Source organism: Bradyrhizobium sp. HKCCYLRH1030, from assembly GCF_051168395.1.
Lineage (GTDB): Bacteria > Pseudomonadota > Alphaproteobacteria > Rhizobiales > Xanthobacteraceae > Bradyrhizobium.
Genome location: NZ_JBNPUY010000019.1, coordinates 1 through 56,181, shown reverse-complemented (window position 1 = coordinate 56,181; position 56,181 = coordinate 1). Strand labels below are relative to the sequence as shown.

The following is a 56,181-nucleotide window of genomic DNA, read 5'->3' as shown; positions in this document are numbered from 1 at the left end:
ACATGCTGATGCCGAGGCCCGCGTAGGAGAGGAAGAACAGCGCGAGTGCGAGAAAGAACGGCCAGCTATCGTGCCTCTGGGCGAGGTTCTTCATCATCAGCACGGTGACGCCGACGACGGCGAGCGGCACCGGCGCTGTGAGAATGATCGCCGGCCACCTGAACCAGCGGTCCGAATATTGGATCGTGAGCAGCGGCGTCCACAGGCTGACGGCGGCAATGGCGAGCAGCATCGCGAACAGCAGGACCCAGCTGATGCGATAGGCCTTGTCGCGCAGGTCCCCCTCTGTCTTCAGGATCAGCCAGGTTGCGCCGAGCAGCGCGTAGCCGACCACGAGCGAGACGCCGGTGAGGAGGCTGAACGGCGTCAGCCAGTCCCACCAGCCGCCGGCATAGTGCCGGCCCTCGACATGCACGCCCTGCAGGATGGCGCCGAGCGCGATGCCCTGCGCGAGCGCCGCGACCCATGACCCGCCGGCAAAGGCGATGTCCCACAGATTGCGTGTGGCGCGGGTGCGCCAGCGGAATTCGAAGGCGACGCCGCGGAAGATCAGGCCGACCAGCATCGCGATCAGCGGCGCATACAGCGCCGGCATCAGGATCGCATAAGCCAGCGGGAACGCGGCCATCAGGCCACCGCCGCCGAGCACCAGCCAGGTCTCGTTGCCGTCCCACACCGGCGCCACGGTGTTGGTGATGACGTCGCGGTCCTGCTTGCCTGGAAACAGCGGGAAGAGGATGCCGAGGCCGAGATCGAAGCCGTCCATCACGACGTAGATGAACACGGCGAGCGCGACGATGAAGGCCCAGAGGGTGGCGAGATCGATGGCGACGCTCATGATCCGACCACTCCCTGCACGACGCCGGCGGCCGGCGTGATGCCGGCGGTGCGGACCGGCTGCTCGCTGCTCGGGCCCGGCTCGCCGGGATGCGGCGGCTCGGCCATCAGGCGCAGGATGTACAGCACGCCGGCAGCGAAGATGATGAAATACACGATGATGAAGGCGAGCAGCGAGGCACCCACGGCCGGGGCCGCGAGCGGCGAAACGGAATCGGTGGTGCGCAGCAGCCCGTATACGGTGAACGGCTGCCGGCCGGTCTCGGTGGTGATCCAGCCGGCCATGACGGCCATGAATCCCGCAGGTCCCATCGCAATCGCGAAGCGGTGCAGGCCGCGATTGATGTACAGCCGCCCGCGCCAGCGCTCCCACAGGCTGAACAGGCCGAGCGCCAGCATCAGCAGGCCCAGGCCGACCATGATGCGGAACGACCAGAAGGTGATCGGCACTGGCGGCCAGTCCTGCCGCGGGACGGTGTCGAGGCCGGCCATCGGTGCGTCGATCTGGTGTTTCAGGATCAGCGAGCCAAACTTAGGAATGCCGAGCGCCCATTTCAGTTCGCCCTTGGCCTGGTCCGGCCAGCCGAACAGGTACAGCGGCGCGCCGTCCTTGTGGCTCTCGAAATGGCCTTCCATGGCCATGATCTTCACCGGCTGGTGTTCGAGCGTGTTGAGGCCGTGCTGATCGCCGACCAGGATCTGCAGCGGCGCCACCAGCGCCGCCATCCACATCGCCATCGAGAACATCACGCGCGGGCCCGGCAGATGCGGATTGCGCAGCAGATGCCAGGCGCCGACCGCGCCGACCACGAGCGAGGTGGTGAGATAGGCCGCCAGCACCATGTGCACGAGGCGGTAGGGGAACGACGGATTGAAGATGACTGCGAGCCAGTCGACCGAGACGAACTGGCCGTCGGCGTTGACCGCATAGCCCGCCGGCGTCTGCATCCAGGAATTGGCCGAGAGAATCCAGAATGCCGAGATCAGGGTGCCGATCGCGACCATCAAGGTGGCCAGGAAATGCAGCTTCGGGCCGACGCGCTTCAGGCCGAACAGCATGACGCCGAGAAAGCCGGCCTCGAGGAAGAACGCCGTCAGCACTTCATAGGCCATCAGCGGGCCGATCACCGGTCCGACCTTGTCGGAATAGACCGACCAGTTGGTGCCGAATTGGTAGGACATCACGATGCCGGAGACGACGCCCATGGCGAAGGTAATGGCGAAGATCTTGAGCCAGTAATTGAAGACGTTGAGATAGACGTCGCGGCCGGTCCACAGCCACAGCGCCTCGAGCACGGCGAGGTAGGACGCGAGCCCGATCGAGAAGGCGGGGAAGATGATGTGGAAGGTGACCGTGAAGGCGAACTGCGCGCGCGCCAGCTCAACCGCATCCAAACCGAACATCAGCACCGTCCGTCATTGCCGTGGGGCTTGTAGCACCGCCCCATGACGGAAGATTGCACCGGCAACGCGCGATATCAAATGGTCAAATCGCCCTATTGGCGGGGTGAGCGGTCCCAAACGACGAAGACCCGGCGGGGGCATCCGCCGGGTCTTCGGAGCAACCTTGGAAGGTGGAGGTATCCTTGAATTTGCTCGCTCCAAACCGAGATCAGCTGGGGGACTGAGGCTCGGCTGATGGATAACGTTCTAGCGGCCGAAATTTTCCAGGTGATTTCGCCGATTGTTTCAATTGTTTCGTTCGGCGATTTTGATGCGTCGTCGTCTTTGGAACCCGCCGGGACCGCAGCCCCGGCGAGAATGAAGCTTGGTCAGGCGGCGAGGCTGTGGACGCCGGCACAGCGCAGGAGCTCGGCCAGGTGCTTGCGGGCATAGAACATGCGCGTCTTCACCGTGCTCTGCGGAATGCCGATGATCTGCCCGACCTCCTCCACCGACTTCTCATGGTAGTAGATCAGGGTGATGATCTCGCGATGCGCCGGCGACAGCTTGGCGACGCAGGCGCGCAGGATGGCGCTGGTGGTGGAGCGCTCGAGCGAGGTCTCCGGGGTGTCGGAGTCGTCGGCGATCTCGCGCACCTCGTCCTGGTCGATGTCCTCGAAGCGGCGCTGGCGCAGTGCGGTCAGCGCCTTGAAGCGGGCGATCGACAGCAGCCAGGTCGAGACCTGCGAGCGGCCCTCGAACTGCTTGGCGGTGCGCCAGACGTCCAGGAACACCTGGCTGACGAGGTCCTCGGCGATCGTGGTGTCGCGGACGATGCGCAGGATGAAGCGATAGACCCGCACATTGTGACGCGCATAAAGCGTGTGCATCGCGGTGCGATCGCCATCGGCAATGCTCTCCAGGAGCATGTCGTCCGTGGTCGCCTGGGCGGCGATGATGCCCTGGCTGGCTGCGGAATTGATGGCAACGACGTTCTGCATGGCACTCTCCCGTTCCGCCGCCCCCTTGCGGCGTTTCGACGGGATGGATTGTTAAGGAGTGCCCGTTTCGGGACGTCTGCACGAAAACAGGAAAATGGTTTCGTGCGCCTGCGGAAATGTTTCGTCGCGCCGCACATCGCGAAACAGTCGTGGCGGAATTGTGCCCAATTCCAAAAAGCGGAACGGAATGCGGGTACAGAGGCTGCTTTCGCCGCCGCCGGCCGGCTGTCCTCAGGCCTTCTCGCCGGCCGGGGAGAACAGGTAGCCGCCGCCGCGAATGGTCCGGATCACGGCCGGTTTGGTCGGATCGGGCTCGATTTTGCGACGGATGCGCATGATTCTAAGATCCACGGCGCGATCGAACGCCTCCGCATCGCGGGCATTGGCGAGCTCCAGCAGCCGCTCGCGCGACAGCACCCGCTTCGGGTTGGCGGCGAACACTTTGAGCAGGCCGAACTCGGACGCCGTCAGCGGGTGCTCGTTGCCTTCGTCATCGCGCAGCGCCTGGGCATCGAGATCCAGCCATTTGGTGCCGAACCGCACCAATTGCGGGTCCTTGGCCTGGGCCGGAGCGGTCTCCGTGACGGCCGCCGCAGCCTTGGCCGGTCCGCTGCGGCGCAGCACGGAGCGGATCCGGGCCATCAATTCGCGCAATTCGCACGGCTTGGCGACGTAATCGTCGGCGCCAAGCTCAAGCCCGACCACGCGGTCGATCGGGCTGGCGGTGGCCGTCAGCATGATCACCGGGATGTTGGTGCGGCCCTTGAGATCGCGAATGATCGACAGGCCGTCTTCTTCGGGCATGTTGAGGTCGAGCACGACGAGATCTGCGGGGCCGGTCTCGATGGCGCTGCGCAGGCTCTTGCCGCCGTCGCACAGCGTCACGCTGAAGCCGTGCATCTTGAGGTAATCACCCACCATTTCGCGGGCAGGGGCCTCGTCGTCGACGATGATGATGTGCTGGCTCTGACTCATGACAATTCGGCCGCCGGCAGTGTGATGGTGAAGGTCGATCCGGATCCCGGCCCTTCGCTCCTGGCCGTCACCTCGCCACCATGCATGTCGACGATGCGTTTGACAATCGACAGGCCGAGCCCGGTCGAGCTCTCGCCCGCGGTCGGTTTGGCCGACAGCCGCTGGAACCGCCCGAACAGGCGGCCGAGATCCTCCGGCGAGAGGCCAGCGCCCTGGTCGGTGACGGCGATGATGGTGTTGTCGCCGTCATCGGCGGCGTTCACGGTGATCCTGCCGCCGATCGGGCTGTACTTGATCGCGTTGCTCAAGAGATTGTCGATCGCCTCGCGGATCCGGTCGATGTCGCACATGGTCGACAGCAGCGTCGGCGCCGAGACCTCGATGACCTGCTGCTTGTTGAGGGCGAGCGGCTGGTTGGCCTCGACCACCTCGTGGATCAGGGCCGTGATGTCGACCGGCTCGCGGCGGATGGTGATGTCGAAGGCGTCGGCCATCGCATCCGAGATCAGATGGTCGACCATTGAGGTCAGCCGCTTGGCGGCATCGCGGATATGTCCGACCTGGCTGGTGATGCCCTCTGCGGAGGCGCCGGTCGCGATCAATTCGGTCAGCATTTCCGTGCGGCCGAGGATGACGCCCAGCGGATTCTTCAGGTCATGGGCAACGGTGCCGAGAATCTCGTTCTTGAAGCCGTTGGCGCGCTGCAGCCGCAGCCATTGCGCCGACAGCCGCCGGTTGGCCTGCATCAGCGCGCGGGTGCGCTGGGCGACGCGGTCCTCGAGCTGGGTGTTGGCCTCATGCAGCTGCTGATACAGGATCACGTTGTCGAAGGCGATCGACAGCCGGCTGGAGAAGATCTCGACCAGCGAACGGTCGGTCTCGGACAGCGGCCGCTCCGCCTGCAGCAGCACCACGACTTCGCGCCCCGAGCCGGTGCGGACATAGAGCACGGTGCGGTGGTCTGCGAATTCGTTGCTGCGCTGCCTGAAGGCGGCCTCGACCATGTCGCGCAGATCCGGATCGAGCGAGCGCGAGGTGACGGCGCCGGAGAAGCGGCTGTAGCAGCCGGAGCCGGCCAGCACCGAAAAATCGTCGGTCTGGCTGCCGTCGTCGCGCAGCACCAGGATCCCCGCGCAATCCACGTTCAGCAGCGACGCGATCTGGGTCAGCACGCCCTCGGCCAGCCGCTGCATCGACTTGAAATCATACAGCGTCGAGGCGGCGTCGATGATGATCTCGAGGCCGCGCCGGGTCTGCACCATGCGCTCGAGCTGCTGGTAGCTGCGCAGCGCCGCCGTCAGCGAGGTGAACAGCTTGTCGGCGGTGAGCTCGGTCTTGGCCTTGTAGTCGTTGATGTCGTACTGGACGATGACGCGCCGCTCCGGCGCCTGGCCCGGCTGCCCGGTCCGCAGGATGATGCGGACGGTCTCGTTCTTGATCTCGTTGCGGATGTATTCGACGAGCTCGAGCCCGGCGACGTCGGTCTCCATGATGACGTCGAGCAGCACGGCCGCGATGTCGGTGTGCTCCCGCATCAGCGCGCGGCCTTCGGCCGCCGAATAGGCGGACAGGATTTCGAGCCCCTGGCCGTTCAGGCTGTAATCCGACAGCGCAAAGCGGGTGCCCTCGTGCACGGCATGGTCGTCGTCGATGACGGCGATCTTCCATTTCCGGGCCGAACCGTCGTCCTCGTCGAAACCGGTATCCTCGATCAGTTGGAGGACATCGTCCTGTTCGGCCATTGCGTCGTTCCGTCACCCATTGCTGTCTCGGCGCCGCCCTTGGCGACCCGCGGCATGATAATCCGAAAGGTGGTGCCTTGTCCCTCGCGGGATTCCAGCATCATGCGGCCACCGAGCTGCTGCGTCACCAGATTGTAGACGATATGCAGCCCGAGCCCCGTTCCCCCTTCGTTGCGGCGTGTCGTGAAGAACGGATCGAAGGCCTGGCGCTGCACGTCGGGGGGCATGCCGGCCCCGTTATCGGCGAAAATGATCTCGATGTCATCCGTGCCGCGCGGCCGCGCCGTGATCGAGATGGTGCCCGCGCGGCCGTCGGCAAAGGCGTGGTTGACGGCGTTGAGGAACAGGTTGGTGAGAATCTGACCGTAGAACCCGGGATAGCCGTCGATGAAAAGCCCCTCGGGGACATCGACCGCCAGCGTGATCGGCGCGCGCTTGAGCACCGGCTTGAGGCTGGTGATGATCTGATCGGTCGCCTCGCTCAGGACGAAGGTCCGTCGCTCCGCATGCGAGCGGTCGACCGCGACCTGCTTGAACGACTGGATCAACTCGCCGGCGCGCTGCAGGTTGGCGACCAGTTGCTCGGACGCATCGCGCGACGAACGCACGAACTCCTCCAGTTGCGACCGGCGCAGGCCGCCTTCGGGCGACCGCAGCGCGGCCTCGAACATCTCGACGCGGCGTGCGAAGCTGGAGGCCACCGTCAGGCTGATGCCGATCGGATTGTTCACCTCGTGGGCGACGCCGGCGACCAGCCCGCCCAGCGCCGCCAGCCGCTCGGCGTCGATCAGGTTGCGCTGCGCGGCGTTGAGCTCGAGCAGCGCGCTCTCGGCCTTTTCCTTCGCGGTGCGCAACTCGTCCTCGGTCTTGCGCTTGGCGATCGCGTTCTCGCGGAAGGTCTCGACGGCGCGGGCCATCGCGCCGACCTCGTCGCGCGCCTCGGTGCCCTGGACCTCGCGGTCGTAGTCGCCCAGCATGATTGCGCGCATCGAGGCCATGATCTGCTGCAGCGGCAGCCGGATCGACAAGGCGATCAGCACGCCCGCGGACAGGATGACTCCCAGGAAGATCACCGCGATCGAAAGGACGCGGCGGGAGATGTCCTTCAATGTCCGATCGAACGTCGCCTGCGCCTTCTGCTCGTGCTGGCGCATCTTCACCGACAGGCCGTCGATGGCGCCGATGGTTTCGGCCTGGCTGGCATCGATGGTGTTGCGCAGCAGTTCGGTGCGGTTGGTGAGCTGATCGGTGAGCTTGGAGAATCCCGCGCGCAGCGCCGCGGTCCGGGCCGACAGCCGCTGCAGCGCCAGCCGCTGCAGATCATTGTCCGCAAGGCTCGACATCACCGGAATGGTCTTCTCGATCGTCTCCGTGTTGCGGCGCGCGTCCTCGGCGGAGGCGGGCGCGAGCGACAGGTAGTAGGAATTGGCCGCGACCAGCATGGCGGTGAAGGCCTCGCGCGACTTGCCGAGCGAGGGCCAGATCTGCGCGTCGCGATGGCCGGTCGCGCCTTCGATCACCGAATAGAGCCCGGCGATGTCGCGGGCGGGGCCGAGAACCTCTTCCTCATAGGTCTTGGAGATCGTCGCCTGCAGACTTCGCAGCTCGCCGAAGCCGTCCAGGAAACGCACGGTGACGCGCTCCAGCTCCTCGACCGACCCCGACAGCATCGGGTCGGTCGAGGCGCGCGTCGTCAGCGTCCCGAGCACGGCCTCGCGCAGCAGCAGGATCTCGGCGAACAGCTCCGGGCTCGGCTGATTGATGTAGCGATGAATGAGGTTCTGCAGCCGGCTCGTCTCGCTTTCGAGCAGGGCCAGCACCTTGTCGGATTCCCGGACCTGGCGAACGTCGTCCCAGGCCGTGCCCAGCACCGTCGCGCCGTTCCAGATCAGCGCCGCCAGCACGATCACGACAGCCGAGTTGAGCGCGGCGATCGAGAGGATGCGCCAGCGGATCGGAACCGCCCGCAGCGCGCGAACGATCCGTGCCCGCCCCAGGACCGCCAGACCGAGCGGCCGCGCGACGGATTTCCGCTGCTCGGATCGCGCCACGATCGCTACCTCGGGCCGGGCGTGCGGAGCCTGCCTGCGTCCGCTCTGCCGCGCGCAGCCGGGCCTGTATGCTGCGGCGCAGCCAGTCGCGCCGCCGAGCATGATGGGCGTGAAAGGGACGAGCGGTACCGCGCGCCCGCCTCAGCGCGCATCAGCACCGGCGTGACGTCCACTCTCGAGATCGACGAAAGATGGGCGCGGTACACAGGCAACACTTTTCCCCCTGATGATGAGGTCGGCCCGGACATGAAAAGGTTCAATGCACTCCCGAACAGGTGCTATAAGGCCATTCTGACGTCAAAGCGATACACGTCAATGGTTTGCTGATAGTTTGTTGCAGCCTTGGGTTGCTGGACCTGATTTTTCGGTCCGATTGCGATCTCAGCCCGAGCCTATTCATTCATCGAATTGGAGTTGCCTCCTGGTGACGGTCCTTCTGCGTTCTGTTTCGTTTGCAATCCTGCTCTGGACGGTTGTTGGCGCAAGCACGGCCAAGGCCGCGACCGAGATCGTGTGGTGGCATGCGATGTCGGGCGAGCTTGGTAGGCAGGTCGACAGGCTGGCGGCCGACTTCAACGCGTCGCAGTCCGACTACCGCATCGTGCCGAGCTACAAGGGCAGCTATACGGAGACCGTGACGGCGGCCATCTTCGCGTTCCGCTCGCGCAGCCAGCCGGCGATCGTGCAGGTCAATGAGATCGCGACCGCGACGATGACGGCGGCCAAGGGCGCGATCTATCCCGTTTACGAATTGATGCGCGACGAGCAGGAGAGCTTTTCGCCGTCGGCCTATCTGCCCGCGATCGCCGGCACCTATGCCGACGCCGACGGCAACATGCTGTCGTTTCCGTTCAACGCCTCCACGCCCATCCTCTACTACAACAAGGATCAGTTTCGCGCGGCCGGGCTCGATCCGGGCGTGGCGCCGAAGACCTGGTCCGAGCTCGGCAAGGCTGCCCGGCGGCTGCGCGACAACGGTGTCGCCTGCGGCTTCACGACGTCGTGGCCGGCCTGGATCAACGTGGAGAATTTCTCGGCCTTCCACAATCTGCCGATCGCCACGCGGGCCAACGGCTTTGCCGGACTGGACGCCGTGCTGACGTTCAACAATCCGCAGGTCACGCGGCACATCGCCCAGCTCGCGGAATGGCAGAAGAGCAAGGTGTTCGACTATGGCGGCCGCGGTCAGGCTGCCGAGCCGCGTTTCCAGAAGGGCGAGTGCGGCATCTTCATCGGCTCCTCGGCAACGCGCGCCGACATCAAGGCGAATTCGAAGTTCGAGGTCGGCTACGGCATGATGCCGTACTGGCCTGACGTTGCGGCCGCGCCGCAGAATTCGATCATCGGCGGCGCGACGTTGTGGGTGCTCCGCGACCGTCCTGCGGCCGAGTACAAGGGCGTGGCCAAGTTCTTCGCCTATCTGTCGCGGCCCGATGTTCAGGCCGCTTGGCACCAGAATACGGGCTATTTGCCGATCACGCAGGCGGCCTTCGATCTGACGCGCGCGCAGGGCTTCTACGACCGCAATCCAGGAGCCGCGATCTCGATCGAGCAGGTGACGCTCAACCCACCCACGGAGAATTCGCGCGGACTGCGGCTCGGCTCGTTCGTGCTGATCCGTGATGCCATCGAGGACGAGATGGAGCAGGCCTTCAGCGGCCGCAAACCGGCGCAGGCGGCGCTCGATGCCGCCGTCGACCGCGGCAACCGTCTGCTGCGCCAGTTCGAGCGCGCGAGCCCGGATCGCTGAAAATGACGTTGCCACCGGTCGCCGATGGCGCGCAGCTCCGGCGCCTCCGTGCCGACGTGACGCGCTGGCTGCCGGCTGCACGCGATATTGCGCGCGGCCATGGCTACGACGACGCGCGGCTGGTGCCGTTCGCGGCGGGCACCAATCTGGTCCTCGCGCTGAACGACGGACTGATCCTGAAGGTCTTCCCGCCGTTTCATCGCCGCAAGTTTCAGTCCGAGCGGGCGGCCTTGCGCGTGCTCGCCGGTGGCGTCGGCGACGTCCGTACCCCCGACCTGCGACACGAGGGGGAGCGCGACGGCTGGTGCTATCTGATCATGACCAGGCTCGGCGGCATGCCTGCTTCGGATGTGTGGCGGCAACTCCCGGAGTGGGACAAGCAGCTCTTGCTCAGGCAGGTCGGTCGTCTGATCGCCGCCGTGCAGCGGGTCCCGCCTGGCGAGCTGCTGGCGCTCGGTCCGCGCTGGTCGGATTTCTTGCGGATGCAGATGGTCGGATGTCATGCACGCCATCAGCGGCTCGGCTTGCCGCCGACGCTTCTCGCCGGGCTGGACGATCTCCTGCGCGAGGCCTCAGCACTGCTGCCGCAGGATCCGCCGCCGGTCATCCTGACCGGTGAATACATTCCGGAGAACTTACTCGTCACGCGCAGCGGTGATGGCTGGCAGCTGAGCGGGCTGTTCGACTTCGGCGACGTCATGACCGGTTTTGGCGAGTATGATCTGCTCGGGCCGAGCGCCTTCATGGCAGCGGGTCATCCCGGGCGCGTGCGTGCCTTGTTCGACGGCTACGGATTTGCGCTGGAGGACATCGACCGGCAGCTGAAGCGACGGCTGCTGGTCCTGCTGTTGCTGCACCAGTACAGCGATCCGCTCCGCCACATCTGCATTCCGGATTGGCCGGCCAAGGTCCGCGACTTCGACGAGCTGCAGGCGCTGATCTGGCCGGAGTGATCCTAACCGGGGCGGCGGTCCAACAGGCGTTGCGTAAATCTGTCGCAGACTAACTGAGGTGATTATAAACTCAGCAAATATGCAGCTTTGTATGCAATTGGGGGCGCTGAGCTGTGCCGCTCGGTCAAGGCTCCTCGATATTTCAATAGCTTAGCTTTCAGCCGGGCTTGGCACGAAGCTTGCGACCACTGTTCCCGACAGTCGTTATCCTCGGGGGCATTTGATGAAGCGTCGCGATTTTCTGAAATCCGTGTCCGGTCTGGCTGCAGGGGCGGCGCTGCCAATGGCGCCGGCCATCATGTCTTCCGCCATGGCCGACGCGCGGTCCGAGACGCTGCTGATCGTGTCCGAAGGCGGTCCCAACAACCTCGACATCCACGGCGTCGGCACCAACGTGCCGGGCTACGAGGTGTCCTGGAACTGCTATGACCGCCTGATCAGCCACGAGATGAAGAGCGGCCCGGGCGGGGTGCCGTACTACGACCGCGACAAGTTCAAGCCCGAACTCGCCGAGGACATGACCATCGGCGACATGTCCGCCACCTTCAAGCTGCGCAAGAACGCCAAATTCCACGACGGCACGCCGGTCACGGCCAAGGACGTGAAGTGGTCGCTCGATCGCGCCGTCAGCGTCGGTGGCTTCCCGACCTTCCAGATGAGCGCCGGCTCGCTGACCAAGACCGAGCAGTTCGTCATCGTCGATGACCACACCGTGCGCGTCGACTTTCTGAAGAAGGACCGCCTGACGATCCCCGATCTCGCCGTCATTGTCCCCTGCGTGGTCAACTCGGAGCTCGTGAAGAAGAACGCGACCGACAAAGACCCATGGGGGCTCGAATATACCAAGCAGCAGACCGCGGGTTCCGGCGCCTACAAGGTGACGAAGTGGACCGCCGGTACCGAAGTGATCATGGAGCGCAACGACGACTGGGCGTGCGGTCCGCTGCCGAAGATCAAGCGTGTGATCTGGCGCATGGTGCCGCAGGCCGGCAACCGGCGCGCGCTGCTCGAGCGCGGGGATGCCGACATCTCCTATGAGCTGCCGAACAAGGACTTCCAGGAGATGAAGTCGAACGGCAAGCATACCGTGATCTCGCTGCCGATCTCGAACGGCATCCAGTATATCGGCATGAACGTGACCAAGCCGCCGTTCGACAATCCCAAGGTCCGGCAGGCGCTCGCCTATGCAATGCCCTATCAGAAGATCATCGATGCCGTGATGTTCGGCCTTGCCAATCCGATGTTCGGCGCGCCGGCGGATAAGGCGACCGAGGTGGCGTGGCCGCAGCCGACCAAGTACTTCACCGACATGGAGAAGGCAAAAGCGCTGCTGGCGGAAGCCGGCTACCCCAACGGCTTCGAAACCACGATCTCCTTCGACCTCAATTTCGCACAGGTCAACGAGCCCTTGTGCGTGTTGGTGCAGGAGAGCCTCGCCCAGCTCGGCATCAAGACCACCATCAACAAGGTGCCTGGCGCCAACTGGCGCACCGAGCTGAACAAGAAGGAGATGCCGCTCTTCACCAACATCTTCTCGGGCTGGCTCGATTACCCCGAATACTTCTTCTACTGGTGCTATCACGGCAACAATTCCGTGTTCAACACGATGAGCTACAAGTCGCCCGAGATGGACAAGCTCATCAACGGCGCGCGTGACGCCGCCGCGGCCGGGGACAAGGCGACGTACGATGCCGACGTGAAGGGCTTCGTCGATCTCGCCTTCGCCGAGGTGCCACGCATTCCGCTGTATCAGCCGTTCGTCAACGTCGCGATGCAGAAGAACATCTCCGGCTATCAGTACTGGTTCCACCGTAGGCTCGACTATCGGGCTCTGGTGAAGGGGTGAGACAGTGATGGGGGGATGTCATATGGGCCGAGCTCTCTCATTCCCTCCCCCCTTGTGGGGGAGGGGCAGGGAGGGGGGTAGCCACACCCACTGCCGTCTGGGTCCACCCCCCTCCCCAGCCCTCCCCCACAAGGGGGGAGGGAGCCGAGTGCGCCGCGCGGACAGGTCTGGGCCAATTCGGGCAGGGGGCTGCTCATGCTGAGCCTCATCGCCAAGCGCCTCGCGTTCGCGATCCCGTCGCTGATCGGCGTCGTGATCGTCACCTTCCTGCTCACGCGCGCCTTGCCCGGCGATCCCGCGGCGTATTTTGCCGGCCCCGCCGCCACCAAGGAGGCGGTGGAGCAGATCCGCAAGAAGCTCGGCTTCGACAAGCCGCTGGTCGAGCAGTTCTTCCGCTACACCGTCGATCTCGCTCATGGCGATCTCGGCAGTTCGCTGACCACAGGCCAGCCGGTCGCCAGCGAGATTCGCAACCGCCTGCCGGCCTCGGCCGAGCTGACCTTGCTCGGTCTGTTGGTATCCGTCGCGATCGCGCTGCCGCTCGGTGTGCTCGCGGCGACGCGGCCGGGGTCGTGGCTCGACCATACCTGCCGTATCGTCACGACCGCGGGCGTCTCGCTGCCGGTGTTCTTCACCGGGCTGGTGCTGGTGTATGTGTTCTACTTCCGGCTCGGCTGGTCACCGGCGCCGCTCGGCCGGCTCGACGTGTTTTATAGCGCGCCGAACCCCGTGACCGGCTTCTACCTCATCGATACGCTGATCGCGCGTGACGGCGAGGCGTTCCGCTCGGCGCTGAGCCAGTTGATCCTGCCCGCCGCGACGCTGGCGATCTTCTCGCTGGCTCCGATCGCGCGCATGACGCGGGCTTCGATGCTGTCGGTGCTGTCGTCGGAATTCGTCCGCACGGCGCGCGCCTCGGGCCTGTCGCCCGCGACTGTCACCGTGACCTATGCGTTCCGCAACGCCATGCTGCCGGTCATCACCACGCTGTCGATGGTGTTCTCCTTCCTGCTCGGCGCCAACGTGCTGGTGGAGAAGGTGTTCGCCTGGCCCGGCATCGGCTCCTATGCGGTCGAGGCGCTGATCGCCTCCGACTTCGCGCCGGTGCAGGGCTTCGTGCTGACGATGGCCGTGATGTACGTCGTCCTCAACCTCGTCATCGACATTCTCTATGGCGTCATCGATCCCCGCGTGAGGCTGGAAGGATGAGCACTGTCGCGCCGACCGTCGAGCCTGCCGCCGTTCCCTCGCGGACGACGGGACTGACAGCCCTGATCGGCCACACGCGCTATGTCCTGGCCGAGAACAAGGTGACGGGCTTCGCCTTCGGCCTCCTGGTCGTGATCCTGTTTGCGGCCATCTTCGGCCCGTGGATCGTGCCCTATGATCCGCTGGCCAGCGACACCGCGTCCGCGCTGAAGCCGCCGTCGGCGGCGCATTGGTTCGGCACCGATCAGCTCGGCCGCGACATCTTCAGCCGCGTTGTGGTCGCGACCCGGCTCGACACCTTCATCGCGATCGCCTCGGTCGCGCTGGTGTTCTTCCTGGGCGGTCTCGCCGGCGTCGCCGCCGGCTTCTTCGGCGGCTGGACCGACCGCATCGTCGGCCGCATCGCCGACACGATCATGGCGTTCCCGCTGTTCGTGCTGGCGATGGGCATCGTCGCGGCGCTCGGCAACACCGTGCAGAACATCATCGTCGCCACCGCGATCGTGAATTTCCCGCTCTATGCGCGCGTGGCACGCGCCGAGGCCAATGTCCGCCGCAACGCCGGCTTCGTGCAGGCGGCACGGCTGTCGGGCAACAGCGAGCTGCGCATCCTGCTCGGCCACATCCTGCCGAACATCATGCCGATCATGATCGTGCAGATGTCGCTGACCATGGGCTACGCCATCCTCAATGCCGCAGGCCTGTCGTTCATCGGCCTCGGCGTGCGGCCGCCGACGGCGGAATGGGGCATCATGGTTGCCGAGGGCGCCTCGTTCATGGTGTCGGGCGAATGGTGGATCGCGCTGTTCCCGGGTCTCGCGCTGATGATCGCGGTGTTCTGCTTCAATCTGCTCGGCGATGGCCTGCGCGACATCGTCGACCCGCAGCGCAGGACGTAAGGCGATGAGCGCACCACAAAACGACTCCGTCATTGCCGGGCTTGACCCGGCAATCCATCCCTTCAAGAACACCTTCGTCAGTGTGATGGATGCGCGGGTCAAGCCCGCGCATGACGGTCGTAACAAGCGGAGCCACGGATGACCGCCCAGCCGCTGCTCGACGTTCGCGATCTCACGGTCGAATTCTCCACCCGCCGCGGTATCGTCAAGGCGGTGCAGCATGTCGACATCTCCGTCGCCAAGGGCGAGACGCTCGCGATCGTCGGCGAATCCGGCTCGGGCAAGTCGGTGACGTCCTATGCGGTGATGCGCATCCTCGACCGCGCCGGCCGCATCGCCGAGGGATCGGTGATGTTCTCCGGCGTGGACGTCAGGGCGGCCGAGGAAAGCGCGATGCGCGATCTGCGCGGCCGCGAGATCTCGATGATCTTCCAGAACCCGCGCGCGGCGCTCAATCCGATCCGGAAAGTGGGCCAGCAGATCGAGGATGTGCTGAAGCAGCACGTCCAGGCGGCCGCGACCGATCGCGCCGAGAAGGCGATCGCCGCGCTCGAGCAGGTCAAGATCGCGCGTCCGCGCGAGCGCTACCACGCCTATCCGTTCGAATTGTCCGGCGGCATGTGCCAGCGCGTCGTCATCGCGCTGGCGCTGGCCTGCAACCCGCAGCTCCTGATCGCCGACGAGCCGACCACCGGTCTCGACGTCACCACGCAGAAGGCGGTGATGGACCTCGTCGTCGAGCTGACGAAGAGCCGGGGCATGTCGACCATCCTGATCACGCATGATCTGGGTCTCGCCGCTGCCTATTGCGATCGCGTCGTGGTGATGGAGAAGGGCCGGGTGGTCGAGACCGCCAGGGCCGCCGACATCTTTGCCAACCCGCAGCATCCCTATACACGCAAGCTGATGCGCGCGACGCCGCGCCTCGGCGTGTCCTTGCGCGATCTGCTGCCGGAGGAGGATGTGGCAGCCCCACCACACACAGCCTCCGTCATGGCCGGGCTTGACCCGGCCATCCATCCATCTTCGCAAGAGTCGCTCCAGGTGATGGACCCCCGGGTCAAGCCCGGGGGTGACGAGCGGAGTGCGGAGGGCGAGCGGAGTGCGAGCAGCGCCAAGCCGCTTCTCCTCGTCGACAAGCTGGTCAAGGAATATCCGCGCCAGGGCGCCTCGGCGACATTGTCGAAACTGTTCGGACGGAGGCCGGCGGTCGAGCCGGAGATGTTCCGCGCCGTCGATGGCATCAGCTTCACGGTCGGTCATGGCGAGAGCGTTGGCCTGGTCGGCGAATCCGGCTGCGGCAAGTCGACGACGTCGATGATGGTGATGCGGCTGCTCGACCAGACCTCGGGGCGCATCAGCTTCGATGGCGAGGAGATCGGCAACATCCTGCCGCAGGCCTTTGCCCGGCTGCCGCTGCGCAGCCGCATCCAGATGGTGTTCCAGGATCCGACCGACAGCCTCAATCCGCGCTTCACCGCGGCGCGTGCCATCGCCGACCCGATCCTGCAGCTCGGCGACATCAAGGGCCGCGACGCGCTTCGTGTGCGCTGCGAGGAGCTCGCCACCATGGTCGGCCTGCCGCTCAATCTGCTCGACCGTTTTCCGCACCAATTGTCGGGCGGCCAGAAGGCGCGCGTCGGTATCGCGCGCGCCATCGCACTGCACCCGAAGCTCGTCATCCTCGACGAGCCCACGGCGGCGCTCGACGTCTCCGTGCAGGCGGTCGTGCTCAATCTGCTGCAGGACCTCAAGCGGCAGTTAGGTATGAGCTATCTGTTCGTCTCCCATGATTTGAATGTCGTGCGGCTGTTGTGCGATCGTGTGATCGTGATGCGGTCGGGTCGAATCGTCGAGGAAGGCACCTCCGAACGTGTGCTAGGTCATCCGCAGGATGACTATACGCGGGAGTTGCTGACGGCGATTCCGCACCCGCCATTGCCGGCGCATTGAGCGTGAAAGCTTGAGGAGAAAAGCTGATGGCGGAGCCATTGGACGATTACATCGACGCCGTCGGGCGTGCATTGGCTCTGCCGATCGAGGACGCTTGGCGCCCGGCCATCCGCGCCAATCTCGAGGTCTCGCTGAAGATGGCGAAGCTGGTCGACGAATTCTCCCTGCCTGATGAAGCCGAGCCTGCCAGTGTCTTCACCGCTTAGTTCTCCCGAGATGACCGCGAGCGCCGTCGCCGCCGCGGTCGCCACCGGCAAGCTCTCGGCCGTCGAGGCTACCGACGCCGCGCTGGCGCGGATTGCGGTCCGCGATGGTGTGCTCAACTCGTTCACGGACGTGACCGCCGAGCGGGCGCGTGCGAAGGCGCGTGCGGTGGATGCCGACATCGCGGCGGGCAAGCCCGTCGGCCCGCTCGCCGGCGTGCCGTTCGCGGTGAAGAACCTGTTCGACGTCGCGGGGCTGCCGACCCGCGCCGGCTCCAAGATCAACCGTGATCGAGCGCCCGCGACGCGCGACGCGACGCTGATCGAGCGCATGGAGGCGGCCGGCGCCGTCCTCGTCGGTGCGCTCAACATGGGCGAATACGCCTACGACTTCACCGGCGAGAACGTGCACGACGGCCCGTCGCGCAATCCGCATGATCCGACGCGGATGAGCGGCGGTTCGTCGGGCGGCTCCGGCAGCGCCGTCGGCGGCGGCCTGGTGCCGATCGCGCTGGGCTCCGACACCAACGGCTCGATTCGTGTGCCGTCGTCGTTCTGCGGCATCTTCGGCCTCAAGCCGACCTATGGCCGGCTGTCGCGAGCGCGCTCGTTTCCGTTCGTCATGAGCCTGGATCATCTCGGTCCGTTCGCACGCTCGGTCGAGGATCTCGCGCTCGCCTATGACGTGATGCAGGGACCAGATCCCGACGATGCGGGGTGCACCACGCGCGCGCTGGAGCCGGTCTCAGCTTCGCTGTCGCAAGGGCTCGATGGCCTGCGCATCGCCATTGCCGGCGGCCACTTTCAGAAGTACCTGTTTCCGGAGGCCGCCGAGGCGGTCAGCCGCGTGGCGACCGCGCTCAAGGCGACCGACGTCGTCGAGGTGCCCGAAGCCGCGCGTGCTCGCGCCGCGGCCTATGTCATCAGCACGACCGAAGGCGCCTCGCTGCATCTCGACCGCTTGCGCAAGCAGCCGCAGGATTTCGATCCGGCGGTGCGCGATCGGCTGATTGCGGGTGCGATGATTCCGGCACCGATGGTCGACCGCGCGCAGAAGTTTCGCCGCTGGTACCGCGCCCGGGTGCTGGAGCTGTTCAAGTCCGTCGACGTGCTGATCGCGCCCGCAACGCCCTGCGTTGCACCCAAGCTTGGGCAGGCGACCTTCGTGCTCGACGGCGTCGAGCTGCCGGTGCGTGCCAATATCGGCATTCATACCCAGCCGATCTCGTTCGTCGGGCTTCCCGTCGTCGCCGTCCCGATTCCGCTCGCGCCGATGCCCATCGGCGTGCAGATCATCGCGGCGCCCTGGTGCGAACATGTCGCATTGCGTGTGGCCCACGCCTTGCAACAGCTTGGCGTCGCCGCTGCGCCGGCCCCGCGAGGAGTTCTGGAGAATGGAAGTCGATCTGCCTGACGTCGTCGCGGAAGTCACCGCGCAGTTCCAGCGCTACGAACAGGCGCTGGTCGGCAACGACGTTGCCGTGCTCGACGAGCTGTTCAAGCAGGACTCCCGTACGCTGCGCTACGGCATCGGCGAGAACCTCTATGGCTACGGCGAGATCGCTGCATTTCGCGCCGCGCGCTCGCCGGCTGGACTGATGCGGCGGACCGCGCGCACCGTGATCACCACTTACGGCCGTGACGCCGCGGTCGCCTCGACGCTGTTCTATCGCGACACCGCGCCCGGCAAGGTCGGACGCCAGATGCAGACCTGGGTCCGGTTTCCTGAAGGCTGGAGAATCGTTGCTGCCCATGTCAGCATCATCGATGAAGCAAAGGGCGGCTGAGGATGAGCCTGGACGATCTACCGCCGCGAACGCGCCAGCGGTCCGCCCGCGACTTGGAGATCAAGCGCATCGACCGCGCGCCGCCTGCCGTCGCGAAAATCACGCGCGCCGAGGAGCTGCGCCTGCAGCTGGCCGATGAGATCGTGCGCGGCGCGCTGGCGCCGGGCGCGCCGCTGGACGAGACCGAGATCGCCAAGCGCTTCAACGTCTCGCGCACGCCGGTGCGCGAAGCGCTGCGTCAATTGGCGACTTCCGGGCTGATCGAGGCGCGTGCACATCGCGGCGCCGTGGTGGCGCGACCGTCGGCCGACCGTCTCACCGGCATGTTCGAGGCGATGGCCGAGCTCGAGGGCCTGTGCGCCGGTCTCGCGGCGCAGCGCATGACGCCGGTCGAGCGGCAGCGGCTGGAAGCCATCCACGAGGAGCTGCGCAATCTCAGCCACGCCGGCAACCCCGAGCGCTTCCACGAGGTGAACGAGCGCTTCCACAACGCGATCTATGCCGGCGCGCACAATGCCTACATCGCAGAGATCACCCTGGCGACGCGGGTGCGCGTGCAGCCGTTCCGCCGCGCCCAGTTCCGCAATCTCGGCCGCCTCGCCAAGTCGCATGCTGAGCACGACCGCGTCGTCGTGGCCATCCTGCGCGGCGACAAGGCCGGCGCGGCGAGTGCCATGAAGGCGCACATCGAGCTGGTGCGCGGCGAATACGAGATCTACGCGGTGTCGGTATAGCTAAGCTCGCCGTCTGCCGGGTTGCCGTCATTGCCCGCGCAGCAATCCAGAGGCCCGACCGCAGCTCTGGGATTGCTTCGCTGCGCTCGCAGTGACGAAGTCGCGAGGCGATCAGCTTTTCTGCGCCATATACGCGCGCCAGCCGCCGAACTTCGAGATGTCGCGCGCGCCATCGAGGGCGGCAGGCTCGACAAGGAAGCCCTTGGCGCTGCGGCCGTTGGCGAGCCGGATGGTGCCGATCGACAATGGCGGCGGGATGAGGTTGACGAATTTGCCGAAGCTCGCGGCCGACAGCGCCCAGAGCTCGACGGCCATTGCCGTGCCCTGGCCGTCGCCGATCCGCAGCATGCCGGGCTTGGGCGGCGTGGTCGACAGCGCATAGAGCTTGTAGTCAGGCGCGGTGGTCGTCGCCTCGAGCAGACGTCCGCCGAGGCTGGTCAGCTCGTGGTTCAATGCCATCCCTGAGAGATGCGCGCCGACGACGACGACGGCGATCTCGTCGCCATGCAGTGCCGGAGACACGGGAGCGAGCGGCGGCAGCGGGACCGGCTTGGCGCCGACCGGCAGCGCCGTGTCGGCATGGAAGGCGCGCCCGAGACTGGCGAGCGTCGCATCGCGGCCGGCTGGCGCCAGTAGGGTGATGCCGAACGGGACGCCGTCGCTGCGCATCGCAGCCGGCACCGCAAGCCCGCAGAGATCGAGCAGGTTGACGAAGTTGGTATAGGTGCCGAGCCGGCTGTTGAGCTCGATCGGATTGGCGAGCACATCCGCGGTGGTGTAGGCGGTCGGCGCCGTCGGCAGCACCAGCGCGTCGATATCGGCGAAGGTACGCTCGGCCACCTTGCGCAGCGCCTGCAGACGATAAAGCGCGGCAAAGGTGTCGGCCGCGCTGCCGCGCGCGCCGCCGATGGTGATCTCGCGCGTCACGGGGTGGATCGCATCGGGATCGGAGGCGAGCAGATCGCGGATCACGAGATAGCGCTCGGCGACCCAGGGGCCTTCATAGAGCAGCCGCGCGGTCTCGTAGAACGGCTCGAGGTCGAACGCGACCAGCTCGGCGCCAAGTTTGACGAAGCGCGCGGCGGCAGCGCCATAGGCGGCGTCCGCCGCCTTGTCGCCGAAGAAGATCAATTGCCCGGGGCGGGGAATGCCGAGCTTCACGCCCTCGGGAAATGCCGTCACGGCCCCAAGCGGCCGGTCGCGCGAGAACGGATCGAGCGGATCCGGCGCCGCCAGCACCGAGAGCGCCGCGACGGCGTCGTCGACCGTCAGCGAGAACACCGAAATGCAGTCGAGCGTGCGGCAGGCCGGCACCAGGCCGGACGTCGAGATCATGCCGAGGCTCGGCTTCAGGCCGACGATGTTGTTGAGCATTGCCGGCACGCGGCCGGAGCCCGCAGTATCCGTCCCGAGTGCGAGCGGCACGAGACCCGCGGAGACGGCGACCGCCGAGCCCGAGCTCGATCCGCCCGGAACGAGATCGGCGCGCACCGGATTTTTCGGAATGCCATAGGGCGAGCGCACGCCGACGAGGCCGGTGGCGAACTGGTCGAGATTGGTCTTGCCGATGATGATCGCGCCGGCCGCGCGCAGCCGCGCCACCGCGGTGGAATCGCGAGATGGCGTGTAGGCGAAGGCGGGGCAGGCGGCGGTGGTCGGCAGGCCCGCCACGTCGATATTGTCCTTCACCGCGACGGGCACGCCGTAGAGCGGCAGCGATCTGTCCCGGTCGGCGAGGGTTTCGGCCTCCGCGAGCGCGTCCTTCTCGCCGCGCAGGCTGATGAAGATGGCGGGGTCGTTGTGCGCGCGGATCCCGGCGTAGCAGCGCGCGATCGTGTCGCTTGGCGTTGTCAGGCCGGCGCGATGGGCGGCGACGATCTCGGCAATGGTCTCGGTCACGCGGCGCTCCGCGTCTCGTCCGAGCCCAAACTCTGGCCTGCCATTTCCTTGCGCTCCGCTTCGCCCAATCCGGCTGCGAACGTAGCAAGCCATGTGCCATTGTGTACACGGCGAGGATGCGGGCCTGATAAGGAAAAATCTTGAGAGTCAGTGGGTTGCTGTGCCATCCGACAGGCCGTCGGGCGGTCGGATGTGGTTGCCGAAGGCGATTTGCCTAATTGGTGAGCAGGCCGGGCGCCGCAGCCGCCTAGTACCCGCGCCGATCGGCATCCCCGCCCGTGATGCGCGCAAGTCGTGCCTCGGTGGCCGAGCCGGTGCCACGGGCTGTCCGGAACGACGCAGACGTCGGGCGGCTCACCGTGGCTCCCGACGATAGCGCGTCGTCAGCCCCGCTGGGGAAGAACAGCAGCGCAACGCTGAGGCCGAGATTGACCAGGGCGCCCACCCACGTGCCGTGGTGCGATGATGTCGCCGCGTATTCGGGAAATCGGCCGGCGATCACGTAGTCCAGCACCATGACGGCGATCCAGGCCGGGATCACACAGACCGGGTCCCAGCCGATGTCGCGAAAGCGCATCGCCTGCAGCATCAGGTTCGCCACCAGGCACAGGCCGATCAGCACCACGATCGGCAGGCTCACCGTCAGCTCCGACGTCTGCGGGGCGAGGGCGGCAAGACCGACGGCCACGACCACGATCAGGACCACCGAAACCAGCGCAAGACCGAGCGAGGCGAGAAAATATTGCAGACGGCCGAGACGCGCATTGAAACCGAAAATGAACCCCAACATCCGCCTCTCCCCGCAGGCCACGCCGCAATCGGGAGCGCAGCCGACACGGCATATCAGGGCGAAATTGCCGCGCGCCTTCGCCGATAGTTAGAATTTGAAGGACCGAGTGCGACGGCGCTTTCGCGCTGCCGGATCTCATGCGGTCGAAAATATATCGTTGCTAAAGCAACTAATCTGTGGAACGATCGACCCGATCAGCAACGGAGGCGCGGGATGATCCGCGTCTCGAAGAAGGGACGGGAACGTCATGCGCAGCCTGCTCGCCGCAGGCGCGGCCGCTTGCGCGCGCGCCAACAGATTGCCGCAGCAGACGGGGCAGCCGTTCGGCGGCTCGTGCCTGAGCGGCTCAGCTCGCGCCCGTGACGGCGTCGAGATTGTCGTGGATTCGGCGCAGCAGGGTGATCAGGACTTCCCGCTCATCCTTGTCGAGACAGGCGAGCAGGCGACGCTCGCGTTCCAGCGCGGCGACGATGACCTTGTCGTGCGTCGCGCGGCCCTTGGCCGTCAGCGAAATCGAATGGCTGCGGCCGTCCTCCGGGTCGTTGCGGATCGCGATCAGGCCGCGGCTCTTCATCAGCGCCAGGGTGCGGCTGACCGGCCCCTTGTCGAAGCCGATCACGCTGCAGATGCGCGAGGCCGGGATGCCCGGCTCGATCGCCAGCAGCGACATGATCCGCCATTCGGTGACGTTGACGCCGAAATTGCGCTGATAGAACGCGGTGGCGCTGTTCGACAGCTTGTTGGCGATGAAGGTGATGAAGGCCGGCACATAGCGGTCGAGATCGAGCGTGAGGCCGTGCCCCTCAGCTTCGCGCGGCTGCGCCTTGCGCGGCGTCCCGGATTTCTCGCTCATGATCCCCAGCGTCCATGCATCGCCACTCATACGGATACGAAAAGCCGCATGACAAGGCCAAACTTCGGGAGCTCCGCATGAACCCAACAGGTCTTTCCCCCGCTGCCGGCGTGGCGCCGGTCATCCCGCACCTCGCCATCGACCCGTTCTCGTATGAATTCTTCGACGATCCCTATCCAGCGCATCAGGAGATGCGCGAGGCCGGCCCCGTCATCCATCTGGACGCGTGGAACGTCTACGGCGTCGCCCGCTACGCCGAGGTCTATGCCGTCCTCAACGATCCCCAGACGTTCTGCTCCAGCCGCGGCGTGGGCTTGAGCGACTTCGCCAAGGAGAAGCCGTGGCGGCCGCCGAGCCTGATCCTCGAGGCGGATCCGCCGGCGCATACGCGCACCCGCGCCGTGCTGAGCAAGGTGCTGTCGCCGGCCGTCATGAAGCGGCTGCGCGACGGCTTCATGGCGGCGGCCGAGGCCAAGATCGACGAGCTTGTAGGCCGGGGCTCGTTCGATGCCGTCCCCGATCTCGCCGAGGCCTATCCGCTGTCGGTGTTTCCCGATGCGCTCGGGCTGAAGCCGGAGGGGCGCGAGCATCTCATTCCCTATGCGAGCCTGGTGTTCAACGCGTTCGGCCCGCCGAATGAGCTGCGCCAGCAGGCGATCGAGCGCTCGGCGCCGCACCAGGCCTACGTCATGGAGCAGTGTCAGCGCGACAATCTCACGCCTGGCGGCTTCGGCTCCTGCATCCACGCCTTCAGCGACAGCGGCGAGATCACGCCGGCTGAGGCGCCGTTGCTGGTGCGCTCGCTGCTGTCGGCCGGCCTCGACACCACCGTCTACGGCATCGGCGCCGCGGTGTATTGCCTGGCGCGCTTCCCCGATCAATGGGCGCGGCTGCGCGCCGATCCGTCGCTGGCGCGCAACGCGTTCGAGGAGGCCGTGCGGTTCGAAAGCCCGGTGCAGACCTTCTTCCGCACCACCACGCGTGACGTCGAACTCGGCGGCGTCACGATTCCCGAAGGCGAGAAGGTGCTGATGTTCTTAGGTAGCGCCAATCGCGATCCGCGCCGCTGGGAGCAGCCCGACGCCTACGACGTCACCCGAAAAGTCTCGGGTCATGTCGGCTTCGGCTCGGGCATCCACATGTGCGTCGGCCAGCTCGTCGCGCGGCTCGAAGGCGAGGCGGTGCTGACGGCGCTCGCCCGCAAGGTCGGGAGCGTCACGATGAGCGGCGAGCCGAAGCGCCGCTACAACAACACGCTGCGCGGGCTGGAGAGCCTGCCGGTCACCTTTACTCCAGCCTGAGCTGTACCATGACCACGATCACCTTCATCCATCCCGACAACCGCAGCGAAAGCGTGGAGGCCGAGGACGGCGCCAGCGTCATGCTGGCGGCGCTGACCCACGGCATCGACGGTATCGTCGCCGAATGCGGCGGCAACGCCGTCTGCGCCACCTGCCACGTCTATGTCGACGACGCCTGGACCGGGAAGCTCGATCCCGTGTCCGACGATGAGGATGCGCTGCTGGACGGCACCGCAGCCGAACGGCGGCCGAACAGCCGGCTGTCCTGCCAGATCAAGGTGCAGCCGGCGCTGGCCGGACTGGTGGTGCGCATTCCGGATCGGCAGAGCTGATTTCGCAACTGGAGACGATCTCCAGTCGCAACGACAACAATCAAACAAGCAACACACGGGGAAGGACATCATGAAGCAGCTGAATTCGTGCGCGCTGGCGCTGGTCGCAATAGTCTGCCTTGCGGGCGCGGCGCGGGCCGGCGAGATCTCGGACAATGTCGTACGCGTCGGCGTGCTCAACGACATCTCCGGCATCTTCCAGGATACCAACGGCATGGGCTCGGTCGAGGCCGCGCGCATGGCGGCGGAGGATTTCAACGGCGGCGGTAAAGGCATCAAGGTCGAGATCGTCTATGCCGATCACCAGAACAAGGCCGATGTCGGCTCGGCAATCACGCGCAAATGGCTCGATGTCGACAAGGTCGATGCCGTCGTCGACGTGCCCAACTCGGCCGTGGGCCTCACCGTCAACGAGCTCTTGCGCAACAGCCGGATGACGTTCCTGGCCTCGTCGACCGCCAGCTCCGATCTCACCGGCAAGGCGTGCTCGCCGAACACCATTCAGTGGGTCAACGACGCCTGGGCGACCGGCAACACCACGGCGGCTGCGATGATGGGCCGTGGCGGCAAGGACTGGTACTTCATCACGGTCAACTACGCGCTCGGGCAGGGCATCGAGGCGGAGGCCACCAACTACATCGAGAAGCACGGCGGCAAAGTGCTGGGCTCGGCCAAGCATCCGCTCGGCACGACGGACTTCGCCTCGTTCCTGCTGCAGGCGCAGGGCTCGAAGGCCAAGGTGATCGGCCTGGCGAATGCCGGCGGCGACACCATCAATGCGGTCAAGCAGGCGTCCGAGTTCGGCATCCAGCAGGGCGGCCAGTCGCTGGTCGCGTTCCTGCTGTTCATCAACGATATCCACGGCATGGGCTTGAAGGCGGCGCAGGGCCTGCAACTGCTCGAAGCCTTCTACTGGGACATGGACGACGATACCCGCGCCTTCGCCAGGCGCTTCGCAGCGCGCCCCGGCATGAACGGCAAGATGCCGAGCGGCAACCAGGCGGGCGTCTATGCCTCGACGCTCGCTTATCTCAACGCGGTTGCCGCCACCGGCAGCGATGATGCCAAGGACGTCGTGCCGCAGATGAAGACGGTGAAGGGCAAGGACATGCTGTTTGGCGACACCATGATCCGGGCCGACGGCCGCGTGGTGCACCCGATGTATCTGTTCGAGGTGAAGAAGCCGGAGGAGTCGAAATATCCGTACGACTACTATCGTCTGGTCTCGACGATTCCGGCCGAGCAGGCGTTCCGCCCGATCGCCGATGGCGGGTGTGCGCTGGTGAAGTGATGCGTTCGTGGGGTAGCGAGCAAGTGATATCCACGAGTGACATCTAGAAGTAGATGCCGCGAGAGCCGCTCCTCTTCAGTTGCTCCGTCATGCCCGGGCTTGTCCCGGGCATCCACGTCGAGCGGCGACTATCGAGCCGCGTGGATGGCCGGGACAAGCCCGGCCATGACGGCGCGGGGAAGGCGACTTCCTCTTTCATGACCTTCTTCCCGCCTCTGCCGTCTGCTGTGCTGCAGTATCCTTAACACGCACTATAGTTCTTGCCTTTGCCCGTTTCAGGGAATTATGGTGCATGGATCGATAGCGCGCAGGATCAGCACCGCGCGACGAATGCTGCGGCGAAACGCCGCCGCTGGTCGTGCTGCTGCGTGGCGGCGACAAAACAACGATAAGAACGATTTGTTTGAGGGGAGGGAAGACCATGAAGAGCTTCTGGCTGGCGAGCGCCGCAGCGCTGCTGTTTTCGAGCACCGCTCTTGCCGGCGACACCATCAAGATCGGCTTCGTCTCGACGTTCAGCGGTCCGACCGCCGTGATCGGCAACGACATGCGCAACTCATTCGAGCTCGCGCTCGACCATCTCGGCCGCAAGATCGACGGCAAGCCGGTCGAGGTGATCTACGAGGACGACCAGCAGAAGCCTGACGTCGGCAAGCAGAAAACCGAGAAGCTGGTGCAGTCCGACAAGGTCGATTTCATCGTCGGCTACATCTGGTCGAACGTGCTGCTGGCGTCGCTGAAGACCGCGGTGGATTCCCAGACCTTTCTGATCTCGGCCAATGCCGGCCCGTCGCAGCTCGCCGGCGAATTGTGCTCTCCCTACGTGTTCTCGACATCCTGGCAGAACGACCAGACGCCCGCAGCGATGGGCCTCTACATGAACCAGAAGGGCGTCAAGTCGGTGTTCCTGATCGGGCCGAACTATGCGGCCGGCAAGGACATGCTGGCCGGCGTGAAGAGCACCTTCAAGGGCCAGGTCGTCGGCGAGGAATATACGGTATGGCCGAGCCAGCTCGACTTCTCCGCCGAGCTCTCCAAGGCGCGCGCCTCGGGCGCCGAATCGATCTTCGTGTTCTATCCCGGCGCGGCCGGCGTGCAATTCCTCAATCAATATTCGCAGGCCGGCCTCAAGGAGAAGATGCCGCTCTACACCGCCTTCACCGTCGACGAATTGTCGCTGCCGCTGCAGAAGGACAATGCGATCGGCGTGCCCGGCGCCCAGGAATGGGTCAACGACCTGCCGAACGAGCAGAACAAGAAGTTCGTCGCCGACTACCGCAAGAAATACACCGGCCTGCGTCCGACCTATTACGGCGCCCAGGCCTACGACGCGGCCCAGCTGATCAACAGCGCCGTGGTTGCGGTCAAGGGCGACACGTCCAAGAAGGACGCGATGAAGGCCGAGATGGAGAAGGCCAACTTCAAGTCGCTGCGCGGCTCCTTCAAGTTCGGCAACAATCACATCCCGATCCAGAACTTCTACCTGCAGGACGTGGTCAAGGACACCGAGGGCCAGCTCTCGCTGAAGACGGTCGCCACCATCGTCGAGAACGACCAGGACCGCTTCCACGACAAGTGCCCGATGAAGTGAGCGAAAAGAATTCCGAGCCAGAGGACGAAACAGGCCTGGAATTTGCTTGAAGCTTAAAACATCTCCGGCCTAAGATCGGGACGGACATGGCGGCAGCGCCTGGAACGGGTTCTGCCGCCGTCTTTTTGAGCGTGAAGTGAGGGGCATGCTTCTCGTCGTCGAACAATTCCTGAACGGGCTGCAGTTTGGACTGCTGCTGTTCCTGCTGGCCGCCGGCCTGACGCTGGTGTTCGGCATCATGGACTTCGTGAACCTGGCCCACGGCTCGCTCTACATGATGGGCGCCTATTTCGCGGCGACCTTCGTAGCCTGGACCGGCAGCTTCGTGCTCGGCGCCGTCATGGCACTGGGAGCCACGCTTCTGCTCGGCATCGTGCTCGAATTCACGGCACTGCGCCATCTCTATGGGCGCGACCATCTCGACCACGTGCTCGCGACGTTCGGTCTGATCCTGTTCTTCAACGAGGCGGTCCGGCTGATCTGGGGCCCGGCGGGACTGGCGCTGCCGCTGCCGTCCTGGCTCGCCTTCCCGGTCACGATCCTGCCCGGCATCCAATATCCCGCCTATCGGCTCGCGATCATCGTCGTGGCGCTGCTGGTGGCGCTGCTGCTCTATCTCGGCGTGATGCGGACGCGGATCGGCATGCTGATCCGGGCCGGCGCCTCCAACCGCGAGATGATCGGTGCGCTCGGCATCAACATCAAGCTGCTCTATACGCTGGTGTTCGGCCTCGGCGCCGCGCTCGCCGGCCTGGCCGGGCTGATGCAGGCGCCGATCCTCACGGTGCAGATCGGCATGGGCGAGAACATCCTGATCCTCGCCTTCGTCGTCATCGTGATCGGCGGCATCGGTTCGATCCGCGGCGCCTTTATCGCGGCGATCATGATCGGCCTGATCGATACCATGGGCCGCGCCTTCCTGCCCAATCTGCTGCGCCAGGTGCTGAACTCGGCAGCAGCTTCCACTGCGGCGCCGGCGATGTCGTCGATGCTGATCTACCTCCTGATGGCGATCGTGCTGGTGGCGCGGCCTGAAGGTCTGTTTCCGGCCAACCGCAGATGAAATCCTCGCTCAACGTTTCGACCATCGTGGCCATCATCGTCGTGGCCGGCCTGGTGCTGCTGCCGGTCTATTCGAACCTCTCCGGCAACGTCTTCATCCTCACGCTGTTCACCCGCATCGTGATCCTGGCGCTGGCGGCCGTCAGCCTCAACCTGATCATGGGCTACGGCGGCATGATGAGCTTCGGCCATGCCGCCTATCTCGGCATCGGCGGCTACGCCGTCGGCATCCTGGCGCAGGAGGGCATCGGCTCCGGCTATGCCCAGTTCGCGGTCGCCATCGCGGTTTCGGCGCTCTATGCGCTGGTCATAGGCGCGCTCTCCTTGCGTACCCGCGGCGTCTATTTCATCATGATCACGCTGGCCTTTGCGCAAATGGCCTACTACGTCGCGTCCGGCCTCGCCCGTTACGGCGGGGATGACGGGCTCACCGTCTACAAGCGCAGCGATTTCGGCGGCCTGATCAATCTCGGCAACCGCGTGCAGTTCTATTATCTCTGCCTGTTCTGCCTGCTTGCCGTCGTGGTGCTGATCTGGCGGATCGTCAATTCGCGCTTCGGCCTCGTGCTGCAGGGCCTGCGCTCCAACGAGCAGCGCATGCAGGCGATCGGCTTCCCGTCGAAGCGCTACAAGCTGGCGTGCTTCGTCATCGCCGGCATGCTCTGTGGCCTGTCCGGCGCGCTGCTTGCCAACAACACCGATTTCGTCAGCCCTGCCGTGATGTACTGGACCCGCTCCGGCGACCTCATGGTGATGGTCATCCTCGGCGGCATGGGCACCCTGATGGGGCCGGTCGTCGGCTCGGTCGTGTTCCTGGTGCTGGAAGAGGTGCTGTCGCAGATCACCGAATATTGGGCGCTGATCATGGGGCCGCTGCTGCTCCTGATCGTGCTGTTCGGCCGCGGCGGCATCATGGGCATGCTCGGGAGGTTGAACCGTGGCTGAACCTCTGCTTCGCGTCGACAATCTCGTGCGCCGGTTCGGCGGCATCGTCGCGACTGATCACGTCTGTCTCGACGTTGCCAAGGGCGAGATCCACGCCATCATCGGGCCGAACGGCGCCGGCAAGACCACGCTGATCAGCCAGCTCACCGGCCACCTGGCGCCGCATGCGGGGCGCATTTTCCTAGGGGGCCGCGACATCTCGCATTTCCCCGCCTATAAGCGCAGCGCGCTGGGGCTGGCGCGTTCGTTCCAGATCACCTCGCTGCTGACCGACTTCACCGCGGCCGACAATGTCGCGCTTGCGGCGCAAGCCCATGACGGCAGGCACTCGTTCCGTTTCTTCGCCGCCGCGCGCAAGGACAAGCCGCTGCGTGCCGCCGCGCAGGCCGCGCTGGAGCGCGTCGGTCTCGGCCATCGCGCCGACGTGCTGGTGTCGAAGCTCAGCCATGGCGAGCAGCGCGAGCTGGAGCTCGCCGTCGCGCTCGCGACCAAGCCGCAGCTCCTGCTGCTCGACGAGCCGATGGCCGGCCTGGGGGTGACCGAGTCGCAGCGCATGGTGAAGCTGCTGAACGAGCTGCGCAAGGAAGTGTCGATCGTGCTGGTCGAGCATGACATGGAGGCGGTGTTCGCGCTCGCCGACCGCATCTCGGTCCTCGTCTATGGCCGCATCATCGCCTCGGGCAGACCGGACGAGATCCGGCAGAACGAGGAGGTCAAGCGCGCCTATCTCGGCGATCAGCATGTGGTGGTCGGCCATGGTTGATCTGGGGACAAGCGCCATGCTGCTCGAGGTCGACGGCATCGAGACCTGTTACGGCCTGAGCCAGGTCTTGTTCGGCCTGTCGTTGGCGATCCGCCCCGGCGAGATGGTCTCGCTGATGGGCCGCAACGGCATGGGCAAGACCACCACGATCCGCTCGATCATGGGTCTGACCCAGGCGCGCGCCGGCCTGATCCGCTTCAGCGGTCAGGAGACACGAAAGCTGCCGTCCTACAGGATCGCTCAGCTCGGCATCGGCCTCGTGCCGGAGGGACGGCAGATCTTTCCGAATCTGACCGTCACCGAGAATCTCGTGGCGGCCTCGGCCAACCGGCTCGGCGCGTCCGATCCCTGGACGCTCGACAAGATCCACGCCTTGTTTCCGCGGCTCGCCGAACGCGGCAGCAACATGGGCAACCAGCTCTCCGGCGGCGAGCAGCAGATGCTGGCGATCGGCCGGGCGCTGATGACCAACCCGAAACTCCTCATTCTCGACGAGGCGACCGAGGGTCTGGCGCCGTTGATCCGAGAGGAGATCTGGAACTGCCTGTCGCTGCTGAAATCGCGCGGGCAGTCGATCCTGGTGATCGACAAGAATGTCGAGCATCTGACCCGCATCTGCGATCGCCACTACATCATCGAGCGTGGCCGCACCGTGTGGCATGGCACGTCGGAGCAACTGATGGCCGAGCCGGAGCTGCAGCACCGCTATCTGGGTATTTGAGGCGGCGCGCTGCCGGCTATTCCGACGTGGAAGCGGATTGACTCAAATCAAGATCGCGTCGGGCGTCGGGCGTAGATTTTGACCACTGCCCCGACATGCGCTGATTTTTCGCATTGAGGTGCGGCTTGGACGGGATTAATTTTCCAGGGTAGTAGTTTGTTTTTCCTTTTATCAGAGGTTGAACAAATGCGTGCACCTCGTATCCGAATCGAATCACCACAGAAGGCCGTGGCCGGCTTGCGCGGCTTCTGGTCTGTTCATTCCGACCTTGAGACGGGGCTGTGTCTCGCCTTCATGCTGATCGTCGGAGTCATCGTGAAAATGACACCGCCACTCTAGACCTCAGCGATGGAACGGGATGTACTTCTGGTACTCCTTCGGCACCCGGCTGCGATAGCGCGACGGCACCGTGCCGCTGCGCAGGGAGTCCTCGACTTCCTTGCGCGTACTGGTTCTCGTCCGCTTCTTCTTCGGCGCGGCCGCCTCGCTGGCCGGCTTGGCGTCGCCAGGTTTCTCGGCCGAGGCGGCTGGTGCCGGAGTGGCTGTCGGGGTGGGGCTCGCGGCGGGAGCAGGTTGCGCCGGCGTATCGGGAGCGGGCGCGCTCTGCGCGAAGGCTGCCTCGGCGGCGAGGCTGAGAGCCAGAATGGTTGCTAATGCGATCCCGGAAGACCTGATCATATCAACGAGACTCCAAGCCACTGCGACTGACGGGCCTGCCTGATGATGTCGCCCCCCCTGCGCCGGACGGTTCATGCTGTCGTTGCATGGCCCGGCGTGGGCTGACGCGCCACCTCGCCCAAGAAGAATTCTGAGTGCCGAATTTTTGAGCACAGCGTGCCGCCGGTTCCGTTGAATCGCAAGCATTTTTCCCTGGCACGCGGATTGCTCCCCCCGTTGCTCAGAGTTGGCAGCTAGGGTTCCGGTTCTCCATCGAGAATGCTGGTCCGAGAGCAGCCGCCAGGGGAGAGCCCTGGTGCACGGCGGGATAAAAACCCGGGAGACCTCAGTGGCCGCGCTTGGCAGGCACGAGGTTCTTCATGCCAGTCCGCGGTCAGAAAACCGATGAGGGACTGGACATGGGAAAAGCGCGAAATCTGTTTGTTGCACTGCTCGCTGCATCGACGCTGGCGACCGCATCGCTGTCGCCCGCGGCAGCTGAGAAGAAGAAGGAATTCAACATCGCCTGGACGATCTATGTCGGCTGGATGCCGTGGCCCTATGCGGCCGAGTCCGGCATCGTCAAGAAGTGGGCGGACAAATACGGCATCTCGATCAAGGTCACCCAGATCAACGACTACGTCGAGTCGATCAACCAGTACACCGCCGGCAAGTTCGACGGCGTCACCGTCACCAACATGGATGCGCTGACCATCCCCGCTGCCGGCGGCGTCGACACGTCGGCCATCATCATGGGCGACTACTCCAACGGCAATGACGGTGTCGTGCTGAAGAAGGGCAAGACCATGGCCGACATCAAGGGCCAGAAGGTCAACCTCGTCGAGCTCTCGGTGTCGCACTATCTGCTGGCGCGCGGCCTCGAGACCGCGAAACTCTCCGAGAAGAACATCAAGACCGTCAACACGTCGGACGCCGACATCGTCGCCGCCGCGAAGTCGCCGGACACGACGGCCGTGGTCACCTGGAATCCGCAACTGCTGGAGGTGAAGGCCGAGCCGGGTGCAACGCTGGTATTCGATTCCAGCAAGATCCCCGGCGAGATCGAGGATCTCCTGGTCGTCAACAGCGCGACGCTCAAGGACAATCCGGAGCTCGGCAAGGCGCTGGTCGGCATCTGGTACGAGACCATCGCGCTGATGAAGGACCAGAGCGAGAAGGGCAAGGCCGCGCGCGAGGCGATGGCCAAGCTGTCGGGCACCGATCTCGCCGGCTTCGAGACCCAGCTCAAGACGACGTTCATGTACTACGAGCCGAAGGACGCGCTCGCCTTCGTGACCGGACCGGAATTGCCGAAGATCATGGATCTCGTGCGCACCTTCTGCTTCGATCACAACCTGCTCGGCGAGAACGTGAAGTCGAAGGACGCGGTCGGCATCTCCACGCCAACGAAGGCGCTGGGCGCGGCCAGCAACGTCAAGCTGCGCTTCGATCCGACCTTCATGAAGATGGCGGCCGAAAGGAAGCTCTGATCCGCTTCCTGGACTGCCGGTGCCACCCCTCATCCTGAGGAGCTTGCGCGAGCGCAAGCGTCTCGAAGGATGAGGCCCACATCGGGGCCTCATGGTTCGAGACGGCGCTGACGCGCCCCTCACCATGAGGATTGAGGGAGCCTGTTGATGCCGCGTGCCATGAACGTCGTTCCGAACCGGGGCAGCCGGCTGTTGCTGGCCCTGTTGCCGTTCCTGCTGATCGCGCTGATCTACGTGGTCGGATCGGCGCAGCGGCGCGCGGACAATCCCGACGACAAGCTGCTGCCGCCGGTCTCCGAGATGGTCGCGACCTCCAAGCGGCTCGCGACCGAGCCGGATCGCCGCTCCGGCGACTACGTGCTGTGGTCCGACACGGCGGCGAGCCTGCAGCGCCTCGCGCTCGGCCTCGGCATTTCCGCCGCCATCGGTCTCGTGCTCGGACTCGCCATCGGATTGCTGCCAGTGGCCGGCGCCGGCTTCGGCACGCTGATTGCGGTGCTGTCGATGATCCCGCCGATGGCGATGCTGCCGGTTCTGTTCATCGTGTTCGGCCTCGGTGAGCTGTCCAAGGTGGTGCTGATCATCATCGGCGTCACGCCGACCCTGGTGCGCGACCTCTCGCTCGAGGTGCAGAACATGCCGCGCGAGCAGCTGATCAAGGCGCAGACCCTGGGCGCCTCGACCTGGCAGGTCGCGATCCGCGTGGTGCTGCCGCAGATCATGCCACGCCTGATCCAGGGGCTGCGGCTCATGATCGGGCCCGCCTTCCTGTTCCTGATCTCGGCCGAGGCGATCGCCTCCGATGTCGGACTCGGCTACCGCATCTTCCTGGTCCGCCGCTATCTCTCGATGGATGTGATCCTGCCCTACGTCGTCTGGATCACGTTGCTTGCCTACATCCTCGACTACGCGCTGGTCTGGTTCGGACGGCACGCCTTTCCCTGGGCATATGCGCGAGGCAGCCGCCAATGAGCACGCTCTCCTTCCGCAACGTCTGGGTCGAATACGGCAACCAGGTCGTGCTCGAGCGCATCAATCTCGAGATCGCCTCCGGCACGTTCCTGTCGATCGTCGGCCCGTCCGGCGCGGGCAAGAGTACCTTCCTGCGCCTGATCCTCGGCCAGGAGAGGCCGAGCCAGGGCGCGGTGCTGCTCGACGGCCGGCCGTTTCCGGCCGAGCCCGGACCGGACCGCGGCATCGTGTTCCAGCGCTACTCGGTGTTCCCGCATCTGACCGTGCTCGGCAACGTGCTGCTCGGCTACGAGCTTGCCGGCAGCCCGTTCACGGCGCGGCTGTTCGGATCGGCGCGCAAGGCGGCGATGGAGAAGAGCCTCGCGCTGATCGAGGCCGTCGGCCTGGCCGAGCATCGCGACAAATATCCAAGCGCGTTGTCCGGCGGCATGCAGCAGCGCCTGGCGATCGCGCAGGCCCTGGCGAAGCAGCCGCGCGTGCTGCTGCTCGATGAGCCCTTCGGCGCGCTCGATCCCGGCACCCGCGCCCAGATGCATGCGCTGATCAAGCCGCTGTGGCGCCAGCACAACATGACCATCGTGATGGTCACCCACGACATCAAGGAGGCGTTCGGCCTCGCCACGCGGCTGATCGCGCTCGACCGTCCCCGCAAGGATCCGCAGGCGCCGGAGCGGTTCGGCGCGCGCATCACCTACGATCTCGATCTCACCCGCGACAGCGCCGTGCCCGTGCTCGGATTCATCCGCGCCAGCCTGCAGGCGACGCAATAGTCAGTTCAAGAAACGTCGAAAGAAACGAAGGAGAGTCTCCATGTCATTCCCATTCATGCGCCGGTCGCGCCGCGCCGGATTGCACTCGCAGCGCCGGAGCATGCGCCGTCACCATCCGGACTTCGACAAGATGGCCACGCAAGGCTGGCAGGCGCTGGAGGCCGAGGGCAAGCTGCCGACCAACGGCTGGCGCAAGGAGCGGCAATGGGCGCTCGACATGGGCCTGCCCGGCGCCGACACGCTGACGGATCGCGACATCCCGACCTTCGCCCGCGGCGAGCTGCCGCATTTCGCCGGCATCAACACCTTCATGAAGGCGCCGTATGTCGAGAACGTCCGCGACGTCGGCAAATACGACGCCGCAGTGATCGGCATCCCCTTCGATTCCGGCACCACCTATCGGCCCGGCACCCGCTTCGGGCCGCAGGGCATCCGCCGCATCTCCGCGCTCTACACGCCCTACAACTATGAGCTGGGCGTCGACCTGCGCGAGCAGATGACCTTGTGCGATGCCGGCGACGTCTTCACGATTCCCGCCAATCTGGAAAAGAGCTTTGACCAGATCAGCCGCGGCGTCGCGCATGTGTTCTCGTCCGGCGCGCTGCCGATCATGCTCGGCGGCGACCACTCGATCGGCTTTCCGTGCGTGCGCGGCATCGCGCAGTGCACCGACAAGAAGATCGGCATCATCCATTTCGACCGCCACATCGACATCCAGGAGAAGGATCTCGACGAGCGCATGCACACCACGCCCTGGTACTGGGCGACCAACCTGCCCAATGTGTCGCCGACCAATCTGGTGCAGCTCGGTATCGGCGGCTGGCAGGTGCCGCGCGAGGGCGTCGAGGTCGCGCGCAAGCGCAACACCAACGTGCTGACCATCGCCGACATCGAGAAGATCGGCCTGGAGAAGACCGCCGAGATCGCGCTCGAGCTGGCCTGGAAGGATGCCGACGCGGTCTACATCTCGTTCGACGTCGACTCCATCGATTGCGGCTTCGTGCCCGGCACCGGCTGGCCAGAGCCCGGCGGCTTCCTGCCGCGCGAGGCGCTGAAGCTGCTGGGTCTCGTCGCCGCCGAAGGCCTGTGCGGACTCGAAGTGGTCGAGGTCTCGCCGCCCTACGACACCTCGGACATCACCGCGCTGATCGGCGTCCGCGTCGTCGTCGAGGTGCTCGGCTCGATGGTCGCGCACGGCAAGCTCGGCAGCCACAAGTCCATCATCAACAAGCCGGTCAGCTACTGAGGCCCGCGATGCGTCATCATCACCACCATCACGGCCATCATCATGATCATCACCACGATCATGGCCACGACCATCATCACGACCATCCGACGCATGGCCCCGGCCACAACCATCCGCACGGCCACCGTTCGCCGGTGCAATGGCAGACGCCGCATCAGCCTGAGGGCGCCAAGCCTGCCGCGGTGGTCGAGACGGATCTCGACAAGGTCGAAGCCGCCTTCGTCGACGGCTTCATCGCCGCGCCGGATCCGACCAGCTTCCTGCGGCTGGCGCGGGTCCCGTTCGAGATCCTGCGCGACGGCACGAGCCTCAAGCTGCTGCGCGTCGAGATCGACGCGCTGACGGACGTCGGCAGCCTGACGCCGCATCTCGGTGGCGTCACCTTCCGCTACGATCCGCTGCCGTCGAACTTCATCTCCCGCCGCCGCCGCCTGCGCTTCGTCTATTTCGATGGCGCCAGCCTCAAGCCGCTGACCTATGCGGAGCTGCGGGAGATCGAGTGACCAGCTCAGAACTCAAGGCAGCGGCGTTCGCTTGAGCGCCGCTGCAAGCGCCTCGAAGCGACCGGTGACTTCCGGCAGCACGAATGCGCGCACGGTCGAGGCCGCCGCGACGCCGATCACCAGCACGATGACATATTGGGCGGCGAGCAGCAGCGTGACGCGCCGGAGCCAGTGCGATCGCGGGCGCTCGGCGGCGCGCGCCGCGACCGGCGGCGGCGCATCGGAGGCGATCAGCCAGTCGTCGTGCTCTTGCGAGGATTCGGACATTGCTCAGTGCCCCGAGAGCAATTGCTCGAGGCGCGATTTGAGCTGCCTGTTGGCGCGCTCCTGCAGGCGCAAGGTGCGCGCCGTTTCGAGATCGATCACCTCGCCATCGTCGTGAAGGAAGGCGAGGCCGGCGCCCGCGCCGTCGCGCCACACCAACTGCGCCGGTCGTGACCATCCGCGCCGTTCGATGCTGATCTCGACGCGGTCCGGCAGCAGCACGCTGCCCTCGAGCTCGACCTTGACGCCGCGGTGGTTGAAATTGCGCACGACGCAGGCCAGCGTCGAGCAGCCTGAATTGAAGGTCAGCACGCCGCCATAGTAGACGCGCTGGCGAGCCTCGCGACGACGATTTTGCATCCCACGTCCTCCAGTGACTTAACGATTGATTAATCAATCGGAGGGTGTGTGGCGAGTCTCGCCGGTATTGAAATGTGGGTGGTGGTTAATGCGTACCGGACGCTTGCGGCGCGATCGAAGTCGCACGACGTCTCACGCCCGCGCGAACATCCGGGCGTCGCCAGTCAGCACCGGCTTCACGGCTTCGCCCAGCCGTGCGGCCGCCGCTTCGACCGACAGTCCCGCCGTATCGACCACCGCATTGGCCCTCGCGTACAGCGGCTCGCGGCTCGCCAGGATGTTGCGCAGCTCGGCCATCGCCGAGCGGTCGTCGGCCATCGGGCGGAGGTCGCCCTGCTTACGCACGCGCCCCATGTGCTCCTCCGGCTCGGCCTTGAGCCAGATGGTGTAGAACGAGGTCAGGATCAGGTCGAAGGTGACCGGCTCGGAGACGATGCCGCCGCCGGTCGCCAGCACCATCGGCTCCTTGCGCGCGAGCAGTTGCACCAGGGCGGCCTGCTCCATGCGGCGAAAGCCTTCCTGGCCGTAGAGCGCGATGATCTCGGCAACCGAAAGCCCGTTCTGCCGCTCGATCTCCTTGTTCAGCTCGACGAAGCTCCAGCCGATCCGCTCCGCCAGCATCTTGCCGAGCGTCGACTTGCCGGCACCGCGCAGGCCGATCAGCGCAATGCCTGAGAACGAACGCCGCAGCGGCGCCGATGCGCCCCCGGCAAGCAGCTCCTTGACCTCGGCGATCTGGCTCGGGCTCGCCTTCTTCAGGAGATCGCGAATGACCGGCCAGTCCGGCGATGGCTCGCCGCCGGGGATGACGTCGTCGAGCGGCGCGTTGATCGCGTTGGCGATGCGGCGCAGCAGCACGATCGAGACATTGCCCTTGCCGCTCTCGAGCTGGGCGATGTAGCGCTCGGAAATCCCGGAGACCTCGGCCAGCACCTTGCGCGACATGCCGGCGAGGCCGCGCATCCGCCGCACCCGCTGGCCCAGCTGGTCGAGGAAATCGCTCTCGGCCGCGGACTGGCCGTCGTCGCGCGGGGCATCGCTGTGTGGCGTCATATCCCTGAGGCACTCTTTTGAGTAGGAAACATAATGCCGGGGAGGATTGACAGCAAGCGATGTTGGTGGCCTTGTATGAATTATAATTCAAAAATCCGGGGAGAATGCCGTGAAGTCGTACAATGCGGTATCGTGGCTGCTTGACCGCAATGTCGAGGCGGGGCGCGGCGACAAGCTCGCCTACACGGACACGGTCTCGGAGCTGACCTATCGCGGTCTGCAACAGCAGACCTGCCGCGTCGCCAACATGCTGCGCCGCCTTGGCGTCCGCCGCGAGGAGCGCGTGGCGATGATCATGCTCGATACGGTGGATTTCCCCGCGGTGTTTCTTGGCGCCATGCGCGCGGGCGTCGTCCCGGTGCCGCTCAACACGCTGCTGACCTCTGACCAATACGCGTATGTGCTCGCCGACTGCCGCGCCCGCGTGCTGTTCGTGTCCGAGGCGCTGTATCCGGTGGTGAAGGACATTGTCGGCCGGATGCCGGATCTCGATTGCGTCGTCGTGTCCGGCGCCAATGCCTTCGGCCACAAGCTGCTCACCGAGGAGCTCGCGCGCGAGAGCGATCAGTTCGACACGGTCGCGACCCACGAGGATGAGCCTGCGTTCTGGCTGTATTCATCCGGTTCGACCGGCATGCCCAAGGGCGTGCGACATCTGCACGGCAATCTCGCCGCGACGGCCGAGACCTATGCCAGCCAAGTGCTCGGCATCCGCGAGAGCGATGTCTGTCTGTCAGCCGCAAAGCTGTTCTTCGCCTATGGCCTCGGCAATGCGCTGACTTTCCCGCTGTCGGTCGGCGCAACCACGATCCTCAACTCCGAGCGCCCGACGCCGGCGCTGATGTTCAAGCTCCTCAACCGCTACAATCCGACCATCTTCTACGGCGTGCCGACCTTGTTCGCCGCGATGCTGCACGATGAGTCGCTGCGCCATGAGAAGGCCGGCAGCGCGCTGCGCATCTGCACCTCGGCCGGCGAGGCGCTGCCGGAATCGGTCGGCAATGCCTGGAAGGCGCGGTTCGGCGTCGACATTCTCGATGGTGTCGGCTCGACCGAGCTGCTGCACATCTTCCTGTCCAACGTCCCCGGGGACATCAAATACGGCTCATCGGGGCGCCCCGTGCCGGGCTATCAGGTTCGTCTTGTCAACGAGGCCGGCCAGGACGTGCCGGACGGCGAGGTCGGCGAGATGCTGGTGCATGCACCGTCCGCCGGTGAGGGCTACTGGAATCAGCGCCACAAGACCCGCTCGACGTTCGAGGGCTATTGGACGCGCACCGGCGACAAATATGTCCGCGACGCCGACGGGCGCTACACCTTCTGCGGCCGCTCCGACGACATGTTCAAGGTCTCCGGCATCTGGGTGTCGCCGTTCGAGGTCGAGAGCGCGCTGATCACGCATCCCGCGGTGCTCGAGGCTGCCGTGGTGCCGGAAGCCGATCCGGAGGGGCTGTTGAAGCCGAAGGCCTATGTCGTGCTGCGCCCGAGCGTCGATCGCTCGACCCTGCACGAGGCACTGAAGGAACACGTCAAGCAGAAGATCGGCCCGTGGAAATATCCGCGCTGGATCGAGGTGGTGGACAGCCTGCCGAAAACCGCGACCGGCAAGATCCAGCGCTTCAAGCTGCGTGAGGGGGCGGGTCAGTAGTTGGCCCCCACTCTCGGGAGCGATCCTGCTCTTGGTTGTCGTCATGGCCGGGCTTGACCCGGCCATCCATTCCGCCTCGACAGGAAAGACGTGGATGCCCGGGTCAAGCCGGGCATGACGAAGGAGAGAGTGACCCGTGCAGCTTTCATCGAACGGCTTCCTCACCATCGATTCCGCCGATCTCGAATATCGCCTGATCGGTCCGCAGCCCTCTGACGCTCCGTGCATCGTGCTGCTGCATGAAGGGCTCGGCTCGGTCGGGTTGTGGGGCGACTTTCCCGACAAGCTCCAGCAAGCCACCGGCGTTTCCGTGTTCGTCTATTCGCGCGCGGGCTACGGCGCCTCCAGCCCGGTGTCTCTGCCGCGGCCGCTCGACTACATGCAGCGCGAGGCGCGCGATGTGCTGCCGAAGCTGCTCGATCAAATCGGCTTTCAGCGCGGTCTTCTCGTCGGCCATTCCGATGGTGCGTCGATCGCGGCGATCTACGGGGGCAGCCACGCCGACCATCGCCTCGACGGCATCGTGCTGATCGCGCCGCATGTGGTCGTTGAGGACATCTCTGTGTCGTCGATCGCCGCGATCAAGACCACTTACGAAACCACGGAACTGCGCACCAAGCTCGGCCGCTGGCACAAGGACGTCGACAACGCGTTTTACGGCTGGAACGGCGCCTGGCTCGATCCGGCATTCCGGGCCTGGGATATCACCGGCGACCTCGCCTACATCCGCGTTCCCGTGGTCGTGATCCAGGGCGTCGACGACCAGTACGGCACCATCCGCCAGGTCGAGACCATCCAGGAGGAGTGCTACTGCCCGGTCGAGGTGACGATGCTGCCCAACACCGGCCATTCCCCGCATCGCGAGGCGCCGGACGCCACCTTGCGGGTCATTGCCGAGTTCGCGGCCGCGACCTTGCCGGCCCCGGCATCACGAACATGAAACAAAGTGCATGTTTCGGCTTTTTGTCGTAGACGGCAGCCATAACATGAATTATTGTGCATATCAACGATAAGCACTCCAACGAAGGGTGACACATGGCCGGGGAAGACCGCGTGCTCGCGGGAGGCAAGACGTTCATCGATTTTCAGACCGATCCCTCCCGCTACAAACATTGGAAGCTCTCGATCGATGGCGAGGTGGCGACGCTCGCCATGGACGTCGACGAGAATGGCGGCCTGTTCGAGGGCTACCAGCTCAAGCTCAATTCCTATGATCTCGGCGTCGACATCGAGCTCGCCGACGCCGTGCAGCGGCTGCGCTTCGAACACCCGCAAGTGAAGGTCGTGGTGCTGCGCTCGGCCAAGCCGCGCGTGTTCTGCGCCGGCGCCAACATCCGCATGCTTGCGGGCGCGACCCACGCCCACAAGGTGAACTTCTGCAAGTTCACCAATGAGACCCGCAATGGCTTCGAGGATTCATCCGAGAATTCCGGCCAGCGCTTCATCACCGTGGTGAACGGCACCGCGGCCGGCGGCGGCTATGAGCTCGCGCTCGCCACCGATCACATCATCCTCGCCGATGACGGCTCGTCGTCGGTGTCGCTGCCGGAAGTGCCGCTGCTCGCGGTGCTGCCGGGTACCGGCGGTCTCACCCGCGTCGTCGACAAGCGCAAGGTCCGCCGCGATCGCGCGGACGCGTTCTGCACCACGGAGGAGGGGGTCAAGGGCAAGCGCGCCGTGCAATGGCGCCTCGTCGACGAGATCGCGCCGAACTCCAAGGTCGATGCCAAGGTGGCCGAGCGCGCCAAGGAATTCGCAGCCGCCTCCAAGCGCAACGGCAGCGGCAAGGGCGTCGCGCTGACGCCGCTGAAGCGCGTCATCGATGCGTCGAGCGTGCGCTACGGCTTCGTCAATGTCGACATCGACCGCACGGCCCGCATCGCCACGATCACCATCTCGGCTCCCGAGGCCGCGCCACCTGCGGACATCGACGGCATGATCGGGCAGGGCGCTTCCTTCTGGCCGCTGCAGGTCGCGCGCGAACTCGATGACGCCATCCTGCATCTGCGCATCAACGAGCTCGGCATCGCTATGCTGGTGTTCAAGTCGCATGGCGATCGCGCCCAGGTGCTCGCGCATGACGCGTTCCTTGAGGCCAACAAGGCGCACTGGCTGGTCAACGAGGTCAGGCATTACTGGAAGCGGGTGCTGAAGCGCATCGACGTCACCTCGCGCACGCTGGTCACGCTGGTCGAGCCCGGTTCCTGTTTCGCCGGCACGCTCGCCGAGCTGGTGTTCGCTTCCGACCGCTCCTACATGCTGATCGGCACCATCCAGGGCGACAACCGCCCGGCGCCGGCGATCGAACTGTCGGCGATGAATTTCGGTCCCTATCCGATGAGTCACGGCCTGACCCGGCTGGAGTCGCGCTTCCTCGCCGATCCCACCGATCTCGCGCGTGTGCGTGAGCAGGTCGGCAAGCCGCTCGAAGCCGATGAGGCCGAGGAGCTCGGCCTCGTGACCTTCGCGCTGGATGACATCGATTGGGAGGACGAGATCCGCGTCTTCCTCGAGGAGCGCGCCAGCTTCTCGCCCGACAGCCTCACCGGTCTCGAAGCCAATCTGCGCTTCGCCGGCCCCGAGACGATGGAATCGAAGATCTTCGCCCGCCTCACCGCCTGGCAGAACTGGATCTTCCAGCGGCCCAACGCGGTCGGCGAGGAGGGCGCACTCAGGCGCTACGGCACCGGCGAGCGGCCGCAATATGACATGACGCGCGTGTAGTTATCATCCGTCATGGCCGGGCTTGACCCGGCCATCCGCGAGCTAATCGACACGAACGACGTGGATGCACGGCACGAGGCCGGGCATGACCACCGGGAAGATTTCAGGGAGGCACGCCATGAACATGAACATCATGAACGTCGACTACTCGACCAAGATTCCGAACAACGTGAATCTCGCCGAGGACCGCCAGGTCCTCAAGGCCCTGGAAGGCTGGCATCCCGGCTACGTCGACTGGTGGAACGACATGGGCCCCGAGGGCTTCCAGCAGTCGCTGGTGTACTTGCGCACGGCCTATTCGGTCGATCCGCGCGGCTGGGCGAAGTTCGATTACGTCAAGATGCCCGACTATCGCTGGGGCATCCTGCTGGCTCCGCAGGAAGAGGATCGCAAGATCCCGTTCGGCGAGCACTATGGCGAGCCGGCCTGGCAGGAGGTTCCCGGCGAATATCGCGCGCTGATGCGCCGCCTGATCGTGATCCAGGGCGACACCGAGCCGGCCTCGGTCGAGCAGCAGCGCCATCTCGGCAAGACGGCGCCGTCGCTCTACGACATGCGCAACCTGTTCCAGGTCAACGTCGAGGAGGGCCGTCACCTATGGGCGATGGTCTACCTGCTGCAGAAATATTTCGGCCGCGACGGCCGCGAGGAGGCCGACGAGCTGCTGCGCCGCCGGTCGGGCGATGCGGACAGCCCGCGCATGCTCGGCGCCTTCAACGAGAAGACGCCGGACTGGCTGTCGTTCTTCATGTTCACCTACTTCACCGACCGCGACGGCAAGATGCAGCTGCACTCGCTCGCGCAGTCCGGCTTCGATCCGCTGTCGCGCACCTGCCGCTTCATGCTGACGGAGGAGGCGCATCACATGTTCGTCGGCGAGACCGGCGTCGGCCGCGTGATCCAGCGCACGGTCGAGGCGATGCGCGAGGCCGGGATCGACGATCCCACCGACATCGCCAAGGTCCGCGCGCTGGGCGTGATCGACCTGCCGACCATCCAGAAGAAGTTGAACCTGCACTACACGCTGTCGCTCGACCTGTTCGGCTCGGAGGTCTCGACCAACGCGGCCAATGCCTTCAATGCCGGCATCAAGGGCCGCTATCACGAGACCCAGATCCAGGACGATCACCAGCTCAAGAACTCGACCTATCCGGTGCTCAAGCTGGTCGACGGCGAGATCAAGCGGGTCGACGAGCCGGCGCTGACCGCGCTCAACATGCGCCTGCGCGACGACTACTCGCAGGACTGCGTCAAGGGCCTGCTGCGCTGGAACAAGATCATCACGACCGCAGGCTACGACTTCCAGCTCAAGCTGCCACATACCGCCTTCCACCGCGCCATCGGCGAGTTCAAGGACGTCCATGCGACGCCCGACGGCATCCTGATCGACGAGGGCACGTGGGCGAAGCGCAAGGGCGACTGGCTGCCGTCGGCCGACGACGGCGCCTACATCTCCTCGCTGATGAGGCCGGTCACCGAGATCGGCGAATACGCCTCGTGGATCGCGCCCCCGAAGGTCGGGATCGACAACAAGCCGGGTGACTTCGAGTACGTGAAGATCGAGACTTGATGAGAGGCGAATAGCGAGTTGCGAGTAGCGAATAGGGGAAGTAGCCTATTCGCTATTCGCTATTCGCTATTCGCTATTCGCTATTCGCTATTCGCTATTCGCTATTCGCTATTCGCTATTCGCCCTTCTCAGCTGTCCCAGCCCGCGCCCGGAATGCCGGGGTTCGCGTAGACGATGCCGCCGTCGACGGCGATCGTATTGCCGACCACGTAGTCGCCCGCGCGCGAGGCGAGGAAGATCGCCGTGCCAGCCATGTCCTCGTCGGTGCCGATGCGCCCAGCGGGCACGCGCGAGGCGACCTCGTCGGCGTTGTCGCGCGCGGCCTTGTTCATGTCGGACTTGAACGGTCCGGGCGCGATCGCGGTCACCACGATGTGGTCCTTGATCAGCTTGGCCGCCATGCGCCGCGTCAGATGGATCAGGCCGGATTTGCTCGCCGCATAGGAATAGGTCTCGAGCGGGTTGACGAAGATGCCGTCGATCGAGGCGATGTTGATGACCTTTGCCGGCCGTTCGGCGCTGGCCGCCGCACGCAAGGGAGCTGCGAGCGCCTTGGTCAGGAAGAACGGCGTCTTGAGGTTGAGGTTCATCACCTTGTCCCAGCCGCTCTCCGGGAATTCGTCGAAGTCGGCGCCCCACGCCGCGCCGGCATTGTTGACGAGGATGTCGAGCTTGGGCTCGCGCTTCTTGATCTCGCCCGCGAGCGTCTCGATGCCGGCCATCGTCGAAATGTCGATCGGCAGCGCGACGCATTCGCCGCCATATTCCGTCGTCAGTGCCTTGGCGGTCGCCTCGCAGGGCCCGGCCTTGCGCGCGGTGATGTAGACCCTCGCCGCGCCATGCGCGAGCAGGCCGGATGCGATCATCTTGCCGATGCCGCGCGAGCCGCCGGTGACGAGCGCGACGCGTCCTTCGAGTGAGAACAAGTTCCTGAGCATGAAGCCTCCCTTTCCTTATGTCATGCGCGCTTGTGAGCGGGACGCGCCAGCACGTCAAGTGAGACGCAGTCGCACGAATCCGCCGCAATTCAATCGGAGGGCAACGTTATGGCGGGGCTATGCCGCGTCGATGCGGCGAAAGCCGTTCCACATCGCGGTGGCCGCGCCCGAGGTCAGCACCGGCAGCACGCGGGCGTCCTGGTAATGGCCGTTCAGCGAGACGCGCGACAGGGCCGTGAGATGATCGGCGCTTTCCGCGAAGATCATGCCGGGCCGGGTGGTGACGGCGGTCTTGTAGCCGCTCGCGGCCGCCAGCACGAATTCGCGCTGGGAAGCGGCGGCGCGGTCGCCGTAGGGGTAGGCCATGTGCAGCACCGGCCGCTGCAACTCGTTCTCGATCCGAGTGCGGCTGTCGGCGATCTCGATGCGCGCCGTCTCCTCGGTCTGCTTGGCGAGATTGCAGTGACTGATCGAATGCGCGCCGATCGAGATCAATGGCTCAGTCGAAAGCGCCCGGAGCTCGTCCCAGGACAGGCAGAGCTCACGGCAGATCGAGGCCTCGTCGACGTCGTAGCGCGCGCACAGCGCGCTGATCTCACGCCGGACGTCGTGCTCGCCCGGCAGTGCGCGCAGCCAGTCGTGCAGGCGCTGGAACGTCACGCATTTGGCTGCCGGCGTCGATGCATCGAGCTGCAGCGACAGCCCGCCGATCTCGATGTCGATCGCGTCAGTCTTCGCGACCAGCCGCTCCAGCGTCACCCACCAGAGCCGACCCAGTCCCGATGCGAAATCGCTCGTCACATAGATGGTGAACGGCGCATCGAACTCGCGCATGACGGGCAGCGCGAAATCGCGATTGTCGCGATAGCCGTCGTCGAAGGTGAAGCAGGCGAAGCGGCGCGAAAAGTCTTTCGCCACCAGCCGGCTGTGCAACTCGTCGAGGGTGATGATCTCGATGTCGTGGTCGCGCAGGTGCGACAACATCTCGCGCAGGAAATCCGGAGTGACCTCGAGGTGACAATTGGGCTGGAAATCGGCGTCGCGGTGCGGCCGCACATGATGCAGCGTATAGATCGCACCCACGCCCGAGAAGATCGGGCGCAGCCAGACATGCGCGCCGCTCAGATACAGCGCTTCCAGGCCGGCACGGATAAAGGTTTTGCGAAATCGCCTCATCTGAAATATGCGGCCCGGTGAGTGTCGGGACAAGGTTACCGACGAATGATTGAAGAAAACCTTAGCCTGCGGTCACAACGTACCGTGCGGCGCTCCTCATTTCCGGTTTGACAGGCATGCAAGGGTTTGTTTTCTCTCTGCTTCCTCGATGCGACGGATGACGAATGCGCGGACTTTTCAGGTGGAGCGGGAAATGGTGGCCTGGCGTCATTCCGCTGATCGTGCTTTGGGGCCTCGCGGCCTGGACCAGCACCGTTCCCCTGGAGAATGATCTCGCCGGACGCAGTTCGGCCGTCCTGACGGGGGCGGTGCTCGACAGGACAAGCATCACGGTGGACGGCCGCGATGTCTCGCTGCGCGCCAATGCGTTTTCCGAGGCCGGACGCCGCGATGCGGTTGCTGCGGTCGACGGCGTGGCCGGCGTGCGGCTCGTCAACGACGAGACGCGGCTGGTCCCCGAGGCCAAGCCCTTCGTCTGGTCGGCCGAGCGCGACGTCGTCCGGGTGACGCTGGGCGGCAGCGCGCCGCTGCCCGCCTTGAAGGGCAAGCTGATGGACGCGACCCGGGCGGCGTTGCCGGGCGTGGAGGTCGCGGATCAGATGGGCCTGGCACGCGGCGCGCCGGCGCGCTTCGAGGATGCGGCGCTGCTGCTGATCGGCCAGATCGCCAAGCTGAAGGACGGCAAGTTCACGATCTCCGACGGCGACGTCACATTGTCCGGCATGGCGCGCGAGCTCGGCGGCCGCGAGGCGATCGCGGCCGCGCTCGGAAAGCTGCCGGACGGCTTCAAGGTCGCCAGCAACGAGGTCAAGGCGCCGCCCTATGTCTTCCAGGCCTACAAGGACCCGGTCGCGGTCACCGTGACGCTTGCAGGCAACGTTCCCGACGAGAACATCCACGCCGTCGTCGTCGGCTCTTCATCGCGCAAATTCTTCAGCGAGAAGGTCGTCGACAATCTCAAGAACAGCCTCGGCGCGCCAACCAATTTCGTGAATGCGGTGGTGCCGGCGTTGGGCGCCTTGTCGCGGCTGTCGACCGGCACGCTGGTAGTGTCCGATCGTGACATCAAGATTTCCGGTGATGCGCTTTACGACGCCGCAGCGGCCCAGATCCGGACCGGGCTCGCCAAAGATGTCCCACAGGGCTGGCAGGTGAAGGCCGACATCACGGTGAAGCCGGCAGCCGCCCCGGTCGATCCCACGGTGTGCCAGCAGCTGTTCTCCGACCTGCTCGGCAAGGCCAAGATCCGGTTCGAGACCGGCCGCAGCGACCTCGACAGGGATTCCACCGGTCTGCTCGACCGCCTCGTCGAGATCGCGTTCCGCTGTCCCTCCGCCAATGTCGAGATCATCGGGCACACCGATGCCGACGGCGACTCTGCCGCCAATCAGGTGCTGTCGCAGAAGCGCGCCCAGGCGGTGGTCGATTATCTGGTCAAGGCCGGACTGCCGGCCGACCGTTTCAGCGCGATCGGCTATGGCAGCACCCAGCCGGTCGCCGCCAACGACACCGCCGACGGCCGGGCGCAGAACCGGCGCATCGAATTCGTGGTGAGGTAACGTCATGGCCTATCTCGTTGCCTTTCACTGGGGCTGGCTGGCCGGCGCATTCGCCATCGGGCTGGCGATGGGCTGGGTCGCCGTGGTGCATCGCGCCCCGCGCGTGTCGGGCTGGCTGACCTGGCTGCTGGCGGCGCTGGCCGCCGGCCTGGTCGCGACGGCCGTGGCCTGCCTGATTCCCGGCCGGGCCGGCTACTGGCTCGAGCTGCTGCTGATCATGTTCGTGCCCTACCTCGTCGGCTGCGCCATCGGCACCTGGCTTCGGGCGCTGGTGGTGATCCGCAGCATGCGGACGAAATCGGCGGCCTGAGACCGCCGCCCCGGACTGCACCCGACGCCATCTGCCGAGACTGCGGCGGCGCGCCCGCCGTCCGCGTGCCCCGGGTCATCGCAACTGCGAGACACGAAGGTTTGACGAGGCGCGAACCTGTCAAACGCGCAGCTCGCGCTTATCGTTGAGTCATGCTGACCCGCCGAACCGCTGGGCGCCCCGGAAGCCCCGGAGATTCGCGTTCCTCACCAAAGTTTAACCTGGGGTTTGCAGGCTGGCGGGGACGTGCGCTGCCCCGCCGTCCAGCATGATGCCTTGTCCGATGCCTTTGCCTGATGTCTTGCCTCATGTGCGGCAAAACGGTGCATCGCATTTCCGCAAAGCCTGCTAAGTATATCCATGTGTACGCTTTTGTTCGCACGCTCCGTGTTCCCCAATGCGTCGAAACGCGCTACGAGGGCGTTGTATGCGCACATGATGCTGCGGCCTCCGGGGCGCGGCGTCCCCGGCCGTCGTGATCGGATCACGGTGAGAGGTGTAGATGCTTGAAGCCATACGCAGAGCGGCCACGTTCCTGCGCGAGAAGCAAGTCCTGCACAAGCTCGGCGTGCTGATCAGCATCGCTGTGATCGCGGTCGCCTGCTACGTCCTCTACCACATGCTGCGCGGCATCGACACCTACGAGGTGCTCGAGGCGATCAAGAGCACGGAGCCGCATCAGATCGCGCTCGCCGCGCTGTTCGTCGCCGCCGGCTATTTCACGCTGACCTTCTACGATCTGTTCGCGGTGCGCGCGATTGGCCACGACCACGTGCCCTACCGCGTCAACGCGCTGGCCGCCTTCACCAGCTATTCGATCGGCCACAATGTCGGCGCCAGCGTCTTCACCGGCGGTGCCGTGCGCTACCGCGTCTATTCGGCCCATGGGCTGAACGCCATCGACGTCGCCAAGATCTGCTTCCTTGCCGGCCTGACGTTCTGGCTCGGCAATGCGGCCGTGCTCGGGCTCGGCATCAGCTATCATCCGGAGGCAGCCGCCTCGATCGACCAGCTGCCGCCCTGGGTCAACCGCATGGTGGCGATCGCGATCCTGGTCGGTCTGTTGGGGTATGTCGCCTGGGTATGGACCAAGCCGCGCGTGGTCGGCCGCGGGCCGTGGACCGTGGTGCTGCCGAGCGGCCCTCTGACCCTGCTGCAGATCGCGATCGGCATCATCGACCTCGGTTTCTGCGCGCTGGCGATGTATGTGCTGGTGCCGGACGAGCCCAATCTCGGCTTCGTCGTGGTGGCTGTGATCTTCGTCTCGGCGACCCTGCTCGGCTTCGCCAGCCATTCCCCCGGCGGGCTCGGCGTGTTCGACGCCGCGATGCTGGTCGGGCTGTGGCAGATGGACCGCGAGGAGCTGCTGGCCGGAATGCTCCTGTTCCGGATGCTGTATTATTTGGCGCCGTTCCTCATTTCTGTAATCTTGCTGACGTTTCGCGAGGTTATCATCAGCACGCGGTCGAAACGGCTGCGGCAGGCCGCGCTCAGCCTCGATCCGGGCCCCCCACCGGAAGCCGCTTTTGTGAGGAAACGCAGCGATTCCGGTGCCTGACGCCAGCTCAAGGGAACAGTAGGACGAGATGGCCCTCGACGCTCCCTCCGACACGCCGCTCTCGATCTTCACCCCCTGGCCGGACCGGCTGCGCCATTCCGCGATCATCCTGCTCGCTGCGGCGCTCGCGCTTGCCGGGCTCGTGCTGCTGGACGAGCTGCTGCCGCTGCGGGCCCTGGCGGTATTCCTGTGTATTTCCGCCGCCGCCCTGGTGCCGTGGCGGCTGCATGGCGCGGTCGCCAAGCGTGAGGAGGAGCGCCACGCCAACCCGGTCGAGGCGCCGGCCGTCAGCGCGGTGGTCGAGGGCATCCCCGATCCCGCCGTGCTGCTCGACCGCGCCGGCCGAGTCATCCACCTCAATGCCGCTGCCGCGCAGCTCGCGCCGGCCCTGCGCAAGGGCGAGCTCGCCCAGTTCGCGCTGCGCACGCCGGAGATCATCACTGCGCTGCGCGAGGCGATCGCCACCACCGAGATCCGCCGTGCCACCTATCACGATCACGTTCCGGTCGATCGCTGGATGGAGCTGATCATCACGCCGGTGCCGGTGCCGACGGCGTTCGGCGGCACGGACAAATGCATGCTGATGACGTTCCACGATCTGACCCCGCTGCGCCGGGTCGAGGAAATGCGCGCCGACTTCGTCGCCAATGCGAGCCACGAGCTGCGCACGCCGCTGGCGGCGCTCTCGGGCTTCATCGATACGCTGCAGGGGCCGGCCAAGGACGATCCGAAGGCGCGCGAGCGCTTCCTCGGCATCATGCACATCCAGGCGACGCGCATGGCGCGGCTGATCGACGATCTGCTGTCGCTGTCACGGGTGGAGCTGTCGGCGCATGTCCAGCCCCACGCCATGGTCGACGTCGTCCCCATCATCCGCCAGGTCACCGACGGGCTGGAGTCGCTGGCGCGCGAGCGCCAGGTGGTGATCGAGACCAGCCTGCCGGACGTGCCGGTGACGATCGCCGGCGACCGCGAGGAGCTGCTGCGCGTGTTCGAGAACCTGATCGAAAACGCGCTGAAATACGGCGCCTCGGGCGGGCGCGTGATCGTCTCGCTGGAGCAGGCCGTCTCCGCCGAGAACGCGCCGGAGATCCGGGTCAAGGTGCGCGATTTCGGCCCCGGCATCGCGCCCGAGCATCTGCCGCGCCTGACCGAGCGCTTCTATCGCGTCGATGTCGGCGACAGCCGCGCGCAAGGCGGCACCGGGCTCGGCCTCTCCCTGGTGAAGCACATCCTCAACCGCCATCGCGGCCGGCTGCTGATCGAAAGCGTGCCGCGCAACGGTGCCGCCTTCACGGCGTGCTTTCCGCAGTCGAAGCCGGCGCGGGGCGCCTGATCGCCCGTCGCATCTGCGGCCCGGCGCGGGCCGGGCTCACGTCCATGGTCGTTGTGAGTTGAGGCCGCCGGAGATCCCGGGGCGATGCGGAGCATCCTCGTCGCCCGTCGCGGCCCCCTCGTCAGCGCGTGGTCGACTTCGCCGGCTGGCGGCGGCGGTCGGCCGCGGGCTGATAGGCGACGCGCGAATGCTGCGCGCAATAGGGCAGGCCGGAAAGCGCCTTGCCGCCGCAGAAGAAGAAATCCGCGCTCGAGGGATCGCCGACCGGCCAGTGGCAGGTCGCCTCGTTGAGCTCCAGCAGCGACAGCCGCTGGTTCATCGGCACGACGTTGTCGAATGCAACCGGATCGGGCTCCGCCTCAACCTCGAAAACCTGTGCGAGCGCCGTGTTGCCGCGCGCCACCGGGCGCGCCACCCGCATCATCGGCTGTGCCGGGCGGGCCGCCTTGCGCTGGCGCGGTGCCGCGGTGGCCGGGCTCTTGGCGCGGCCGGACAGGCCCAGCCGGTGCACCTTGCCAATCACGGCGTTGCGCGTCACGTTTCCGAGTTCCGCGGCGATCTGGCTGGCCGACAGTCCGGCTTCCCAGAGTTTTTTCAGTTGCTCGACGCGATCGTCGGACCAGGTCAATACGGTCATCGAACCTTTCCCTTCGCGTTGCGCCGGCCAATTCCGGGACGGCGCTGCGATGCTGTCTCAAGAAAATCCCTGGCGGCAGAATCCCTTGTCCCTCGCCGGGCACGCGCAAGGCACCCGGACGTTACGCAAACTCAGAGAACTTCGAGAGGGATCAGAACTGCCGCACGAGATGTCGTACTCGACGTTGAAAACGCTACAATATGGCGTGACTCCCGCGCAAGAGTCGGCGGCCGCAGTCCACACATTCCGTGGTTCCCTGTGGCGTGTCTCGAGGCGTGTCAGGCGTCCGGAATCTCACGGGCCGGCCCCCCATGCATCAGCTGACGCGTAGTTGACTCCCACCGCTGCCCGCATACAATAGATGCACGTGCCGCCTTGAAAAGGCGGCACATTTTGTTTTCCAGGGTGGGGTCCCTGATGCGCGATGGCGCCGCGTGGCGCGTGTCTCGGCCGGCCCGTCAGCTCATGTGATCCGCCATGACCAGTGTTGCCGCTACGCATCTCCTCCCCGTATTCGCCCGGGTCGATCTTTCGTTCGAGCGCGGCGAAGGCGCGTGGCTGATCGCGACCAATGGCGACCGTTATCTCGATTTCACCTCGGGCGTCGCAGTCAATTCGCTCGGCCATGCGCATCCGCATCTGGTCAAGGCGCTGCAGGAGCAGGCGGCCAAGCTCTGGCACATGTCGAACCTGTTCAAGAGCCCGGATGGCGAGCGCCTTGCCGCGCGGCTGTGCGAGCAGAGCTTTGCCGACTACGTATTCTTCGCCAATTCGGGCGCGGAGGCGATGGAAGGCGCGATCAAGATCACGCGCAAATATCACGCCGCCAAGGGACATCCCGAACGGTATCGTATCATTACGTTCGAAGGCGCGTTCCACGGCCGCACGCTCGCCACGCTCGCCGCGACAGGTTCGGCCAAATATCTCGACGGCTTCGGTCCGCCGATGGACGGCTTCGATCAGGTTCCGTTCGGCGACATCGAAGCAGTGAAGAAGGCGATCGGTCCGCACACCGCCGGCATCCTGGTCGAGCCGGTGCAGGGCGAGGGCGGCGTGCGCACCGCGCCGCTGCCGTTCTACAAGGCGCTGCGCCAGCTCTGCGACGACAACGGTTTGTTGCTGGTCATCGACGAGGTCCAGACCGGCATGGGCCGCACCGGCGATCTGTTCGCGCATCGCTGGCTCGGCGTCACGCCGGACGTGATGTCGCTGGCCAAGGCGCTCGGCGGCGGCTTTCCCATCGGCGCCGTGCTTGCGACGGCCGAGGCCGCGTCGGGCATGACGCCGGGCTCGCATGGCTCGACCTTCGGTGGCAATCCGCTGGCGGTCGCCGCGGCCAACGCCGTGCTCGACGTGATGCTGGCGCCCGGCTTCTTCGATCACGTCCGCAAGATGTCGTTGCTGTTGAAGCAGAAGCTCGCCGCCGTTCTCGATCGTCATCCCGACATCATCTCCGAGATCCGCGGCGAGGGCCTTCTCATCGGCGTCAAGGCGGTGGTGCCGTCGGGCGATCTGGTCACGGCGCTGCGCGATCAGAAGCTGCTCACCGTCGGCGCGGGCGACAACGTCGTGCGCTTCCTGCCGCCGCTGATCGTCAACGAATCCGAAATCGAACAATCGGTCGAGATGCTCGATCGCGCCTGTGCGGCGCTGTCGGGCGCGCCTGCCAAGCAGGCGGCCGCATCATGAGCAAGACCATGGGCAATACGCCGCGTCATTTCCTCGATCTCACCGAGATGCCGGTGGAGGAGCTGCGCAACGTGCTGGCGCTGTCCAGCGCGATGAAGAAGACCTTGAAGGCGCGCGAGCCGGCGAAGAAGCCGCTCGAGGGCAAGGTGCTGGCGATGATCTTCGACAAGCCGTCGACGCGCACGCGCGTGTCGTTCGACGTCGGCATGCGCCAGCTCGGCGGCGAGGCGATCATGCTGACCGGCACCGAGATGCAGCTCGGCCGCGGCGAGACCATCGCCGACACCGCGCGCGTGCTGTCGCGCTATGTCGACGCCATCATGATCCGCATCCTCAGTCACGAGGCGCTGCTCGAGCTTGCCGCGCATGCCACCGTGCCCGTGATCAACGGCCTGACCCGGCGCTCGCATCCCTGCCAGGTGATGGCCGACGTGATGACCTTCGAGGAGCATCGCGGCTCCATCGAGGGCCGCACCGTGGCCTGGACCGGCGACGACAACAACGTGCTGGCCTCCTGGGCCCATGCCGCCGAGCGCTTCAAGTTCCGGCTCAACGTCGCCACCCCGCCGCAGCTGTCGCCCGGCAAGCCGATGAAGGATTTCATCCGCGCCACCCGGGCCGACATCCATCTCGGCCACGATCCGGAAGTCGCTGTCGCCGGCGCCGACTGCGTCGTCACCGACACCTGGGTGTCGATGGGCGACAAGGATGGCGAGCATCGGCACAATTTGCTCAAGCCCTATCAGGTCAATTCCAAGTTGATGTCGCTGGCGAAGCCCGAGGCGCTGTTCATGCACTGCCTGCCGGCCCACCGCGGCGAGGAGGTCACCGACGAGGTGATCGACGGCCCGCAGTCGGTGGTGTTCGACGAAGCCGAGAACCGCCTGCATGCGCAGAAGGGCATCTTGGCCTGGTGCTTCGGCGAGCGGGCTTAGGGTTCGACGGCGCAATTTCACCGGTGTCGTCCCGGCCTTGAGCCGGGACCCATACCGCGTGATCGAACTGATTTGCAGCTGTGGCCGTTGCTCGGCGTAGTTGGAGCGATCGTGGTTCGTCGGTTACGGCTTAGCGTCGGCGACTACCACCGGCGTTCCTCGATAGCATCCGCGGTATGAGTCCCGGCTCAAGGCCGGGACGACAGCCGGGGATGCCCTTCCATTCGTTTCAATCATCCCCAAATACGCCCCATGACAACCAATCCCCCCGACACCGACATCAACCTCGATACCAGCCGCGCCCCCTCGGCGGTGCCGGTCGACGACGCCGTGCTGCCGTTCGAGGTCGCGGCGCTCGATCTGCGTGGGCGACTGACCCGCATGGGCCCGGCGCTCGACGACATTCTCACCAAGCACGCTTATCCCGCGCCCGTGGGCAAGCTGCTCGGCGAGGCCATCGTGCTGACGACCTTGCTCGGCTCCGCGCTGAAATTCGACGGCCGCTTCATCCTGCAGACCCAGACCGACGGCCCGGTGTCGTTCCTGGTGGTCGACTTCCAGGCACCCGACCGCCTGCGTGCCTATGCCCGCTTCGACGAAGCCCGGCTGGCTGAGGCCAAGGATTCCGGCGGCCTGCTCGGCAAGGGGCATCTGGCGATGACCATCGACCAGGGCGCCGACATGAGCCGCTACCAGGGGCTGGTCGCGCTCACCGGCGGCAGCCTGGAGGAGGCCGCTCATGAATACTTCCTGCGCTCCGAGCAGATCCCGACCCGCGTGCGCCTCGCCGTCGGCGAGGAGTGGAGCGGCGGCAAGCACCGCTGGCGTGCCGGCGGCCTCCTGACGCAATTTTTGCCGCAGGCGCCGGAGCGCTTGCGCCAAGCCGACCTGCATCCCGGCGATGCGCCCGAAGGCACCGAGCTGCATGCGATCGAGGAGGACGAGGCCTGGGTCGAGGGCCAGTCGCTGGTCGCGACCGTCGAGGATATCGAGCTGATCGATCCCGCGCTGTCGGGCGAGCGGCTGCTGTATCGCCTGTTCCATGAGCGCGGCGTGCGCGTGTTCGACCTCGTGCCGCTGCAGGCGCGCTGTTCCTGCTCGCGCGATGCGGTTGCCAACATGCTGAAGAGCTTCTCGCCCCAGGACCGCGCCGACATGGTCAAGGACGACAAGGTCGTCGTCACCTGCGAGTTCTGCTCCTCGGTCTATCACTTCACCCCGCACGAAGCCGGCGTGACGGAGAACTGACTCTGTTGCGCTCGCTCCGCGCGTCGTACCGATCGTGGTCGAGCGACAACCCTCCGTACGTCATCGCGAGCGCAGCGACGCGATCCGCAGTCGCTGCGACAGCTCTGGATCGCGTCGTCGCTTCGCTCCTCGCGACGACGCTTGATAGGCTGCGTCGCACAGCGTCGGAGAAAACGTCGGGAGTTCGTGTGCGCCGGCGATCTCGATTAGTTCGTTGTTGAAAATCGGCTTTCTCGCTGATCGACGCCACATCCATGCCCGTCGCGTTGATCTGTCGCAGCAACAAACCGCTTGTGCCGTCGGGCAAATCACTGGCACATTTCCGCGCGTCTTGCTGCCGCACGAGGGGCGTTTCGCGACCGTCACGGACCGTTGGCAGCGGGATGCGATGGGCGTGCATGGCCGCAGCGTAGTCAGTCTGCGCGGACGAACGGCGATGCACGCACGGTCAAGTCGCGCGGTCCTGATATCCCGATGCTGATATCAACTCACGCTGAAGCTCCGCTTCGCGCTGAGGATGGTGGCCAACAAGCCCGGCGCACCAGGGAGAACGCGAAGCAGCCGTTAAAACCGTCGCGCAGGGAGGGCCGGGTGGCGGGCTCAATCGGTGGTCGCAACACCAAGTGTTTTCATTCGTGACAGCAGCTCGTCAAGCGCTTCTGCTGGA

General features: G+C 65.6%; 51 protein-coding genes and 1 riboswitch (1 of these 52 only partly in view). Of the genes, 35 read left to right on the top strand and 16 right to left on the bottom strand.

Annotated elements, in window-relative coordinates:
* From cydB to ACQR1E_RS32695, 6 genes are all read right to left on the bottom strand, one after another.
* Positions 1 to 838: the 5' portion of a cytochrome d ubiquinol oxidase subunit II gene (cydB, locus tag ACQR1E_RS32720; RefSeq protein WP_434898046.1), read on the bottom strand. 173 nt of this gene lie to the left of the window's left edge; 838 of the gene's 1,011 nt are visible here — the first part of the coding sequence; it begins with the start codon at positions 836 to 838; its stop codon lies beyond the left edge, outside the window.
* A complete protein-coding gene (locus ACQR1E_RS32715; RefSeq protein WP_434898045.1) occupies positions 835 to 2,241 on the bottom strand; it encodes a cytochrome ubiquinol oxidase subunit I in 1,407 nt (468 codons plus the stop codon). Before ACQR1E_RS32715 ends, cydB begins: the two co-directional genes overlap by 4 nt.
* A 368-nt stretch (positions 2,242 to 2,609) precedes the next feature.
* Positions 2,610 to 3,221 (bottom strand): sigma-70 family RNA polymerase sigma factor, encoded by a 612-nt coding sequence (locus ACQR1E_RS32710; RefSeq protein ID WP_315751179.1) that lies wholly within the window; start codon positions 3,219 to 3,221, stop codon positions 2,610 to 2,612.
* 231 nt (positions 3,222 to 3,452) lie between these two features.
* On the bottom strand, positions 3,453 to 4,196 hold the full coding sequence (locus ACQR1E_RS32705) for a response regulator (RefSeq protein ID WP_315717100.1): 744 nt from the start codon (positions 4,194 to 4,196) through the stop codon (positions 3,453 to 3,455).
* Positions 4,193 to 5,938 carry an ATP-binding response regulator gene (locus ACQR1E_RS32700; protein ID WP_315751180.1) on the bottom strand — a complete coding sequence of 582 codons (1,746 nt, stop codon included), beginning with the start codon at positions 5,936 to 5,938 and terminating at the stop codon, positions 4,193 to 4,195. The genes ACQR1E_RS32705 and ACQR1E_RS32700 overlap by 4 nt, the downstream gene beginning before the upstream one ends.
* Positions 5,908 to 7,893, bottom strand: coding sequence for a sensor histidine kinase (locus tag ACQR1E_RS32695; RefSeq protein ID WP_409998644.1), 1,986 nt, complete (start codon positions 7,891 to 7,893; stop codon positions 5,908 to 5,910). Before ACQR1E_RS32695 ends, ACQR1E_RS32700 begins: the two co-directional genes overlap by 31 nt.
* Before the next feature lie 520 nt (positions 7,894 to 8,413).
* Between ACQR1E_RS32695 and ugpB the strand changes: the two genes are divergently transcribed.
* The 11 genes from ugpB to ACQR1E_RS32640 all read left to right on the top strand — a co-directional run bounded on the left by ugpB (position 8,414) and on the right by ACQR1E_RS32640 (position 19,323).
* Positions 8,414 to 9,739, top strand: a complete 1,326-nt coding sequence (gene ugpB / locus ACQR1E_RS32690; RefSeq protein WP_315717102.1) for a sn-glycerol-3-phosphate ABC transporter substrate-binding protein UgpB — start codon at positions 8,414 to 8,416, stop codon at positions 9,737 to 9,739.
* A 2-nt stretch (positions 9,740 to 9,741) separates the two neighbouring features.
* Positions 9,742 to 10,692 carry a phosphotransferase family protein gene (locus ACQR1E_RS32685; protein ID WP_316171992.1) on the top strand — a complete coding sequence of 317 codons (951 nt, stop codon included), beginning with the start codon at positions 9,742 to 9,744 and terminating at the stop codon, positions 10,690 to 10,692.
* Between the two features lie 223 nt (positions 10,693 to 10,915).
* On the top strand, positions 10,916 to 12,538 hold the full coding sequence (locus tag ACQR1E_RS32680; RefSeq protein WP_316171993.1) for an ABC transporter substrate-binding protein: 1,623 nt from the start codon (positions 10,916 to 10,918) through the stop codon (positions 12,536 to 12,538).
* A 195-nt stretch (positions 12,539 to 12,733) separates the two neighbouring features.
* Positions 12,734 to 13,747 carry an ABC transporter permease gene (locus tag ACQR1E_RS32675; RefSeq protein WP_434898044.1) on the top strand — a complete coding sequence of 338 codons (1,014 nt, stop codon included), beginning with the start codon at positions 12,734 to 12,736 and terminating at the stop codon, positions 13,745 to 13,747.
* Positions 13,744 to 14,646, top strand: coding sequence for an ABC transporter permease (locus tag ACQR1E_RS32670; protein WP_434898043.1), 903 nt, complete (start codon positions 13,744 to 13,746; stop codon positions 14,644 to 14,646). Before ACQR1E_RS32675 ends, ACQR1E_RS32670 begins: the two co-directional genes overlap by 4 nt.
* Before the next feature lie 4 nt (positions 14,647 to 14,650).
* Positions 14,651 to 14,788 (top strand): hypothetical protein, encoded by a 138-nt coding sequence (locus ACQR1E_RS32665; RefSeq protein WP_316170701.1) that lies wholly within the window; start codon positions 14,651 to 14,653, stop codon positions 14,786 to 14,788.
* Entirely contained in the window at positions 14,785 to 16,599 is a 1,815-nt protein-coding gene (locus ACQR1E_RS32660) for a dipeptide ABC transporter ATP-binding protein (protein WP_434898042.1), read from the top strand. The genes ACQR1E_RS32665 and ACQR1E_RS32660 overlap by 4 nt, the downstream gene beginning before the upstream one ends.
* A gap of 26 nt (positions 16,600 to 16,625) precedes the next feature.
* On the top strand, positions 16,626 to 16,805 hold the full coding sequence (locus ACQR1E_RS32655; protein ID WP_315717108.1) for a DUF4089 domain-containing protein: 180 nt from the start codon (positions 16,626 to 16,628) through the stop codon (positions 16,803 to 16,805).
* A gap of 10 nt (positions 16,806 to 16,815) precedes the next feature.
* Complete coding sequence (locus ACQR1E_RS32650) at positions 16,816 to 18,216, top strand: AtzE family amidohydrolase (protein WP_434898041.1); 1,401 nt, start codon at positions 16,816 to 16,818, stop codon at positions 18,214 to 18,216.
* Positions 18,197 to 18,589, top strand: a complete 393-nt coding sequence (gene hpxZ, locus ACQR1E_RS32645; RefSeq protein ID WP_315717110.1) for an oxalurate catabolism protein HpxZ — start codon at positions 18,197 to 18,199, stop codon at positions 18,587 to 18,589. The genes ACQR1E_RS32650 and hpxZ overlap by 20 nt, the downstream gene beginning before the upstream one ends.
* Positions 18,590 to 18,591: 2 nt before the next feature.
* Positions 18,592 to 19,323, top strand: a complete 732-nt coding sequence (locus ACQR1E_RS32640; protein ID WP_315751192.1) for a GntR family transcriptional regulator — start codon at positions 18,592 to 18,594, stop codon at positions 19,321 to 19,323.
* Positions 19,324 to 19,434: 111 nt separating this feature from the next.
* Here ACQR1E_RS32640 and atzF read toward each other — a convergent pair whose 3' ends face one another.
* The 3 genes from atzF to ACQR1E_RS32625 form a co-directional block, all read right to left on the bottom strand.
* Positions 19,435 to 21,222, bottom strand: coding sequence for an allophanate hydrolase (gene atzF / locus ACQR1E_RS32635; RefSeq protein ID WP_434898040.1), 1,788 nt, complete (start codon positions 21,220 to 21,222; stop codon positions 19,435 to 19,437).
* Between the two features lie 247 nt (positions 21,223 to 21,469).
* On the bottom strand, positions 21,470 to 22,009 hold the full coding sequence (locus tag ACQR1E_RS32630) for a DUF805 domain-containing protein (protein WP_434898049.1): 540 nt from the start codon (positions 22,007 to 22,009) through the stop codon (positions 21,470 to 21,472).
* A 349-nt stretch (positions 22,010 to 22,358) separates the two neighbouring features.
* Positions 22,359 to 22,865, bottom strand: a complete 507-nt coding sequence (locus ACQR1E_RS32625) for a MarR family winged helix-turn-helix transcriptional regulator (RefSeq protein ID WP_315717116.1) — start codon at positions 22,863 to 22,865, stop codon at positions 22,359 to 22,361.
* Between the two features lie 77 nt (positions 22,866 to 22,942).
* On the opposite strand from ACQR1E_RS32625, the gene ACQR1E_RS32620 reads away from it, so the two are divergent.
* The 8 genes from ACQR1E_RS32620 (at position 22,943) to ACQR1E_RS32585 (ending at position 30,871) form a co-directional block, all read left to right on the top strand.
* Entirely contained in the window at positions 22,943 to 24,166 is a 1,224-nt protein-coding gene (locus ACQR1E_RS32620; protein WP_434898039.1) for a cytochrome P450, read from the top strand.
* 8 nt (positions 24,167 to 24,174) lie between these two features.
* Complete coding sequence (locus ACQR1E_RS32615) at positions 24,175 to 24,498, top strand: 2Fe-2S iron-sulfur cluster-binding protein (RefSeq protein ID WP_315717118.1); 324 nt, start codon at positions 24,175 to 24,177, stop codon at positions 24,496 to 24,498.
* Between the two features lie 70 nt (positions 24,499 to 24,568).
* Positions 24,569 to 25,789, top strand: a complete 1,221-nt coding sequence (locus ACQR1E_RS32610) for an ABC transporter substrate-binding protein (RefSeq protein ID WP_434898038.1) — start codon at positions 24,569 to 24,571, stop codon at positions 25,787 to 25,789.
* A gap of 421 nt (positions 25,790 to 26,210) precedes the next feature.
* Positions 26,211 to 27,380, top strand: coding sequence for an ABC transporter substrate-binding protein (locus tag ACQR1E_RS32605; protein ID WP_434898037.1), 1,170 nt, complete (start codon positions 26,211 to 26,213; stop codon positions 27,378 to 27,380).
* 145 nt (positions 27,381 to 27,525) lie between these two features.
* On the top strand, positions 27,526 to 28,443 hold the full coding sequence (locus ACQR1E_RS32600) for a branched-chain amino acid ABC transporter permease (RefSeq protein ID WP_315801618.1): 918 nt from the start codon (positions 27,526 to 27,528) through the stop codon (positions 28,441 to 28,443).
* Positions 28,440 to 29,387: a branched-chain amino acid ABC transporter permease gene (locus ACQR1E_RS32595; RefSeq protein WP_316165614.1), complete on the top strand. Its 948-nt coding sequence runs from the start codon at positions 28,440 to 28,442 to the stop codon at positions 29,385 to 29,387. The genes ACQR1E_RS32600 and ACQR1E_RS32595 overlap by 4 nt, the downstream gene beginning before the upstream one ends.
* The gene (locus tag ACQR1E_RS32590) at positions 29,380 to 30,150 is read left to right on the top strand and encodes an ABC transporter ATP-binding protein (protein WP_315751200.1); all 771 of its coding nucleotides are present in this window, start codon (positions 29,380 to 29,382) and stop codon (positions 30,148 to 30,150) included. Before ACQR1E_RS32595 ends, ACQR1E_RS32590 begins: the two co-directional genes overlap by 8 nt.
* A 16-nt stretch (positions 30,151 to 30,166) precedes the next feature.
* Positions 30,167 to 30,871 carry an ABC transporter ATP-binding protein gene (locus tag ACQR1E_RS32585; protein ID WP_315751202.1) on the top strand — a complete coding sequence of 235 codons (705 nt, stop codon included), beginning with the start codon at positions 30,167 to 30,169 and terminating at the stop codon, positions 30,869 to 30,871.
* 342 nt (positions 30,872 to 31,213) lie between these two features.
* On the opposite strand, the gene ACQR1E_RS32580 is transcribed toward ACQR1E_RS32585, so the two are convergent.
* Entirely contained in the window at positions 31,214 to 31,549 is a 336-nt protein-coding gene (locus ACQR1E_RS32580; RefSeq protein ID WP_315827951.1) for a hypothetical protein, read from the bottom strand.
* 222 nt (positions 31,550 to 31,771) lie between these two features.
* Positions 31,772 to 31,873: riboswitch (guanidine-I (ykkC/yxkD leader) on the top strand.
* Between the two features lie 74 nt (positions 31,874 to 31,947).
* On the opposite strand from ACQR1E_RS32580, the gene ACQR1E_RS32575 reads away from it, so the two are divergent.
* From ACQR1E_RS32575 to ACQR1E_RS32555, 5 genes are all read left to right on the top strand, one after another.
* On the top strand, positions 31,948 to 33,018 hold the full coding sequence (locus ACQR1E_RS32575) for a putative urea ABC transporter substrate-binding protein (RefSeq protein WP_434898036.1): 1,071 nt from the start codon (positions 31,948 to 31,950) through the stop codon (positions 33,016 to 33,018).
* Between the two features lie 147 nt (positions 33,019 to 33,165).
* Positions 33,166 to 33,990: an ABC transporter permease gene (locus ACQR1E_RS32570; protein ID WP_316193461.1), complete on the top strand. Its 825-nt coding sequence runs from the start codon at positions 33,166 to 33,168 to the stop codon at positions 33,988 to 33,990.
* Entirely contained in the window at positions 33,987 to 34,760 is a 774-nt protein-coding gene (locus ACQR1E_RS32565) for an ABC transporter ATP-binding protein (RefSeq protein WP_316193460.1), read from the top strand. Before ACQR1E_RS32570 ends, ACQR1E_RS32565 begins: the two co-directional genes overlap by 4 nt.
* A gap of 40 nt (positions 34,761 to 34,800) precedes the next feature.
* Positions 34,801 to 36,006 (top strand): agmatinase family protein, encoded by a 1,206-nt coding sequence (locus ACQR1E_RS32560; RefSeq protein WP_316193459.1) that lies wholly within the window; start codon positions 34,801 to 34,803, stop codon positions 36,004 to 36,006.
* Positions 36,007 to 36,140: 134 nt separating this feature from the next.
* Positions 36,141 to 36,509 (top strand): hypothetical protein, encoded by a 369-nt coding sequence (locus ACQR1E_RS32555; protein ID WP_434898048.1) that lies wholly within the window; start codon positions 36,141 to 36,143, stop codon positions 36,507 to 36,509.
* A gap of 12 nt (positions 36,510 to 36,521) precedes the next feature.
* Here ACQR1E_RS32555 and ACQR1E_RS32550 read toward each other — a convergent pair whose 3' ends face one another.
* The 3 genes from ACQR1E_RS32550 to ACQR1E_RS32540 all read right to left on the bottom strand — a co-directional run bounded on the left by ACQR1E_RS32550 (position 36,522) and on the right by ACQR1E_RS32540 (position 38,186).
* Positions 36,522 to 36,776: a hypothetical protein gene (locus ACQR1E_RS32550; RefSeq protein ID WP_316173223.1), complete on the bottom strand. Its 255-nt coding sequence runs from the start codon at positions 36,774 to 36,776 to the stop codon at positions 36,522 to 36,524.
* Positions 36,777 to 36,779: 3 nt separating this feature from the next.
* Positions 36,780 to 37,133: a PilZ domain-containing protein gene (locus tag ACQR1E_RS32545; RefSeq protein WP_434898035.1), complete on the bottom strand. Its 354-nt coding sequence runs from the start codon at positions 37,131 to 37,133 to the stop codon at positions 36,780 to 36,782.
* Positions 37,134 to 37,265: 132 nt separating this feature from the next.
* Positions 37,266 to 38,186 carry a helix-turn-helix transcriptional regulator gene (locus ACQR1E_RS32540; RefSeq protein WP_434898034.1) on the bottom strand — a complete coding sequence of 307 codons (921 nt, stop codon included), beginning with the start codon at positions 38,184 to 38,186 and terminating at the stop codon, positions 37,266 to 37,268.
* 109 nt (positions 38,187 to 38,295) lie between these two features.
* On the opposite strand from ACQR1E_RS32540, the gene ACQR1E_RS32535 reads away from it, so the two are divergent.
* The 4 genes from ACQR1E_RS32535 to boxB all read left to right on the top strand — a co-directional run bounded on the left by ACQR1E_RS32535 (position 38,296) and on the right by boxB (position 44,128).
* On the top strand, positions 38,296 to 39,834 hold the full coding sequence (locus tag ACQR1E_RS32535; protein ID WP_434841876.1) for a benzoate-CoA ligase family protein: 1,539 nt from the start codon (positions 38,296 to 38,298) through the stop codon (positions 39,832 to 39,834).
* Between the two features lie 136 nt (positions 39,835 to 39,970).
* On the top strand, positions 39,971 to 40,774 hold the full coding sequence (locus tag ACQR1E_RS32530) for an alpha/beta fold hydrolase (protein WP_315751226.1): 804 nt from the start codon (positions 39,971 to 39,973) through the stop codon (positions 40,772 to 40,774).
* Between the two features lie 95 nt (positions 40,775 to 40,869).
* Positions 40,870 to 42,558, top strand: coding sequence for a 2,3-epoxybenzoyl-CoA dihydrolase (boxC, locus tag ACQR1E_RS32525; protein WP_315827955.1), 1,689 nt, complete (start codon positions 40,870 to 40,872; stop codon positions 42,556 to 42,558).
* 118 nt (positions 42,559 to 42,676) lie between these two features.
* A complete protein-coding gene (gene boxB / locus ACQR1E_RS32520; RefSeq protein WP_434898033.1) occupies positions 42,677 to 44,128 on the top strand; it encodes a benzoyl-CoA 2,3-epoxidase subunit BoxB in 1,452 nt (483 codons plus the stop codon).
* Between the two features lie 128 nt (positions 44,129 to 44,256).
* On the opposite strand, the gene ACQR1E_RS32515 is transcribed toward boxB, so the two are convergent.
* Both ACQR1E_RS32515 and ACQR1E_RS32510 read right to left on the bottom strand, forming a co-directional pair.
* Entirely contained in the window at positions 44,257 to 45,066 is an 810-nt protein-coding gene (locus ACQR1E_RS32515) for an SDR family oxidoreductase (protein ID WP_316173221.1), read from the bottom strand.
* 117 nt (positions 45,067 to 45,183) lie between these two features.
* Positions 45,184 to 46,242, bottom strand: coding sequence for a polysaccharide deacetylase family protein (locus ACQR1E_RS32510; RefSeq protein ID WP_315751232.1), 1,059 nt, complete (start codon positions 46,240 to 46,242; stop codon positions 45,184 to 45,186).
* Positions 46,243 to 46,406: 164 nt separating this feature from the next.
* Here ACQR1E_RS32510 and ACQR1E_RS32505 point away from each other — a divergent pair, with 164 nt between their 5' ends.
* From ACQR1E_RS32505 to ACQR1E_RS32490, 4 genes are all read left to right on the top strand, one after another.
* Positions 46,407 to 47,801, top strand: coding sequence for an OmpA family protein (locus tag ACQR1E_RS32505; RefSeq protein WP_316187461.1), 1,395 nt, complete (start codon positions 46,407 to 46,409; stop codon positions 47,799 to 47,801).
* A 4-nt stretch (positions 47,802 to 47,805) separates the two neighbouring features.
* Positions 47,806 to 48,111 carry a hypothetical protein gene (locus ACQR1E_RS32500; protein WP_315717139.1) on the top strand — a complete coding sequence of 102 codons (306 nt, stop codon included), beginning with the start codon at positions 47,806 to 47,808 and terminating at the stop codon, positions 48,109 to 48,111.
* A 502-nt stretch (positions 48,112 to 48,613) separates the two neighbouring features.
* On the top strand, positions 48,614 to 49,669 hold the full coding sequence (locus ACQR1E_RS32495; protein ID WP_315751236.1) for a lysylphosphatidylglycerol synthase domain-containing protein: 1,056 nt from the start codon (positions 48,614 to 48,616) through the stop codon (positions 49,667 to 49,669).
* A gap of 28 nt (positions 49,670 to 49,697) precedes the next feature.
* Positions 49,698 to 51,005, top strand: coding sequence for an ATP-binding protein (locus ACQR1E_RS32490; RefSeq protein WP_315717141.1), 1,308 nt, complete (start codon positions 49,698 to 49,700; stop codon positions 51,003 to 51,005).
* Positions 51,006 to 51,126: 121 nt separating this feature from the next.
* On the opposite strand, the gene ACQR1E_RS32485 is transcribed toward ACQR1E_RS32490, so the two are convergent.
* Positions 51,127 to 51,642 carry a GcrA family cell cycle regulator gene (locus ACQR1E_RS32485; RefSeq protein ID WP_315717142.1) on the bottom strand — a complete coding sequence of 172 codons (516 nt, stop codon included), beginning with the start codon at positions 51,640 to 51,642 and terminating at the stop codon, positions 51,127 to 51,129.
* 477 nt (positions 51,643 to 52,119) lie between these two features.
* On the opposite strand from ACQR1E_RS32485, the gene ACQR1E_RS32480 reads away from it, so the two are divergent.
* The 3 genes from ACQR1E_RS32480 to ACQR1E_RS32470 all read left to right on the top strand — a co-directional run bounded on the left by ACQR1E_RS32480 (position 52,120) and on the right by ACQR1E_RS32470 (position 55,514).
* Entirely contained in the window at positions 52,120 to 53,331 is a 1,212-nt protein-coding gene (locus ACQR1E_RS32480; RefSeq protein WP_315751238.1) for an aspartate aminotransferase family protein, read from the top strand.
* 8 nt (positions 53,332 to 53,339) lie between these two features.
* Positions 53,340 to 54,266, top strand: coding sequence for an ornithine carbamoyltransferase (gene argF / locus ACQR1E_RS32475; protein WP_315717175.1), 927 nt, complete (start codon positions 53,340 to 53,342; stop codon positions 54,264 to 54,266).
* Between the two features lie 252 nt (positions 54,267 to 54,518).
* Entirely contained in the window at positions 54,519 to 55,514 is a 996-nt protein-coding gene (locus tag ACQR1E_RS32470; protein ID WP_315717144.1) for an Hsp33 family molecular chaperone, read from the top strand.
* Positions 55,515 to 56,181: the final 667 nt, after the last annotated feature.

Bases quoted from the DNA above. Each gene is read 5' to 3' on its own strand.
- hpxZ (WP_315717110.1), top strand. From the start codon at position 18,197: ATGGAAGTCGATCTGCCTGACGTCGTCGCGGAAGTCACCGCGCAGTTC.
- ACQR1E_RS32490 (WP_315717141.1), top strand. From the start codon at position 49,698: ATGGCCCTCGACGCTCCCTCCGACACGCCGCTCTCGATCTTCACCCCC.
- ACQR1E_RS32560 (WP_316193459.1), top strand. From the start codon at position 34,801: ATGTCATTCCCATTCATGCGCCGGTCGCGCCGCGCCGGATTGCACTCG.
- ACQR1E_RS32580 (WP_315827951.1), bottom strand. From the start codon at position 31,549: ATGATCAGGTCTTCCGGGATCGCATTAGCAACCATTCTGGCTCTCAGC.
- ACQR1E_RS32685 (WP_316171992.1), top strand. From the start codon at position 9,742: ATGACGTTGCCACCGGTCGCCGATGGCGCGCAGCTCCGGCGCCTCCGT.
- ACQR1E_RS32540 (WP_434898034.1), bottom strand. From the start codon at position 38,186: ATGACGCCACACAGCGATGCCCCGCGCGACGACGGCCAGTCCGCGGCC.
- ACQR1E_RS32700 (WP_315751180.1), bottom strand. From the start codon at position 5,938: ATGGCCGAACAGGACGATGTCCTCCAACTGATCGAGGATACCGGTTTC.
- ACQR1E_RS32665 (WP_316170701.1), top strand. From the start codon at position 14,651: ATGAGCGCACCACAAAACGACTCCGTCATTGCCGGGCTTGACCCGGCA.
- ACQR1E_RS32610 (WP_434898038.1), top strand. From the start codon at position 24,569: ATGAAGCAGCTGAATTCGTGCGCGCTGGCGCTGGTCGCAATAGTCTGC.
- ACQR1E_RS32660 (WP_434898042.1), top strand. From the start codon at position 14,785: ATGACCGCCCAGCCGCTGCTCGACGTTCGCGATCTCACGGTCGAATTC.
- ACQR1E_RS32715 (WP_434898045.1), bottom strand. From the start codon at position 2,241: ATGTTCGGTTTGGATGCGGTTGAGCTGGCGCGCGCGCAGTTCGCCTTC.
- argF (WP_315717175.1), top strand. From the start codon at position 53,340: ATGGGCAATACGCCGCGTCATTTCCTCGATCTCACCGAGATGCCGGTG.
- ACQR1E_RS32670 (WP_434898043.1), top strand. From the start codon at position 13,744: ATGAGCACTGTCGCGCCGACCGTCGAGCCTGCCGCCGTTCCCTCGCGG.
- ACQR1E_RS32640 (WP_315751192.1), top strand. From the start codon at position 18,592: ATGAGCCTGGACGATCTACCGCCGCGAACGCGCCAGCGGTCCGCCCGC.
- ACQR1E_RS32650 (WP_434898041.1), top strand. From the start codon at position 16,816: ATGACCGCGAGCGCCGTCGCCGCCGCGGTCGCCACCGGCAAGCTCTCG.
- ACQR1E_RS32615 (WP_315717118.1), top strand. From the start codon at position 24,175: ATGACCACGATCACCTTCATCCATCCCGACAACCGCAGCGAAAGCGTG.
- ACQR1E_RS32480 (WP_315751238.1), top strand. From the start codon at position 52,120: ATGACCAGTGTTGCCGCTACGCATCTCCTCCCCGTATTCGCCCGGGTC.
- ACQR1E_RS32575 (WP_434898036.1), top strand. From the start codon at position 31,948: ATGGGAAAAGCGCGAAATCTGTTTGTTGCACTGCTCGCTGCATCGACG.
- ACQR1E_RS32585 (WP_315751202.1), top strand. From the start codon at position 30,167: ATGCTGCTCGAGGTCGACGGCATCGAGACCTGTTACGGCCTGAGCCAG.
- ACQR1E_RS32570 (WP_316193461.1), top strand. From the start codon at position 33,166: ATGCCGCGTGCCATGAACGTCGTTCCGAACCGGGGCAGCCGGCTGTTG.
- ACQR1E_RS32500 (WP_315717139.1), top strand. From the start codon at position 47,806: ATGGCCTATCTCGTTGCCTTTCACTGGGGCTGGCTGGCCGGCGCATTC.
- ACQR1E_RS32710 (WP_315751179.1), bottom strand. From the start codon at position 3,221: ATGCAGAACGTCGTTGCCATCAATTCCGCAGCCAGCCAGGGCATCATC.
- ACQR1E_RS32600 (WP_315801618.1), top strand. From the start codon at position 27,526: ATGCTTCTCGTCGTCGAACAATTCCTGAACGGGCTGCAGTTTGGACTG.
- ACQR1E_RS32605 (WP_434898037.1), top strand. From the start codon at position 26,211: ATGAAGAGCTTCTGGCTGGCGAGCGCCGCAGCGCTGCTGTTTTCGAGC.
- ACQR1E_RS32625 (WP_315717116.1), bottom strand. From the start codon at position 22,865: ATGAGCGAGAAATCCGGGACGCCGCGCAAGGCGCAGCCGCGCGAAGCT.
- ACQR1E_RS32675 (WP_434898044.1), top strand. From the start codon at position 12,734: ATGCTGAGCCTCATCGCCAAGCGCCTCGCGTTCGCGATCCCGTCGCTG.
- ACQR1E_RS32470 (WP_315717144.1), top strand. From the start codon at position 54,519: ATGACAACCAATCCCCCCGACACCGACATCAACCTCGATACCAGCCGC.
- ACQR1E_RS32485 (WP_315717142.1), bottom strand. From the start codon at position 51,642: ATGACCGTATTGACCTGGTCCGACGATCGCGTCGAGCAACTGAAAAAA.
- ACQR1E_RS32680 (WP_316171993.1), top strand. From the start codon at position 10,916: ATGAAGCGTCGCGATTTTCTGAAATCCGTGTCCGGTCTGGCTGCAGGG.
- ACQR1E_RS32495 (WP_315751236.1), top strand. From the start codon at position 48,614: ATGCTTGAAGCCATACGCAGAGCGGCCACGTTCCTGCGCGAGAAGCAA.
- boxB (WP_434898033.1), top strand. From the start codon at position 42,677: ATGAACATGAACATCATGAACGTCGACTACTCGACCAAGATTCCGAAC.
- ACQR1E_RS32655 (WP_315717108.1), top strand. From the start codon at position 16,626: ATGGCGGAGCCATTGGACGATTACATCGACGCCGTCGGGCGTGCATTG.
- ACQR1E_RS32705 (WP_315717100.1), bottom strand. From the start codon at position 4,196: ATGAGTCAGAGCCAGCACATCATCATCGTCGACGACGAGGCCCCTGCC.
- ACQR1E_RS32505 (WP_316187461.1), top strand. From the start codon at position 46,407: ATGCGCGGACTTTTCAGGTGGAGCGGGAAATGGTGGCCTGGCGTCATT.
- ACQR1E_RS32595 (WP_316165614.1), top strand. From the start codon at position 28,440: ATGAAATCCTCGCTCAACGTTTCGACCATCGTGGCCATCATCGTCGTG.
- ACQR1E_RS32620 (WP_434898039.1), top strand. From the start codon at position 22,943: ATGAACCCAACAGGTCTTTCCCCCGCTGCCGGCGTGGCGCCGGTCATC.
- ACQR1E_RS32550 (WP_316173223.1), bottom strand. From the start codon at position 36,776: ATGTCCGAATCCTCGCAAGAGCACGACGACTGGCTGATCGCCTCCGAT.
- ACQR1E_RS32545 (WP_434898035.1), bottom strand. From the start codon at position 37,133: ATGCAAAATCGTCGTCGCGAGGCTCGCCAGCGCGTCTACTATGGCGGC.
- boxC (WP_315827955.1), top strand. From the start codon at position 40,870: ATGGCCGGGGAAGACCGCGTGCTCGCGGGAGGCAAGACGTTCATCGAT.
- ACQR1E_RS32565 (WP_316193460.1), top strand. From the start codon at position 33,987: ATGAGCACGCTCTCCTTCCGCAACGTCTGGGTCGAATACGGCAACCAG.
- ACQR1E_RS32515 (WP_316173221.1), bottom strand. From the start codon at position 45,066: ATGCTCAGGAACTTGTTCTCACTCGAAGGACGCGTCGCGCTCGTCACC.
- ACQR1E_RS32510 (WP_315751232.1), bottom strand. From the start codon at position 46,242: ATGAGGCGATTTCGCAAAACCTTTATCCGTGCCGGCCTGGAAGCGCTG.